Annotated in this window: 58 protein-coding genes and 1 tRNA gene (2 of these 59 running past the window's edge); 32 read left to right on the plus strand and 27 right to left on the minus strand. The window is 56.9% G+C overall.

Going from position 1 to position 56,060, the window contains the following annotated elements:
- The 9 genes from ACRBB0_RS19145 to ACRBB0_RS19185 all read right to left on the minus strand — a co-directional run.
- On the minus strand, positions 1–540 hold the 5' portion of the coding sequence (locus tag ACRBB0_RS19145) for an NAD-dependent epimerase/dehydratase family protein (protein WP_431376069.1). 813 nt of this gene lie to the left of the window's left edge; the window shows 540 of its 1,353 coding nt (coding positions 1–540); the start codon lies at positions 538–540; the stop codon falls past the left edge of the window.
- Between the two features lie 12 nt (positions 541–552).
- Positions 553–903 carry a hypothetical protein gene (locus tag ACRBB0_RS19150; protein WP_431376070.1) on the minus strand — a complete coding sequence of 117 codons (351 nt, stop codon included), beginning with the start codon at positions 901–903 and terminating at the stop codon, positions 553–555.
- Positions 900–1,346 carry a GNAT family N-acetyltransferase gene (locus ACRBB0_RS19155; protein WP_431376071.1) on the minus strand — a complete coding sequence of 149 codons (447 nt, stop codon included), beginning with the start codon at positions 1,344–1,346 and terminating at the stop codon, positions 900–902. The genes ACRBB0_RS19150 and ACRBB0_RS19155 overlap by 4 nt, the downstream gene beginning before the upstream one ends.
- A 187-nt stretch (positions 1,347–1,533) precedes the next feature.
- Complete coding sequence (locus tag ACRBB0_RS19160) at positions 1,534–2,250, minus strand: CPBP family glutamic-type intramembrane protease (RefSeq protein WP_431376072.1); 717 nt, start codon at positions 2,248–2,250, stop codon at positions 1,534–1,536.
- Positions 2,251–2,397: 147 nt separating this feature from the next.
- The gene (locus tag ACRBB0_RS19165; RefSeq protein WP_431376150.1) at positions 2,398–3,414 is read right to left on the minus strand and encodes a serine hydrolase domain-containing protein; all 1,017 of its coding nucleotides are present in this window, start codon (positions 3,412–3,414) and stop codon (positions 2,398–2,400) included.
- 292 nt (positions 3,415–3,706) lie between these two features.
- Positions 3,707–4,786 (minus strand): S41 family peptidase, encoded by a 1,080-nt coding sequence (locus tag ACRBB0_RS19170; RefSeq protein WP_431376073.1) that lies wholly within the window; start codon positions 4,784–4,786, stop codon positions 3,707–3,709.
- A 134-nt stretch (positions 4,787–4,920) separates the two neighbouring features.
- Positions 4,921–5,319 (minus strand): DUF4260 domain-containing protein, encoded by a 399-nt coding sequence (locus ACRBB0_RS19175; RefSeq protein ID WP_431376074.1) that lies wholly within the window; start codon positions 5,317–5,319, stop codon positions 4,921–4,923.
- A gap of 104 nt (positions 5,320–5,423) precedes the next feature.
- Positions 5,424–5,963 carry a hypothetical protein gene (locus tag ACRBB0_RS19180; RefSeq protein WP_431376075.1) on the minus strand — a complete coding sequence of 180 codons (540 nt, stop codon included), beginning with the start codon at positions 5,961–5,963 and terminating at the stop codon, positions 5,424–5,426.
- Positions 5,964–6,046: 83 nt separating this feature from the next.
- Positions 6,047–7,117, minus strand: coding sequence for a helix-turn-helix domain-containing protein (locus tag ACRBB0_RS19185; RefSeq protein ID WP_431376076.1), 1,071 nt, complete (start codon positions 7,115–7,117; stop codon positions 6,047–6,049).
- Between the two features lie 1,299 nt (positions 7,118–8,416).
- Between ACRBB0_RS19185 and ACRBB0_RS19190 the strand changes: the two genes are divergently transcribed.
- Entirely contained in the window at positions 8,417–10,396 is a 1,980-nt protein-coding gene (locus ACRBB0_RS19190) for a Hint domain-containing protein (protein ID WP_431376077.1), read from the plus strand.
- Positions 10,397–10,987: 591 nt separating this feature from the next.
- Positions 10,988–11,347, plus strand: coding sequence for a hypothetical protein (locus ACRBB0_RS19195; protein WP_431376078.1), 360 nt, complete (start codon positions 10,988–10,990; stop codon positions 11,345–11,347).
- 231 nt (positions 11,348–11,578) lie between these two features.
- Here ACRBB0_RS19195 and ACRBB0_RS19200 read toward each other — a convergent pair whose 3' ends face one another.
- From ACRBB0_RS19200 to ACRBB0_RS19210, 3 genes are all read right to left on the minus strand, one after another.
- Positions 11,579–12,076, minus strand: a complete 498-nt coding sequence (locus ACRBB0_RS19200; protein ID WP_431376079.1) for a hypothetical protein — start codon at positions 12,074–12,076, stop codon at positions 11,579–11,581.
- Positions 12,077–12,622: 546 nt separating this feature from the next.
- A tRNA-Ala gene (locus ACRBB0_RS19205) sits at positions 12,623–12,698 on the minus strand.
- A 93-nt stretch (positions 12,699–12,791) separates the two neighbouring features.
- Positions 12,792–13,115 (minus strand): TIGR02300 family protein, encoded by a 324-nt coding sequence (locus ACRBB0_RS19210; RefSeq protein ID WP_431376080.1) that lies wholly within the window; start codon positions 13,113–13,115, stop codon positions 12,792–12,794.
- Positions 13,116–13,232: 117 nt separating this feature from the next.
- Between ACRBB0_RS19210 and ACRBB0_RS19215 the strand changes: the two genes are divergently transcribed.
- From ACRBB0_RS19215 to ACRBB0_RS19225, 3 genes are read left to right on the plus strand one after another with little or no spacing between them, the layout of a single operon-like run.
- Complete coding sequence (locus ACRBB0_RS19215) at positions 13,233–13,922, plus strand: M48 family metallopeptidase (RefSeq protein ID WP_431376151.1); 690 nt, start codon at positions 13,233–13,235, stop codon at positions 13,920–13,922.
- 9 nt (positions 13,923–13,931) lie between these two features.
- Positions 13,932–14,462, plus strand: coding sequence for a hypothetical protein (locus tag ACRBB0_RS19220; RefSeq protein WP_431376081.1), 531 nt, complete (start codon positions 13,932–13,934; stop codon positions 14,460–14,462).
- Positions 14,463–14,510: 48 nt separating this feature from the next.
- The gene (locus ACRBB0_RS19225) at positions 14,511–15,155 is read left to right on the plus strand and encodes a GntR family transcriptional regulator (RefSeq protein WP_431376082.1); all 645 of its coding nucleotides are present in this window, start codon (positions 14,511–14,513) and stop codon (positions 15,153–15,155) included.
- Here ACRBB0_RS19225 and ACRBB0_RS19230 read toward each other — a convergent pair.
- Together ACRBB0_RS19230 and ACRBB0_RS19235 are read right to left on the minus strand one after the other, a co-directional pair.
- Positions 15,152–15,547 (minus strand): thioredoxin family protein, encoded by a 396-nt coding sequence (locus ACRBB0_RS19230; protein WP_431376083.1) that lies wholly within the window; start codon positions 15,545–15,547, stop codon positions 15,152–15,154. The genes ACRBB0_RS19225 and ACRBB0_RS19230 overlap by 4 nt on opposite strands.
- 12 nt (positions 15,548–15,559) lie before the next feature.
- Positions 15,560–16,273, minus strand: a complete 714-nt coding sequence (locus ACRBB0_RS19235) for a cytochrome c biogenesis CcdA family protein (protein WP_431376084.1) — start codon at positions 16,271–16,273, stop codon at positions 15,560–15,562.
- 163 nt (positions 16,274–16,436) lie between these two features.
- Here ACRBB0_RS19235 and cysK point away from each other — a divergent pair, with 163 nt between their 5' ends.
- Positions 16,437–17,507 carry a cysteine synthase A gene (gene cysK / locus ACRBB0_RS19240; RefSeq protein WP_431376085.1) on the plus strand — a complete coding sequence of 357 codons (1,071 nt, stop codon included), beginning with the start codon at positions 16,437–16,439 and terminating at the stop codon, positions 17,505–17,507.
- Positions 17,508–17,610: 103 nt separating this feature from the next.
- On the opposite strand, the gene ACRBB0_RS19245 is transcribed toward cysK, so the two are convergent.
- Positions 17,611–18,009, minus strand: a complete 399-nt coding sequence (locus ACRBB0_RS19245) for a nuclear transport factor 2 family protein (protein ID WP_431376086.1) — start codon at positions 18,007–18,009, stop codon at positions 17,611–17,613.
- Between the two features lie 67 nt (positions 18,010–18,076).
- Between ACRBB0_RS19245 and ftrA the strand changes: the two genes are divergently transcribed.
- Positions 18,077–19,072 (plus strand): transcriptional regulator FtrA, encoded by a 996-nt coding sequence (gene ftrA / locus ACRBB0_RS19250; RefSeq protein WP_431376087.1) that lies wholly within the window; start codon positions 18,077–18,079, stop codon positions 19,070–19,072.
- A gap of 139 nt (positions 19,073–19,211) precedes the next feature.
- Here the strand turns inward: ftrA and ACRBB0_RS19255 are convergent, their stop codons facing one another.
- A complete protein-coding gene (locus ACRBB0_RS19255; protein ID WP_431376088.1) occupies positions 19,212–20,174 on the minus strand; it encodes an acetyl-CoA carboxylase carboxyltransferase subunit alpha in 963 nt (320 codons plus the stop codon).
- A gap of 116 nt (positions 20,175–20,290) precedes the next feature.
- On the opposite strand from ACRBB0_RS19255, the gene ACRBB0_RS19260 reads away from it, so the two are divergent.
- On the plus strand, positions 20,291–21,142 hold the full coding sequence (locus ACRBB0_RS19260; RefSeq protein ID WP_431376089.1) for an AraC family transcriptional regulator: 852 nt from the start codon (positions 20,291–20,293) through the stop codon (positions 21,140–21,142).
- 28 nt (positions 21,143–21,170) lie between these two features.
- Here ACRBB0_RS19260 and ACRBB0_RS19265 read toward each other — a convergent pair whose 3' ends face one another.
- A complete protein-coding gene (locus ACRBB0_RS19265; RefSeq protein WP_431376090.1) occupies positions 21,171–21,764 on the minus strand; it encodes a LysE family translocator in 594 nt (197 codons plus the stop codon).
- A gap of 72 nt (positions 21,765–21,836) precedes the next feature.
- Here ACRBB0_RS19265 and ACRBB0_RS19270 point away from each other — a divergent pair, with 72 nt between their 5' ends.
- The gene (locus ACRBB0_RS19270) at positions 21,837–22,289 is read left to right on the plus strand and encodes an Lrp/AsnC family transcriptional regulator (protein ID WP_431376091.1); all 453 of its coding nucleotides are present in this window, start codon (positions 21,837–21,839) and stop codon (positions 22,287–22,289) included.
- A 116-nt stretch (positions 22,290–22,405) separates the two neighbouring features.
- Here the strand turns inward: ACRBB0_RS19270 and ACRBB0_RS19275 are convergent, their stop codons facing one another.
- On the minus strand, positions 22,406–23,365 hold the full coding sequence (locus ACRBB0_RS19275) for an L-malyl-CoA/beta-methylmalyl-CoA lyase (RefSeq protein WP_299929626.1): 960 nt from the start codon (positions 23,363–23,365) through the stop codon (positions 22,406–22,408).
- A gap of 255 nt (positions 23,366–23,620) precedes the next feature.
- Here ACRBB0_RS19275 and dgcN point away from each other — a divergent pair, with 255 nt between their 5' ends.
- The 4 genes from dgcN (at position 23,621) to ACRBB0_RS19295 (ending at position 28,816) form a co-directional block, all read left to right on the plus strand.
- Positions 23,621–24,622 (plus strand): N-acetyltransferase DgcN, encoded by a 1,002-nt coding sequence (gene dgcN / locus ACRBB0_RS19280; RefSeq protein WP_431376092.1) that lies wholly within the window; start codon positions 23,621–23,623, stop codon positions 24,620–24,622.
- Positions 24,623–24,707: 85 nt separating this feature from the next.
- A complete protein-coding gene (gene dgcA, locus ACRBB0_RS19285; protein ID WP_431376093.1) occupies positions 24,708–25,670 on the plus strand; it encodes an N-acetyl-D-Glu racemase DgcA in 963 nt (320 codons plus the stop codon).
- Between the two features lie 68 nt (positions 25,671–25,738).
- Entirely contained in the window at positions 25,739–26,602 is an 864-nt protein-coding gene (locus ACRBB0_RS19290; protein ID WP_431376094.1) for a D-amino-acid transaminase, read from the plus strand.
- A 9-nt stretch (positions 26,603–26,611) separates the two neighbouring features.
- A complete protein-coding gene (locus ACRBB0_RS19295; protein WP_431376095.1) occupies positions 26,612–28,816 on the plus strand; it encodes a hypothetical protein in 2,205 nt (734 codons plus the stop codon).
- Positions 28,817–28,859: 43 nt separating this feature from the next.
- Here ACRBB0_RS19295 and ACRBB0_RS19300 read toward each other — a convergent pair whose 3' ends face one another.
- Both ACRBB0_RS19300 and ACRBB0_RS19305 read right to left on the minus strand, forming a co-directional pair.
- The gene (locus ACRBB0_RS19300) at positions 28,860–30,041 is read right to left on the minus strand and encodes a TIGR03862 family flavoprotein (protein WP_431376096.1); all 1,182 of its coding nucleotides are present in this window, start codon (positions 30,039–30,041) and stop codon (positions 28,860–28,862) included.
- Positions 30,038–31,360, minus strand: coding sequence for a mechanosensitive ion channel family protein (locus tag ACRBB0_RS19305; protein ID WP_431376097.1), 1,323 nt, complete (start codon positions 31,358–31,360; stop codon positions 30,038–30,040). The genes ACRBB0_RS19300 and ACRBB0_RS19305 overlap by 4 nt, the downstream gene beginning before the upstream one ends.
- 228 nt (positions 31,361–31,588) lie before the next feature.
- Between ACRBB0_RS19305 and ybgC the strand changes: the two genes are divergently transcribed.
- From ybgC to ACRBB0_RS19355, 10 genes are all read left to right on the plus strand, one after another.
- Positions 31,589–31,975, plus strand: a complete 387-nt coding sequence (ybgC, locus tag ACRBB0_RS19310; RefSeq protein WP_431376098.1) for a tol-pal system-associated acyl-CoA thioesterase — start codon at positions 31,589–31,591, stop codon at positions 31,973–31,975.
- Positions 31,976–32,113: 138 nt separating this feature from the next.
- Positions 32,114–32,809 carry a protein TolQ gene (gene tolQ / locus ACRBB0_RS19315; protein WP_431376099.1) on the plus strand — a complete coding sequence of 232 codons (696 nt, stop codon included), beginning with the start codon at positions 32,114–32,116 and terminating at the stop codon, positions 32,807–32,809.
- Positions 32,810–32,812: 3 nt separating this feature from the next.
- A complete protein-coding gene (gene tolR / locus ACRBB0_RS19320; RefSeq protein ID WP_431376100.1) occupies positions 32,813–33,292 on the plus strand; it encodes a protein TolR in 480 nt (159 codons plus the stop codon).
- Between the two features lie 10 nt (positions 33,293–33,302).
- Positions 33,303–34,457 (plus strand): cell envelope biogenesis protein TolA, encoded by a 1,155-nt coding sequence (locus ACRBB0_RS19325; protein WP_431376101.1) that lies wholly within the window; start codon positions 33,303–33,305, stop codon positions 34,455–34,457.
- 146 nt (positions 34,458–34,603) lie between these two features.
- The gene (tolB, locus tag ACRBB0_RS19330; protein WP_431376102.1) at positions 34,604–35,926 is read left to right on the plus strand and encodes a Tol-Pal system beta propeller repeat protein TolB; all 1,323 of its coding nucleotides are present in this window, start codon (positions 34,604–34,606) and stop codon (positions 35,924–35,926) included.
- A 143-nt stretch (positions 35,927–36,069) separates the two neighbouring features.
- Positions 36,070–36,606 (plus strand): peptidoglycan-associated lipoprotein Pal, encoded by a 537-nt coding sequence (gene pal, locus ACRBB0_RS19335; protein ID WP_431376103.1) that lies wholly within the window; start codon positions 36,070–36,072, stop codon positions 36,604–36,606.
- A 16-nt stretch (positions 36,607–36,622) separates the two neighbouring features.
- Complete coding sequence (locus tag ACRBB0_RS19340; protein WP_431376104.1) at positions 36,623–37,465, plus strand: tetratricopeptide repeat protein; 843 nt, start codon at positions 36,623–36,625, stop codon at positions 37,463–37,465.
- Between the two features lie 10 nt (positions 37,466–37,475).
- Positions 37,476–38,864: a tRNA lysidine(34) synthetase TilS gene (gene tilS / locus ACRBB0_RS19345; RefSeq protein ID WP_431376105.1), complete on the plus strand. Its 1,389-nt coding sequence runs from the start codon at positions 37,476–37,478 to the stop codon at positions 38,862–38,864.
- Positions 38,865–38,954: 90 nt separating this feature from the next.
- A complete protein-coding gene (ftsH, locus tag ACRBB0_RS19350) occupies positions 38,955–40,874 on the plus strand; it encodes an ATP-dependent zinc metalloprotease FtsH (RefSeq protein ID WP_431376106.1) in 1,920 nt (639 codons plus the stop codon).
- Positions 40,871–41,650 carry a methyltransferase domain-containing protein gene (locus ACRBB0_RS19355; RefSeq protein ID WP_431376107.1) on the plus strand — a complete coding sequence of 260 codons (780 nt, stop codon included), beginning with the start codon at positions 40,871–40,873 and terminating at the stop codon, positions 41,648–41,650. The genes ftsH and ACRBB0_RS19355 overlap by 4 nt, the downstream gene beginning before the upstream one ends.
- Here ACRBB0_RS19355 and ACRBB0_RS19360 read toward each other — a convergent pair.
- Positions 41,647–42,429: a hypothetical protein gene (locus ACRBB0_RS19360; protein WP_431376108.1), complete on the minus strand. Its 783-nt coding sequence runs from the start codon at positions 42,427–42,429 to the stop codon at positions 41,647–41,649. The two genes, ACRBB0_RS19355 and ACRBB0_RS19360, sit on opposite strands and share 4 nt — an antisense overlap.
- Positions 42,430–42,547: 118 nt before the next feature.
- Between ACRBB0_RS19360 and ACRBB0_RS19365 the strand changes: the two genes are divergently transcribed.
- The 6 genes from ACRBB0_RS19365 (at position 42,548) to ACRBB0_RS19390 (ending at position 48,025) form a co-directional block, all read left to right on the plus strand.
- The gene (locus ACRBB0_RS19365; protein ID WP_431376109.1) at positions 42,548–43,132 is read left to right on the plus strand and encodes an MOSC domain-containing protein; all 585 of its coding nucleotides are present in this window, start codon (positions 42,548–42,550) and stop codon (positions 43,130–43,132) included.
- A 161-nt stretch (positions 43,133–43,293) separates the two neighbouring features.
- A complete protein-coding gene (locus ACRBB0_RS19370) occupies positions 43,294–44,970 on the plus strand; it encodes a formate--tetrahydrofolate ligase (protein WP_431376110.1) in 1,677 nt (558 codons plus the stop codon).
- Positions 44,971–45,018: 48 nt separating this feature from the next.
- Positions 45,019–45,345 (plus strand): chorismate mutase, encoded by a 327-nt coding sequence (locus ACRBB0_RS19375; RefSeq protein WP_431376111.1) that lies wholly within the window; start codon positions 45,019–45,021, stop codon positions 45,343–45,345.
- Positions 45,346–45,355: 10 nt separating this feature from the next.
- Complete coding sequence (locus ACRBB0_RS19380; protein ID WP_431376112.1) at positions 45,356–46,249, plus strand: bifunctional 5,10-methylenetetrahydrofolate dehydrogenase/5,10-methenyltetrahydrofolate cyclohydrolase; 894 nt, start codon at positions 45,356–45,358, stop codon at positions 46,247–46,249.
- Positions 46,250–46,260: 11 nt separating this feature from the next.
- Positions 46,261–47,163 (plus strand): bifunctional methylenetetrahydrofolate dehydrogenase/methenyltetrahydrofolate cyclohydrolase FolD, encoded by a 903-nt coding sequence (gene folD / locus ACRBB0_RS19385; protein WP_431376113.1) that lies wholly within the window; start codon positions 46,261–46,263, stop codon positions 47,161–47,163.
- Positions 47,164–47,395: 232 nt separating this feature from the next.
- Complete coding sequence (locus tag ACRBB0_RS19390) at positions 47,396–48,025, plus strand: CDGSH iron-sulfur domain-containing protein (RefSeq protein WP_431376114.1); 630 nt, start codon at positions 47,396–47,398, stop codon at positions 48,023–48,025.
- A gap of 218 nt (positions 48,026–48,243) precedes the next feature.
- On the opposite strand, the gene ACRBB0_RS19395 is transcribed toward ACRBB0_RS19390, so the two are convergent.
- From ACRBB0_RS19395 to ACRBB0_RS19415, 5 genes are all read right to left on the minus strand, one after another.
- A complete protein-coding gene (locus ACRBB0_RS19395; RefSeq protein ID WP_431376115.1) occupies positions 48,244–48,483 on the minus strand; it encodes a hypothetical protein in 240 nt (79 codons plus the stop codon).
- A 16-nt stretch (positions 48,484–48,499) separates the two neighbouring features.
- Entirely contained in the window at positions 48,500–49,381 is an 882-nt protein-coding gene (locus ACRBB0_RS19400; protein WP_431376116.1) for a M48 family metallopeptidase, read from the minus strand.
- 81 nt (positions 49,382–49,462) lie between these two features.
- Entirely contained in the window at positions 49,463–49,882 is a 420-nt protein-coding gene (locus tag ACRBB0_RS19405; protein WP_431376117.1) for a PaaI family thioesterase, read from the minus strand.
- Positions 49,883–49,925: 43 nt separating this feature from the next.
- Positions 49,926–50,597 carry a ligase-associated DNA damage response endonuclease PdeM gene (pdeM, locus tag ACRBB0_RS19410; RefSeq protein ID WP_431376118.1) on the minus strand — a complete coding sequence of 224 codons (672 nt, stop codon included), beginning with the start codon at positions 50,595–50,597 and terminating at the stop codon, positions 49,926–49,928.
- Positions 50,594–53,014 carry a ligase-associated DNA damage response DEXH box helicase gene (locus ACRBB0_RS19415; protein WP_431376119.1) on the minus strand — a complete coding sequence of 807 codons (2,421 nt, stop codon included), beginning with the start codon at positions 53,012–53,014 and terminating at the stop codon, positions 50,594–50,596. Before ACRBB0_RS19415 ends, pdeM begins: the two co-directional genes overlap by 4 nt.
- A 123-nt stretch (positions 53,015–53,137) precedes the next feature.
- On the opposite strand from ACRBB0_RS19415, the gene ACRBB0_RS19420 reads away from it, so the two are divergent.
- Both ACRBB0_RS19420 and ACRBB0_RS19425 read left to right on the plus strand, forming a co-directional pair.
- Positions 53,138–54,220 (plus strand): CaiB/BaiF CoA transferase family protein, encoded by a 1,083-nt coding sequence (locus ACRBB0_RS19420; RefSeq protein ID WP_431376120.1) that lies wholly within the window; start codon positions 53,138–53,140, stop codon positions 54,218–54,220.
- Positions 54,217–54,885 (plus strand): nitroreductase, encoded by a 669-nt coding sequence (locus ACRBB0_RS19425; RefSeq protein WP_431376121.1) that lies wholly within the window; start codon positions 54,217–54,219, stop codon positions 54,883–54,885. Before ACRBB0_RS19420 ends, ACRBB0_RS19425 begins: the two co-directional genes overlap by 4 nt.
- On the opposite strand, the gene ACRBB0_RS19430 is transcribed toward ACRBB0_RS19425, so the two are convergent.
- Positions 54,882–55,826, minus strand: coding sequence for an aldo/keto reductase (locus tag ACRBB0_RS19430; RefSeq protein WP_431376122.1), 945 nt, complete (start codon positions 55,824–55,826; stop codon positions 54,882–54,884). The genes ACRBB0_RS19425 and ACRBB0_RS19430 overlap by 4 nt on opposite strands.
- A gap of 90 nt (positions 55,827–55,916) precedes the next feature.
- Between ACRBB0_RS19430 and ACRBB0_RS19435 the strand changes: the two genes are divergently transcribed.
- Positions 55,917–56,060: the 5' portion of a vWA domain-containing protein gene (locus ACRBB0_RS19435; protein WP_431376123.1), read on the plus strand. 561 nt of this gene lie beyond the right edge of the window; 144 of the gene's 705 nt are visible here — the first part of the coding sequence; it begins with the start codon at positions 55,917–55,919; the stop codon falls past the right edge of the window.

A 56,060-nucleotide genomic window follows, 5' to 3' on the forward strand; every position in this document is an offset into this window, starting at 1 on the left:
CGTGATCTCACTGATTGGTTGGTCCGTTTTGCCGAAGTTGTAGTTATTGCCTGGGAAAATCACGGTCGCGCCAGAACGCTCGGCGGCGTTGATGACGTTTCTTGTCATCACTGGCATCGCTGTTTCCCAGTGTTCATAAGACGCATTAGCGCCATGGAATATGAATTCCGTGCCTTCTGCGATGTTGTTCAACAAGGCGGTGTCGTTCAAGTCACCTTCAACAATAGTGAAGCCGTTTGTGTTTTCAAACAGTGCTACCGCTTTTCTGCGGTCGCGAACTAAGAGCGTCGCGTGTAAGCCTGCGTCTTGCAATGCTTTTGCAAAAGCGTGCCCAAGAGCACCCGTGGCACCGATGATGAGATATTTGCTGGTCATTGGTCTATGTTTCCTGATCTGAATTAGGGCGCGGTAGAGCCCGATAGACAGACTGTAGTGCGGCCCGTCCGATTTGAGATTGGCAGGTCGCGCAGATGAATTGACCAAACGCGCAGCATCAACCGCGACGAAAAAAAGCGGACCGAGGCCCGCCTTTTCGATCATCGTTGGGAACGCTCAGAACTCGGGACTAAAGCCCATTGCAACGAACGCTTCCCTCGGTTTGTGGACGACCAGTGCACGCTCCGAGAATTGGCGGAATGGTATGTGCCATCCGAAGAGCTCGAAAGTGATCAAGCCCGTTGTCCCGTCCACCAGTACATTGATAACGTATCCGCGCTTAGCAATGCCGTTTGGGGTTTTGTCCATCGCATACCAGTCAACCGGGTCGCCGGTGACGCCTTCGTATGGCGCTTCATAGCCGCCTTGGGTCTTATCGAAGTCGGTGATGTCCAGATATAGCCCGATCGCCACCAACGTGACCGATAAAAAGCCAATGATTGCCATGGGGTAAATGAAGTAACTCATACTGCCACCTCCGCATGTTTGGCCACGATAGCAAGGCGCAAAACGGTTTCACCAGTTGCTTCGTGGATCGATGACCCAATCCCGCGAAAGCCGTAGCTGTCATAAAACCGGCGTCCGACTGTATTGCGTTCGAACACTTCGACCTCAAGCGTATCGAACTGTTTTGCCGCATCGTCCACCAATGCTCTGCCAAGCCCACGTCCATGCAGTTCAGGGTCAAGGAACAGGCCACCGATCTCGTTACCGATCATTGCGATGAAGCCGGCCACTTCTCCGTCCCACTCCATCACGCGAGTCTGGGCGTTGACTAGGTAAATATTGCGGAGGTTCTCCGCTTCATCCGCGATGAAGTCGTTGGCAAGAAAGGGGTGTGCAACGGCAGTTGCAACTTTCCAGACGTCTACAACGGCATCGGCATCCTTGGTTTTGTAGTTACGTATCATTGGTTTCTGTCCTAGATTGTTGATGCTGGGAATTTGGCGCAGGCAAACGTTTTGCGACATGACAGAACGTGCGAGGAGTTTGACAAAACGTGCATAGCAACCGGTTGTGATCATCGCGCTCCAACCAGTTCCACAGGTCTTCATTCCTCTGTGGATTATCGAACAAGAAAGAGTACGATCGTTAGATCTAAGGCAGTTTCATGATGGTTGCGGTCAGGAACAATACGGCGTGCAGGCCCATATGTGCACTGAATGCAGCCTCGAGACTCGCCCGCGTATACGCATAGCCGAAGATAAGACCTGATATAAGATTAAGGCCAAAGGTTCTGACAATGGTGACGCTTCCCGGCTCTGGAGACACTAGAAAAAGGGCCGGTAAGTGTCCAACTGCAAATAATGCAGCCGTCACAACGACCGCCATCTGCAACGCGAAGCGGTGCTGCAACAGTTTTGAAAGACCAAGCGCAATTAGGCTCAAAAGACCCCAGCGCATGATGATTTCTTCAGTAATTCCGCCGTAGAATATACCGATGGCCAGATTGGACAGATCCGCGGCTTCATACAGTGTTTTCAAGTCACTTTCGTCAGTGCGCCACACCGAAACGGTGGTTTGGTCGAGAACACCAAGCAGTAGACCAACAACCGCGCCGAGCAGAAGAAAGAACAAGAGCTGTGTTGGAGACCAAGCGTCACCAAGAAATAATCCTGATTTCAAATTCATCCTAGGCGCTGCGAAACACCCCACCAGAGTAAAGACCAGAAGCAGAACAAGCGGGTTCACAGCCAAAGCGATCGCCGGAATACCAGACGGTGATGTGACTAGCGTCACAAGCGCGAGCAGACCGGGTAGGCTGATCATGATCGCAGTCAGCAGTTTCCCGGAGTTTTTTGAGACAAAAGACACTATCATATCTCCCGTTGTGAAAGAGTTCTGTAGGGGATTTTGAATCTACCTGTCATGCGCAGACGAGCAGGTGACATAGTGTTGGCGCGAACCGATAGCTACAATCGTGCGATGCGAGGTGCCATTGTTTTGCAGCACCCCCTGGCATCACCATTCACCACTGAAATAACGCGCAACAATATCTGCAATCCCGATAACCGGGGCATCTGTTCCGCTTGCGAGAACGGCAATCGAAAGGCCTTGTGCGGGATAAACCCTCACCACAGCAGCAAAGCCCGGGCCACCTCCGCGATGTTGCAACCATTGTGCCGCCGCATTCCGTTCGAACCAGCCTAGGGAGAAATTTTCTGGACCCGGCGCAATCATCAATCGCACCGTATCGTCATTTTGAAGAACAGAGCCCTTTACTATAGTAGCAGCGCCCAAAAGCGCGGCGTCTCGTGCGGATGCAATTAAACCAGTTGGTGGAGTCGCTTTGATGTAGACACGGTTCAGCCACCAAATCCGCCTATCCCTTTCCCTGACCAGATCATTGAGATCGGCAAAATAGGGAAGGAGCGGAGTGAAAAAATGCACTAAGGGGTGCGACCCGAGTGCTTCGTTTTCTGGTTGTAGTTCGCCAAAGACAAAGCTGCTGGATGTCATGCCGGCCGGTTTCAGTACGCGCTCCGAGACCACTTCTTCATACGCTTGTCGGCTCACCGCCTCGATAATCGCGCCAAGCACCATGTATCCGAGATTGCTGTAGCTTCGGTCGCGACCCGGTTGGAAATCAAGCTCGTGGTAGGCCGGTATCTTTTGGCGCAAGAACGCTGTTTGATCTGGCAGGCCCTCGTCATACTGCAGCCACCCAAAAACCGCCGGAAGGGTGTCACGAAGACCCGAAGTGTGCCGCAAAAGGTCTCGGGTCGTCATGCGATTTTCTGCGTCTTCGTGTATGTCCAGCCAAGGCAAAATTTCCGTAACCGGAAGGTCGAGATCCAGTTTTTGATCCTCGGCCAGCGTCAAGATCGTCAGAGCCGTCGCAAGTTTGGTAACAGACCAAATGTGATAGCGTGTCTGGGGCGTTGCCTTTTGGTCCCTATAGGGATTTGCGCTTCCTGACGTCATTTCACATGCAACTTCGCCGTTTTTGAACGACAGCGATCGATATCGCGGTGGCAGCTTGCGCTAAAACGATGTTGTCGAGCCACACTACGAGGTGATCGCGATCAACCGGTGCTGTAGGTACATCAGGATGGGGGACCACCATCATCCACACTGCGAACATTGGCGCAGCCAGCAGGGTGATCACGCTGACCACCCATTTCCCCCACCGCGCGCGTGCCCGATGTCTCATAGCTTGCCTTCAAAATTCACGTTTGATTTCGGCCGGATAGATGCGTTCTCAATGCAAAATCCTCTACCAAGGATCGGGTTATGGCCGACCGTTGCGCATGAGGCACCGCGCTTCTGGTTATGGTCGGGTTTCATGGACAGGGTTCCTTCCAGACAGGATGGATAAAGCCACGGATTGAGCGTCTTGGTTAGGCGCGATTACGTCCGGCACCAGCCCCACACCTTCGATCCGTCCGCTCCCGTGACTCACATAATCGGCGACGGGCAAGAACAGGGTAAACTGATCCCCGACATCAAAGGGTTTTTGAACCAGCAGAGCGCCCGCGCTGCTATCACCGATCAACACGGCACCGCGCGCGCTTCGCAATACTTCTGCCACGAGTTCGGCAGCGCTTTGCGTTTGCCCATCGATTAAAATCGCAATTGGGCCATGGAAAATCGGATGCATAGGCGAAAAATGAACCCTTGTAACGGCATGCGTTGCAAGCTGGTTCCAGAGACCGACAACCGATGTCCCATGCCAAGGCGTCAGCGCTTCGATCCGTGTGCGTTCCGGTATCAGCCCAGCACCCCCGGGCCATCCTCGACCCAATAGGACACCGGCATCGACACCATTAGGGATGCAGTGTCCCACCAGATGGCGCATTGCAAATGCCCCGCCGGGATTACCACGTAGATCAATGATCAGGCCCTTCGCGTCGTTTGATATGATTTCTTCGAATGCGGCCGTGATGCGCGGGCCGGTGTCTTGGCCCATGAACGTGCGAACAGAGAGACGGGCCACCGATTGGTCCCCCCCCAAAGATACGGCGTCGGGTCCGACTTGTACGGAGTCAAAGTGTCGGCCCAGCTCTGCCGCGCTGCGATGTTGGACGGATAGCACGACATGGGACAGACCGATCCGCCTGAACAGTTGTTCAAAGTCGCGACGAAATTGCTCTGGTTCTGGCGAAGCTTCGGCTATGTCTATCAGATCAGAGAACAACGTATGCGCTTGTTGTGACGCCATCCATTCTGGATCAAAGAAGAATCTATCGAAGATGTCTTTGATGACCGAAACGGATCGGCGGTAATCGTCAGTGTTTGCGGCACTTGGGCCAGAGAACATGGCCAAGCTTGTCGCGCTGAGCGCCTTGATAAAGGCTCGGCGATCCATCATCCGACGGGACGGCATGGTTTTGACTGTGTGGTGGGGCATCTTGGATACTTTCGAACCGACTGACGGTTTCATCAAACGTCTAGAGTGAAGACACGGATTGTCAGTGAAGGGCATGTAAGGAACGCTCGAAGGCGCAGTCTCGAGCACAAGACCGACTGGTTCAGCGACGGTGATCACTGCGGAATCGGCGGTGATAGGTGCGTGGTCTTGAAGCCCGATCGGTGTTTAAGGCCATACCCGATCGCCCGGTCAAAGCCGATATGGGCGATCCAGATCGCTACCAGCGCGATAGCCTCTGACCAATTAGCGAACCAGCAGATCGTCCCGACCGCAGCAGGGCCGATGTAACTGTGCATCGCATTATAGGAAATCGTACCAACGCGAGAGCCGAACGCGTAACCTAGAATCGCCAAGTCAGGCGCAAGGAACAAGACCGCGAATAACGTCCAGCTTTGTTCCAAAGTGGCATAGGCAGAGATGGCTGCAAGCCCAATTGCAAAGCCTTCCAATCGCAGTAAGGGGATCAATTGGTAAATAGTGGAAAATATCGGGTTTTTAGTTTCGGTTTGCATTACATCAGTCTTTTTTGGTTTGGCGCGAAAAAGTGCGCAGCGTTAAACTTGGGAAGAGAAAGCTTCTTTTCCGTCTTTGCTCAGCCGCGCACGCATGATCCGGTCTATGGAAGCTTTGTAGAAAGGCTCGCGCATTCAACGACTGTTTTGCGCGCGCCTAATATATCCGCCAACAGACTTCGGCCCGGGTTGATGACAAATCCGGTGTCGGTCGAAAGACCTTTCGCTAGATACAAATCTGATGCCTTGTCAGCGGGATCGGATGTAACACGCACCGTGTCACTGACAATATCCCTGCCAGCCAATAGGTCGCGGATAACTTTCGGTGCAGTAACGACAACTTGGATTGATTTCGATTTTCCTAAGTCGATACTTTGACCTGAAAAATCTCCTGCTACGAAGCGGACCGGCATCGATCGGCATGTGCCGTTGATCCTAAACGAGGCTGTGCCTTTGCCGACAAGTCCGCGCAGCATGAGTAGGTTCCCTTCTTTTGGATTGGGAATATCGATCACAGCGATGTCCTTTTCCGGGACGATGACCGTGTCAGCTTTCGCGGCTTCGATTGTTGTAATGGTGAAGAGCATCACACTGATTGCCACTCGAACGGCGTTCAGATGATGTCTCGTGTGTTTGATCTTCATAATGTTTCCTTTCTTGATTGTAGCCCCATGCAACTGGGCTCTGGCATCAAGAAAGGCGAAAGCTGGAGGATCTTCGCCCTGATTTACGAATCCGAACGTTTGAGATCGCGATTGAGGACGATGTCGTCAAAGTTCCCATGCTTTCTATAGCTGGATGGGGTTTGGCCGGTCAGGCGACGAAACTCTGCGTTGAAACTCGACTTACTTTGGAAACCGGATTCCAACATGATGTCGGTTACAGGCCGATCCGTCGTTTTCAATAGCATGGCTACATGGCGCACGCGAAAGCCGTTAATGTAGCGCGAAACATTCTCCTTGTGGACGAGATTTATCGCTTTCGAAACGCTCCGTGCCGGGCAGTGAAGCCGCCGACCAAGACGCGCAAGCGTTAGGTCTGGGTCAGTGAATATTTGATGGTCAACCATCATCTGGTCGAGCCTACACAGCAGGTCATGGTCCTCTTCCACCGGCACCTGTGCAGCAGACACTCCTGAAACGCCATGCGGCTGTGCTCCTAGAAATAAGGGTACGCCAATGAGCGCGCAGAGCATTACAACAGCAGCCACGACCCCTGAGGCACCTGTCAGAACGTGAATTACCCCTGCGTTTCCCGCGGATAGCATGGCAAGAAGGATTGTAATATCTGCGGCAACAATCAGCGCCATAAAAAGAAGTGCAGAGAGCAATGCAATCCGAGTTGTGCGAAATCTGTGTGGAGCGACTTGAACAAATGCATCCTGTGGCTTGCGCAGCATTGCTGCAAGCAAAACGACATAAACAGTATTTATCGCGATCACGACCACATCCGCAGACCAAGCTGTTGGCACGAAAAGTGCGAGTTCCGCGACCATTAAACTAACGGCAGCAAGCATAAGTTTTTTACGTGTCGGGGCCCCTGTAGATGACGCAAGAGATTGGAAACCAAGCCAGAGCATTGGGGCCATCAAAATTGCTAGGTGGGGCTGTAACTTGCCGAGTACGCCAACGCCATACTCCGATCTCAGGCCCACAAAACCTGCGACTACAGCAATAAGTCCGAGCCCAAGACCAAAAAAAATGCGTGCCGCTGAAGGTAGATGCGGTTTGCTCACGACCGCCGTTGCGATGAACACCGCGAGAATCGATAAAAGCCAAGATGTTGGAACAGTGGTCAAATTAGCAGTCCTCACTCAGCCCTTTATGTGCAACCGATAGTATGCGCCTTTTCGAGGCAAGCGTCGTGCGTCTGTGCTGTTTGTCGCGCGCAATATAAATGCCATTACATTCTACTCTACACGCATTGGAGCTTGCTAGTATTCGCCAGTACGAGATCGCGTTTTAGAACTATATTCAGGTCAAACGGCCGCATCCAGGCATTCATTGTGTTTCGTAAATGCTACAAGTGGCTCACCCTCCAATGAAGTCAAAACTCCCGAGCTTGGTAGGAAACCTATCCAAAGGGCCACGAAGGACAGCCTTGCCCAAGTCTCGATAGTTCTGGCTCGGAATAGCGAAAGCTAAGTTAGGTTTAACTTCATGGAACCGGGGTGAATGACCGGTTTTAACGCGGCGTGGTGTTGTTGGGTTGCCTGGGTGAGGAGCCAACTGTGCAAACTCCGCTATCTGTGCTTTGCGGACCCATGCACGATCCAGGTTCGCCCAGGGCCGTGTCGCTTCGGCCCGAGATGACCGCAGTCAGCCTGAAGTGACCAGTGTTGGACGACAAGGACCGGCATTGCCACAGGTGCCAACGCATGTGTGTCGCCGCCCCGTTCAAACCACCGGCCAAATTGGACATTAGTTCGAGGTTCGGCGAGCAATCTTCTCCAGGCGCAAAAGGTCTCTACTGATTTTCCGAGAGCGGACATTCAGGGTGGGCCCACTGGTTTTGACGATGCTGCGCTCCGATTCAAGGTCGCGAAGCGCAAATAATGGAGTTTGCAAAGTCGAAGCAGCCGGACGCAACCTATCGATCGATCGGCCCTGACCTGCCGTTCACAGATTTGTCCTTATAGGTCCGCTGTATGGCCACATTCGACACGGCAATTTTGCAGGTTGAGCAGATTTACAAGCTTACGTTTGTGGTCAATGGATATCCCGCATCTGGGCATTTTTTTTGGGGGGGCGGTTCTGCCGTGGCCAAAGGTAGCAAATCAGAAGGGATGCTTTATGCGCACCACTGAGAAAGTCTTTTTCTAATAAAATCTTAAGCAAATTAGTTATTTCTTCTACGCAACGATAACGGGTGAACCAATCCCATGGGGCGCAACGGGATTGAGCTTTTGAAATAATGTTAAAATGCTGCGTATCCGTGTCTTTGTTTCCTAATTGCTAATCCATTCATGTTTCAGTCTAGGCTGCTGCAGTGGGGCAGCCCGCGCCAAGCGACTACCTTCCCGCAAATTAAGCTTTCAGGACTGGCGCAGAGCGATCTTACCGCTTGCCATGCGCAAATCAGCAGACGGAGAATAGCCATGGCCACCTTTCAAGCCATATCACTTGGTGCCTTCTTCCCCGGTGATTTGTCCTCAAACGGAGATCGCAACGATTATGTTGCTTCTGGGCAGGGCTGGGGGGAGGGGCAAACTGACCCTCTGAGCGATCTCAGCCTTGTTGATATTGAGTACACGACCACGGATTCCGGCGGGGACATTCGCGCGGATGGATTCTACGACAGCACGCTCAGTTACGATGTGCCTGGCGGCACCACTGGCCCGCAGTTCCTGACTGAAACGGCGATCATTACTTATACGATCACTTCTGTTGATGAATTCGGCACGCAGGCCACCCATACGTACATCGACATGGTCATGTTTGAAGGGGCGGATGGTCAAAATTTTCTGATCCCTTATTGGGACGCCGCTGGTACTTTTCATTACCCCACCCAAATCGGTACGGATCAGATCGTAAGCATGACGCCCTCGCTTCAACGAGGAGTGATTGGTGGTGTCGAACCGCCTGCGACGAACTGGGCAGCCTCCGCTTTGCCGCCAGCGCCGGATGGCGTGGTCGACGGTGAAGAGACCGGCGAAACGATGCAGCTCAACTACGACGACAGCGACGGTGCCACGGATGGCGGCGGCGACATCATCACCACGGGGGATGACACCATCCACGGCAATGGTGGCGCTGACAGTATTGCCGCTGACCTTGGCAATGACTTCGTTGATGGCGGGGGCGGAAACGACACCATCGTTGGCGGGGACGGCCAGGACAGCCTTGTTGGCGGAGACGGTAATGACTCTCTTGAGGGGGGCATCGGCGACGACAAGATGTCCGGCAATGACGGGGATGACGTTGTTGTCGGCGGCAGCGGCAACGACATTCTCGAAGGCGAGGGCGGCGCGGATTATATCGTTGGCGATGACGGCGATGATACGCTGGTTGGATATAACGCACTCAATGCGTTTGGCGGTAATTTGGGTGTGCAAAGTGATGACGGCGCCATGGATACGCTCATCGGGGGCGACGGTAACGATATCATCTATGGTGGCTCCGGCAACGATTTCATTTCCGGCGGTTCGGGCGATGATACCATTTCCGGCGGCTCGGGCAACGATACCATCACCTACACGGCAGGTGACGGCGCGGATGTCATCAGTGATTTCAATACAGGAAACACAGGTTCGCTAAGCGATGGTGACGCCACAAACAACGATTTTATCGATCTGTCGTCCTTTTACGACAATACTTCGGAAATCTTTGCGGACCAAGCCGACGATGGTATTCTTAACCAATCCAACGATGGCGTAGGTGGGGTAGATTATTCTGACAACACTCGGTTTTTGACCGGTGACAGTCTGACCTTCACGGGTGCCAGCGCGGACAATAGCTTTTATACCTCTGAAAACACCGGCGTTGTTTGTTTCGCTCTTGGCACGATGATCCGGGTCCCAGGCGGCGAGGTGTCAATCGAATGCCTGCGTCCTGGTGATCTGGTGCAGACGCGCGACAATGGGGCAAAACCCCTTCTCTGGATCGGCCGCAAGGAATTGGGCCAAGCAGAGCTTGCTGCGGATCCGAAACTGCGCCCGATCCGTCTAAGAGCGCGGCATTTCGGCTTGGATCGCGATTTGATTGTGTCCCCCCAACACGGGGTTCTGCTGCGTGATCCCGATGGCGGCGGCACTGAGATTTTGTACCGCGCGCGTCATCTCGCGATTATGCCCGGAGGTGCCGCAAATGTAATGAAAAGGCGCAAGAGAGTGACCTATATACACATGCTGTTTGACCGGCATGAGGTGGTATTTTCAAATGGAATGCTGAGCGAAAGCCTCTATCCGGGGAAAATGGTCATCCGAGGCATGAGAACCGCAGCGCAAAGAGAGCTGGCTGCTCTTTTTCCTAGATTGACACAAAGACCAACCGCAGAAACCTATGGCTTGCCGGCCCGCAGGTATTCACGCCGCAGGAGCCTGCCTGACCATCTGAGAGCGTTACAACCCGTTGTCTAATCCAAAGAGAACGTTCGTAATCGCCCAATTGGACGCTGCCCGCTCTTTATTAACAGACACTCACCTTGCCGCGCCCATAATACGTTACCCGCGCAAAGCAGACCTTAGAAAACGTTGCAGCGAAAATTCGGTTTTCGCCCTTTGCCGAAGCAGGTCAAATGCGGGGTTTAGCAGGAATGACTTGGAAGGGCCGGCTGCGGTCCTTAACAGACACCGAGCGAACGACAACAAAGTCCCGCTTAGCGGCCATCGGACACGAGAAATCAAAGTTTGCCCCACCAAACTTGTCAGATGTCGGCTTGGAGCCCAAAGTGATAGATGCTGCGCGTTGGATGAATGACTGCTTTTGCCGACAGCCAAGGTGTCAAAATGGATCAGAAGTTTGCCATTGGTTTCTAGCACTGGAAGCAATAGACGTTTCTGGATTTGCGCTGATAGCGTAAAAAATTGAACGCTTAAGGCTAATTCAAGGGTTGCTAAAACATGTTTTCAAGGCCGACAAGCTTTTCCGGTTTTCTCGTACGCAGCATTCAGACACTCCCCTACTTAGCGGTGATAGCCGGTCCTTTATTTTTCTGCATTGGATTGTGGATGAGCCATTCGGCCACCAGCTTTTCTAAAAATGCTGTCGAAGTTGAAGCGCTAGTGATTAGCGTCGAAGAGCGTCAGGGAGACAACGGGACAGTCTTCAGGCCAACCTTTGAAGCCAAAACGCCGAGTGGAAATAGCGTCCAATATGTCGGGAATACTTGGGTCGCTCCAAAACCTCACGAAGCGAACGAAACAGTTTCAGCTTACTACGATCAGGCCTCCGGCGTTATCCGTAGTGATGTGCTCTTGAACCAGTTCCAGTTCATGGGGAGCATGTTCATGGGCATTGGAGGTATCTTTGCTGTGCTTGGCGTTAGTTTTTTCGGAAGGCGGCGGTATTTGCGCCATCAAAAGGCCTGAGACCGCTTCAACCCAATCCTTGCCAGCCTCGTTAGACTAGGGCTCGACCGCTCTAAAGCGGTCGTTGAAGCTCTCGATCCAAACGGTAGAAAAGTCCCGCCGACCCTGATTTCAAGATCACTCAGATCATGCCCATGTAGCGATTTCCGTTCTGGTGAAGTTGGGCCGCATCGCTTGACTGTATCGGCAGCGGCGGGTTTGGGCCGGTATTATTGGCCCTGCAATCATCGCTCAACGTCCGCCCGGCGTCCACTCAAGTTCCACCCCGTTCCGATGCGTAATCGTGCACAGAACAAATTTCTCGGTTCCTAGAATTATCGCGTTCTCACCGGCCTCAATCGGGAAAAAGCGCAGATCTTTGTTCCAAATTTTTGTGCGTATCATCACCGGTCCATTTATTGAACATCGAAAGGCTGACTGTGTCATTGTGCAATTGGGCATTGTTTGCCCAGCCGCGGTTCGCACCTCAAACGGCATAATTTGCTTTTCTTCTGTAAAACGTGGTGTGAAGTCTAGGCCCTCAGGCGGGGCATTTATTGCCAGTATTTCAGGGCAATCCTCGCCATCAGGAAACCGCGTTAGCCACCATTTCGACCCGAAGCTAAATCCTAGAAGCCCCAGGGTCACGACCGCTCCGATTGCAATCCAATGACGCGCCTTCATAGCCTTAGGCGTTTCGTCGCTAGTTTGAGACATATCCAGCAGCCCTGATGTCGTTTCTGCATTCATAGGTAAGTCGAGATCAATGATCGTAGTCGGTATTGGCCTCGCAAATCAATACCGTGGCATTCACTCTGAGTGAGGCGTCGGTTTGACAGGACGAATTTGATATATCTGCGACGGCTTTCACAGGATCGAGCGCCGAAAGAGCACCGATTATGCAGCCGGCCTGCCGGGGGGAGGGATAGCTCGCCAAATTGAGAAAATCTTGATGATCCAACCGGTCAATCAGATGTCGCGCACTGGCGCTTTGGCTGCACAGCCGTCATCGGAAAGTCAATAATGCTAGATCAAAGATCCAATGGCAGGCTTGGGGGGCATCGCGGAAGCTGGTGGACCAGCGGCAGTTTTGGGCCGGTCGCCCAGCTGTGCAAAACTCGCCTTTGCGCATCGCTGAGTTTTGGGGGCTTGGCGTTATGGCCAAGATACCCGCCAAGGTATTCTCAGGTCTCGTTGTCACATCCTGAGCCGCCGACACCGTTCAAACGATATCGTCGAAACAGGGCTTGGTGTTGGCCATCAGGCCAAGTCATATCAATATGGAAAAGGGGATGATGGTGGAGCCTAGCGGGATCGAACCGCTGACCTCCTGCATGCCATGCAGGCGCTCTCCCAGCTGAGCTAAGGCCCCATCATTTTACAGCGTCGTCGTTGCCGTGAGGCGCTGACTAAGCAATGCTGCGGGCGGGATCAAGCGAAAAAATCCCGCCACGCAAAAGTTTTTTTAAGAATCGTCATCTTCACCGGCAACGTCGGCGATTTCTTCCAACGGAACCGTATCATCGTCTTCGTCTTCCAGGACTGTATCGTCGTCGATATCTACATCAACGTCGTCATCATCCAGCAGATCGACGTTTTCTTCGTCTGCTTCTGTGGCCTTGGCATTGGCCTGATCTGCGGCATCCGCGGCCATCAGCGACTTCTTACCGGTGTCGAGGTTCACAACCTCGCCGGTATAGGGGCTAACAACTGGGTTCCGATTTAGGTCGTAAAAACGCTTTCCGGTGGTCGGGCAAACGCGCTTGACGCCCCATTCTTCCTTGGGCATGGGTAGTCCCCTTCAACTCGTGGTCTGTTCGACAATCTGGGCCAACTGCCATAACAATACGCCCGTGTCAAAGGCTTTGACAGGCGAATGACCGAGGCAATGGATAGTAAGGGGCATATGAGCCAGATTCGCCTGCCGGGCAACCCTCCGATTGATGTTGTTTTGCGCCGTTCCGCGCGGGCGCGGCGTTTGTCGCTGCGTATGTCGCAGTTGGATGGGCGTGTGACCCTGACTTTACCGAAAAACCTGCCCGAATCGCAGGGCGTTGCGTTTTTGCGCGAAAAGGAATCGTGGTTGCGCGGGCATTTGGCCGGGCGACAGGCGGATGTTGTCGTTGGTCTTGGGGCGCAAATCCCGGTCGAGGGCGAAATCCTGCGTATTGAGCCGGGGCAGGGGCGCTCGGTCCGGCGTGGGGACGGTGTGTTGTTGGTGCCAGGAGCCGACGACCGGGTTGCGGCGCGCGTCAAAGGGTGGTTGCGCACATTGGCGCGTGATCGTTTGGCCGAGGCCTGTGATGAATATGCACTGCGGCTGGGACGCCCCTATGATCGTCTGACCCTGCGCGACACGCGCTCGCGCTGGGGGTCTTGCACCCATGATGGTGGATTGATGTTTTCATGGCGGCTGATCTTGGCCGAGCGCGAGATCTTGGATTACGTCGCTGCGCATGAAGTCGCGCATCTGGCCGAAATGAATCATTCCCCGGCTTTTTGGGCGCAGGTCGAACGTATATACGGGGATTGGAAACCGGCTCGCAATTGGCTGCGCGACAACGGGTCGGCGCTGCATCGGTTCAAGTTTGAGTGAGGTGATCAGATGAAAACGGCTATTTTGATCGCGGCTGTAATGGTCACCAATTCGGTGTTGGCCAGCTCGGCCTTGGCCTGTGTGCCGGAACGCGGTGTTGTTTACGATTCCGTGGAGACGCTTCCGCAGGGTGTGATGTCAATCGGCCTTGCCACTGTCACTGATGTGCAGTTTCTCGAACCGGAGAAGACCAAGGCCTGTTTCATCACCACCTATGCCGATGGCCAAGCGAAATTCGGGGCCTTTCCAACGGCGTTTTCGGTCAAAACCTGCCACCATCCCAGACGGTTACAGAGGCTTAGAACAGATCAGGCCTCGCTCCAGGAATTCACCGATATTCTAGGCTATGCAGCTGGGGCCGAGGTCGTTTTGGGCATTGTTGATCAGCCCGACGTGCCGCAAACCCCCTATCGGTATTTTGTGCCAAGCTGTTGGGGCGCGCTGCATCTGCGGCTTGACACGCTCAACAGTGATGAGAGGGCTGAGTTTATGCTCGGCATCAATGATATGGTCACCTCTTTTGAGGCCAATAGCCGCTAAACTTCGACTGATTATTGACCTTTGGTGCATTTGTGATCACATACACATATGCAAAACCCCAAACCTATCGAAACCGCCTCTGCCCATGACCGTGTTTATCGCGGTTTGCGCACCCGGATCATGCACGGCCAGATCGCGCCGGGCCAAGCGTTGACCCTGCGGGGTTTGGGCAAGGAGTTCGAGGTCTCGATGACCCCAGCGCGCGAAGCGGCGCAGCGTTTGGTGGCCGAAGGGGCCTTGCAAATGTCGACGTCTGGTCGGCTCTCAACGCCCGAGCTGTCAAATGAACGTATCGAAGAGCTTGCCGCCCTGCGCGCCCTGATCGAAGTTGAGCTGGCCTCGCGGGCCTTGCCCCGCGCCCATATGCAGCTGATCGAACGGATGCAAAACATCAACAGCGGCATCGCCGATGTGGTCTCAAACCGCGATGCCGTTGGCTATATCCGAACGAACCTAGAGTTCCACCGCACGCTGTATCTTCGCGCTCAGGCACCGGCGATGCTCGCCATGTGCGAAACTGTTTGGCTCCAGCTTGGCCCGACGATGCGGGCGCTCTATGGCCGCTTGCGGCGCACCGAAGCCCCGCAATACCACCGTCTGATCCTTGCCGCGCTCAAGGCCGGGGATGAACCCGGCCTGCGCCTTGCCGTGCGCTCGGACGTCACCCAAGGCCTGCGGATGCTGGCAACTTAGCTGGCCGCCAAGGCTGCATCCATCAAGGCCTTGATGGATTTGGTTGAGGTCTGCGCCACGATCCGCCCCAATTCCGTGTCGCCTTTCAACGCCACCAAGGTTGAGCGGCGCGGGATTTTCAGGCTTTTGACCAGATCAGAGCGGCCATATTGGTCCCAATCCACGTCGATAAAGGTGATCTTGGCGGCGTAATCCGGGTTTTCGTCTTTGAGCGCCTTGATCACGCGTTCTTGCGCCGCGCAGGTCGAACACCAGCTGGCTTTGAAATCCAGAAACACAACCTCACCCTTGGCAAGGTGCTTTTTCACCAAGCCGGGGGTGTAGTCCGTTCCAGCCGACGCCGCAAAGGGCAGAGTGGCCGCAAGGCCAGTAAGAAACAAACGACGGTCCATAGGTAACTCCATTTAGAGGGACACGGAAAGATCAACCAGCCAAGTCGGCAAAACGCCAATCAGCCAAGCTTCGATGTAGTGGTGCCATTTCAGCAAGAGCGCGGTGCCAACCAGTATGAAAACCACGCCCAGAATGGGCCGCGCCGCAACAGCCAAGCCGCGCAACTGGGCATTATAGCGGCCAATCGCACCGCGCGTGCCATAGGCCAGCCCAAGGATCAGCGTTGAGACCCCAAGCGCGAAGGCCGTCATGATGAATGTCGCCCGCAGCAACCCTTCGCCTTGCGAGGCCAATGAAATGGCTCCGCCCAGCGTGGGGCCAATGCAGGGGCTCCAGACCGCGCCAAGCAGCAGGCCGCCTAGGAACTGACCGCGCAAGGAATTGCGATCAACGTCATCCATCTGCGCATCGGCGCGGGCGGACATGCCCGCGGTTGCCCCTGCCAAAACCTCGCCCGCGCGTGGCACCAGCAAGGCCAACCCGAACAAGATCATCAACACAGACCCGGCATCCGAAATGGTTTGAATATCAATACCGAGTAAATGCCCAAAGGCGGTCACCCCAACGCCCAGCGTCACAAAGCTTAGCGACAAACCCGCCGCCATTGCCACCGGCCCCATACGTCCAGATTGCAGCGCTCCGGCGATCACAATCGGCAAGACCGGCACCACGCAGGGGTTGATGAGGGTCAAAAGACCCGCGCCATAAGCAAATACATATTCCATGCCGCATGTATCGCCGACGCAGGCAGCTGTGTCACGTCAACGGTTGCGCACAGCCGGTCACATCGCCGTGGGCTTTGTTGCACTTTTGCCGGGTGGTGCATTGATCCGGCAATGGCCTATGCTAGGCCGCAACTGCAGTTTTTTCATTGATCGGACCCATGCCATGAGCATTCGAACCACATCCGGGCGCGGCACGCGTTATGACAGCATTCTCGACACGGTTGGCGACACGCCGACGATCAAAATCAACCGTATCGCGCCGGATCACGTCAATGTCTTCGTCAAATTCGAGGCCTTTAACCCCGCCGGATCGGTCAAGGATCGGCTTGCCCTGAATATCATCGAAGCCGCCGAACGGGATGGACGGCTCAAGCCCGGTCAAACCGTGGTTGAAGCGACCTCGGGCAACACCGGGATTGGCCTAGCCATGGTCTGTGCCGCCAAAGGGTATCCGCTTGTGATCACAATGTCCGAGGCGTTCTCGGTCGAGCGTCGTCAATTGATGCGGTTCTACGGGGCCAAGGTTGTGGTGACCCCCAAAGCGCTCAAAGGGTTTGGCATGGTCAACAAGGCCATCGAGTTGGCCGAAAAGAACGGCTGGTTCCTTGCCTCGCAGTTTGAGACCGCCGACAATGCCGATATTCACGAAAACACCACCGCGCGCGAGATTTTGGCGGATTTCAAAGGCGAAAAGCTTGATTATTTTGTCACTGGCTTTGGCACCGGTGGCACGGTGTCCGGCGTGTCGCGTGTGCTGCGCAAGGAAAGCCCGGACACCAAGATCGTGCTGGCCGAACCGGCGAATGCCGCGCTGATTGCATCGGGCTATGTGAACACCCGCAATGAGGCCAATCAACCTTCGGAAAGTCACCCGAGCTTTGAACCGCACCCGATCCAAGGCTGGACCCCGGATTTCATTCCCTTCGTTTTGCAAGAAGCCTTGGACAATGAGGGCTATGACACGTTGGTGAAAACACCGGGGGCGGAAGGGATTGCTTGGTCCAAACGTCTTGCCGCCGAAGAGGGCATCTTTACCGGCATTTCCGCAGGGGCCAGTTTCGCCGCCGCCATGGAAATCGCCAAAGACGCCCCCGCCGGGGCCAACATCCTCGTTATGCTGCCCGACACCGGCGAGCGGTACCTGTCCACGCCGCTGTTTGATGGCGTCGACGCGGATATGTCCGAAGACGAAATCGCCATCTCGCAATCCACACCTGCGGCGCAAATGGGCTGATCAAGACGGGCCCAATAGGGGGTCGCTAGGGCCCCCTATTGTCGGCCATCCGCAAGATGCGTTTGGTCATTTCTGCCGGCGCAAAGGACCGGTTCGACTGGGATTAGGACGCGTTCGGGTCGTCGACACCTTCGACGACGCTTTCAAGATGCCAGATTTTGGAAACGATCTGCCAACCGGCCTCTCCTTTGACAAAGCCAAGATGGTCAACAAAGACATTGCGATGGGCGCGAATGCGGATTTTGACCGTGGCGTTGATCGGGGACAAATAGTCAATCAACAGAATGTCCGCCTCCTTTTCCTGCCCTACGCTTGCGGGGGAGGTGCGGGTGCTGACATCTTGCAGGAAGCTTTCAATCGGTTCCACAAAGACCTTGCCCTCGTCGGAGTCAAACAAGCTCGATGCCGGGTGGAACACGATGCCCAGCTTGTCGATGTCGCATTCATGAATTCCGTCAAGGTACAGGTTCACGGCTTCAATCAGGTCGTTTGGGGTCGTCATGGTCGGGTCTCCGTTTGCATCAGTGATATAGACTTGCCATCTCGTGAAAATTTGCGATACTGGCAAAATGGACAATGATCGGTCAAATATTGCCAATGTTCCCGAAACGGCGCGCGCGCCCCTCGTCTGCGCCATCGCCTATGACGGGCTTTGCACGTTTGAATTTGGCATTGCGATCGAGCTGTTTGCCTTGCCACGCCCAGAATTCCAGCATTGGTATCGCTTTGCGGCGGTGAAGGCTGAGCCCGGTCCGCTTCGGGCCACGGGGGGCATTACAATCGACGCCGAAGACGATTTGGGGCTGCTTCAAGACGCGAGCTTGATCGTCATTTCGGGCTGGCGGGGGGCCGATATGCCGGTGCCAGCCGAGCTTTGTACTGCGCTACGAGACGCCCATGCGCGCGGCGCGCGCATTGCCTCCATTTGTTCCGGTGTCTTTGTGTTGGCAGCGGCCGGGTTGCTTGATGGAAAAACGGCGACAACCCATTGGCGCTACACGGATATGTTGGCCGCGCGGTTCCCCAAGATCACGGTCGACCCGGATGTTCTATTTGTTGAAAATCAGGGTATTTATACCTCGGCGGGGTCGGCGGCGGGCTTGGACCTCGGGCTTCATATCATCCGGCAAGACTTTGGCGCGCAAGCGGCGGCAAGTGTGGCGCGACGGCTTGTTTTGCCTGCGCAACGGGATGGTGGACAGCGGCAGTTTGTTCCCAGACCAGAGCCGAAAGCGCGCATTGGTTCGAATCTTGCCACGCTTCAAGATTGCATAAGAGCTTCCATCGACGAAAACTGGCCCATTGCTCGCATGGCCAAAACCGCAGGGACAAGCGCGCGGTCGCTGGCGCGGCGTTTCCACGAGGAAACCGCGGCAACCCCGATCCAGTGGCTAACGGCCGAGCGTGTCTCCCGCGCGGCGGAATTGCTGGAAAATAACAACATGCCCCTGACGGATGTTTGGGAGGCGTGTGGTTTTGGCTCTGCCGAAACATTTCGCCGAGAGTTTCGCAAAGTGATGGGCGTTCCGCCCGTTAAATACAGGGAACGCTTGGGCGCATTGTAGCGACGGCGCGCTGTTTCTGCACGGCAAAGCATCAAGCACAGGCGGCATCTCGGCGGTGGCCAAGGTAAGGGGCCAAAAGAAAAGGCGGGCCGGAAACCAAGGCGCGCCTGAACGATAACCTAGGATGTCGGTGACGATGTCACGCCGCCAAACCACGGCTCCCGATCTCTAGGAACTTCTTGCGACGCGCGGCGATAAGCTGTTCGCTCGACAAATCCTTGAGCTCGCCCAGCATCCCGGCAATTGCATTGCCAACCGCTTTGATCGACGCGTCTTTGTCGCGATGGGCACCGCCCAGAGGTTCGGGGATCACACGGTCCGCAACACCAAGCTGATAGAGGTCCGCCGCCGTCAAACGCAGCGCTTCGGCGGCATCGCGCATCTTTTCGGCATCTTTCCACAGGATCGAGGCACAGCCCTCAGGGGTGATCACCGAATAAACCGAATGTTCAAGCATCGCGACGCGGTTCCCCGCGGCAAAGGCCACAGCCCCACCAGAGCCGCCTTCGCCAATCACAACGCAAACCAGCGGCACGCCGATCTCAAGGCATTTCTCGGTCGAACGGGCAATCGCTTCGGATTGGCCACGCTCTTCGGCACCGCGACCGGGATATGCACCGGGCGTGTCCACCAATGTCACCACCGGCAGGCCAAATTTCCCGGCCATCTCCATCAAACGCACCGCTTTGCGATAGCCTTCGGGCCGCGCCATGCCAAAATTGCGTTTGATCCGGCTCTGGGTGTCGTCGCCCTTTTCCTGCCCGATCACCATCACCGGCTGGTCGTTAAAGCGCGCCAAACCGCCCATAACCGCCAGATCATCGGCAAAGTTGCGATCCCCGGCTAGGGGGGTGAATTCGGTAAACAACGCATCGACATAGTCTTTGCAATGCGGGCGTTCGGGGTGGCGTGCGACCTGACATTTGCGCCAAGGGGTCAGCTTGCCATACAGGTCTTTGAGCAGGTCATCGGCCTTGCGGTCCAACGCTGCGGCCTCGTCTTCGATATCCATATCGTCGTTGCCCCGCGCCAAGGCGCGCAACTCTTCCGCTTTGCCTTCAATTTCAGCAAGAGGTTTCTCGAAGTCGAGGTAATGTGCCATTCGTCGCTCCCTACGGTCCTGCTGCTATATGGCGCGGCTTGGGCCGATATGCAACTCAGCAAGATTTGTCCATTTGGTTTGGGGCAAGGTCCATCGTGCAAACAGGAGGCCGATGAATGGCGAACACCTACGAGGATCGGATGCGGCGTGTGATCCAGCATATTTTTGACAATCCCGCCGGGGATTTGTCTTTGGATGCGCTGGCAGATGTGGCTGCGATGTCGCGGTTTCATTGGCATCGCGTGTATCACGCTATGACCGGCGAAACCTGCGCCCAAGCGGTGCGTCGTGTCCGGGCCCATCGCGCGGCGTGTTGGCTGGTTCAAAGCGACTGGCCCATTGAGGTGATCGCGACCAAGGCCGGGTATGATAACACCCAAAGCTTTGCCCGCCTGTTTCGAAAACGGTTCGGTATGACCCCGGCGGCCTTTCGGGCTGCTGGTCGTGCCGGGCACCCTGATTTCGAACTTAGAAAAGGACCAAGACATATGTTTCCCGTTGAAATCAAAGAACTTCCCGAGCGTCGTCTCGCGGCGCTGCGCCACACCGGCGCTTACCCTGAAAGCGGTCGGGCCTATGAACAGGTGGCAGCGGTGTTTTCCGCCAACAACCTGTGGCCACAGGCGCGCGGCATGGTGGGGGTCTATTACGATGATCCCGAAAGCACCCCCGAGGCAGACTTAACAGCGGATTGCGGTGTCGAAGTCGCCGAGGCGTTTGAGATGCCAGAGGCCTTGAGCGATGTGCGGCTCACAGGTGGATCCTATGCGGTTTTGATGTTCAAGGGGCCGTATTCCGGGCTCAAATCGGCCTATGATTATCTCTATGGCCCTTGGCTTGCTGAAACCGGGAAAGATCCGGCCGATGCGCCAAGTTATGAGCGTTATCTCAATTCTCCAACCGATACCGCGCCAGCGGATTTGGTGACCGAAATCTGTATGCCGTTGGCCAAGGGTGGCACGGCCTAACACGGGCCTAGCACGGGCCTGGACCGCCCTATCCCAGCAGGACTGGCACCATAGAGGCCACCAACAGCGCCGCCATGGCCCAATTAAAGAGCCGCAATCGTTCGGGGCGGGCCAATAGGCGGCGCACTGCGGTCCCTAATGCGGTCCAGGTCAAAGCCGACACGGTGCCGATCGCTGCATAGATTCCCGCAACCCAAAGGATCGCCAAGGCATCGCGGCTGGCCGCATAAAGCGTGATGGCCCCCAAGGCCATCGACCAGGCTTTGGGGTTCATCCACTGAAACCCCGCAGCCTGAACAAAGGTCAGGGGCCGCGCATCGCTTGGCGCATCCTTGGGCGGGGCGGCATGGGCGATCTTCCACGCCAGCCACAGAATATAGACCACTGAAATCACGCGCAAAACCAAATAGGCCGAGGGCCATGCCTCAAACAGCTGCATCACGCCGAACCCGACCATAACGATCATCAACGGGAAGCCATAGGCAACCCCGGTCAGATGTGGCACAGAGCGGCGCAGACCAAAATTGGCCCCCGAGCTCATCAGCATGAGATTATTGGGCCCCGGCGTGAACACGGTGGCAAAGGCAAAGAGCGACAGGGCGATAAGGATCTCATAGGTCATGACGCAACAATTGCGCTTATCTGTGGGCTTTTAGTTGCAAAATTGGGTAACTGGGCGCTAAGTTTGCAACTTATGACGCAGATTGATGAAATGGACCGCAAGATATTGCGCGAGCTATCGCTGGATGGCCGGCAAAGCAACCTGGCGCTGGCCGATCGGATCGGGTTATCCCCCTCGGCCTGCCTGAGGCGCGTGGCCACCTTGGAGAAACGCGGGGTGATCTCGGGCTATCGGGCGGTGATCAATCCGGTCAAAAACGGCATTGGTTTCACCGCCTATGTTACCGTCGGGTTGAACAAACATACCAAAGAAGCCCAGCAGGCGTTTGAACGTGCGATGAAGGCTGCGCCGCAGGTGCGTGAATGCCACAACACCACGGGCGCGGTTGAATATCTGCTGCGCGTCGAAGTGGCGGATTTGCCGAGCTACAAACACTTTCACAACGAAGTTCTGGGCACCCAACCCCAAGTGAACGCAATCACCACGCTTGTTGTCATGGGCTCACCCAAGGACGAGCGCGCCTGATCCCCTTCATTTTGCCAAATAAACTCCGGGGAGCGCGCAGGGCTGGCCCCTCGCTCCAACAGCAAAACGCCCGGCTCCTGTCAGAACCGGGTGCTCGTTGTTCGGAAAAATCCTGCTTAGGACGCGGCAATCAGCTCAGATTGCGCCACGATCACCTCGGCCTGTTTGATCGAGGCGATGTCAACCAACCGGCCTTTGTAGACGGTGGCCCCTTCGCCATTGGCTTTGGCCTGCTCCATGGCGGCCAAAATCTCGCGGGCTTCGTTCACGGCCTCTTCGGAGGGGGTGAAGACAGTGTTTGCCAAAGCGATCTGCTTGGGGTGGATGGCCCATTTGCCGACCATGCCCAAGGTGGCCGAGCGTTTCGCTTGTGCAATATAACCTTCGTCGTCCGAGAAATCGCCAAACGGACCATCAACCGGCAGAACGCCATGGGTCCGGCAGGCCGCAACAATCGCGGTCTGTGCCCAATGCCACGGGTCAGAGAAGTGACGCGTGTCACCGTGCAGCATGTAATAGTTTTCCTGCGTGCCACCGATCCCGGTTGTCTGCATGCCCATCGAGGCAGCAAAGTCAGCCGCGCCAAGGCTCATGGCTTGCAAACGTGGGCTTGAGGCGGCGATTTCTTCGACGTGGGCGATGCCAGCGGCCGATTCGATGATCACCTCAAAGCTAATCGGCTTGGTGCGGCCCTTGGCGGCCTCGATCGCGGTAACAAGCGCGTCAACCGCATAGACATCCGCGGCACAGCCGACCTTGGGGATCATAATCTGATCAATGCGGTCACCGGCCTGTTCCAACACATCGACCACGTCGCGATACCAATAAGGCGTGTCGAGCCCGTTGATACGCACCGACATGTATTTGGTGCCCCAATCAATGGTGTTGAGCGCTTCGATGATATTGGCGCGGGCGCTGTCTTTGTCGCTTGGGGCGACCGAATCTTCGAGATCAAGGTTGATCACATCCGCAGCCGAGGCCGCCATTTTCGGGAACAGCTTGGTGTTCGATCCGGGGCCAAACAATTGGCAACGGTTGGGGCGGGCAGGGGCGGCGGGTTGAATTCGGAAGCTCATGGCAGATCCCTTCGGTAAGGAAATTTCGATTTTGCTGTCTCAGGGGTTATTAAATTGCGCAATGCTGCGCAAGCAAAAAGAACTTCATGCGACCTTCTGCAGTGCGGCAAAGCAAATTTTCGCGCGTTTTTTGATCAAAGATCGAATAATCTTCGAAAAATTGCACCCGGTAACGTGATCTAGCAAAGATATCCTGAAAAATGCAGGCCAAACTTCCCTCGCTACGATTCAAGATTGCGAACGAGGGGACGCGCCATGATTGAGACACCATACCTGCTATTCTTGGGCGATGCGCCCGATATGTTGGCCGCAAAGGTTGCCATCGGCATCCGCGATTGGCGCCCAGACAATGCGCTGGGCCAAATTCGCCTGCCAGGCTGCGGGGCCGACCTTGGGCTGACCGACATGACATTGGCCGAAGCCAAGGCGGCGGGGGCCAAGACGCTGGTGATTGGTGTTGCCAATCGCGGCGGCATGATTTCACAGTCTTGGAAAGACCTTCTAATTCAGGCGCTTGAGATGGGGTTTGATATTGCCTCGGGCCTCCATAACCTCTTGCGCGACGAGGGCGATCTGGTTGCGGCGGCGCAAACCTTTGGGGGCACCTTGCATGATGTGCGCGTCCCGACAGATGGCTATCCGATTGCCAATGGCGTGAACCGCACCGGCAAACGCTGTCTGGCTGTGGGCACCGATTGTTCGGTGGGCAAGATGTACACCGCCCTGGCGATGGATGCGGAAATGCAAAAGCGCGGGCTAAAGTCGACTTTCCGGGCTACCGGTCAGACGGGCATCTTGATCACCGGTCACGGTGTGCCTCTGGATGCGGTCATCGCTGATTTCATGGCGGGGTCGGTGGAATACCTGACACCTGACAATGATGACGATCATTGGGATATGATTGAGGGGCAGGGATCGCTGTTCCACATTTCCTATTCCGGTGTGACCATGGCGTTGGTGCATGGCGGTCAGCCTGATGCGTTGATCTTGTGCCACGAGCCGACACGCGAACATATGCGCGGCCTGCCGGGGTTCAGCCTTCCGTCGTTGGAAGAGCTGCGGGACACGGCACTGCCCTTGGCACAAAAGTCAAATCCGGCCTGTCAGGTGGTTGGCATTTCGGTCAACACCCAGCATCTGAGCGAAGAGGACGCGGTCAAATATTTGGCGGATGTCGAAGCGCGCATGGGGCTGCCCACTGTTGACCCATATCGTCATGGGGCTGGGCGTCTGGTGGACGCGTTGGCAGCCGTGTAAAGTGATGACGGGGTGACGCTTGCGCAAGCGCGTCGCCCCACCCGCCATCCCGCTGGGTGGCCCAAAGACAGGTTGGAAAAGCTTTATGATCACAGTGACACAAGACGTGTTTCGACTGGCGCAGGTCTTCACAATTTCGCGCGGGTCGCGGACTGAGGCCAAGGTTTTGACGGTGGCGATCACCCGCGAAGGTTTTACCGGCTATGGAGAATGCGTGCCCTATGCCCGCTACGATGAAACGCTCGACAGTGTGACTGCCGAAATCCAAGGTTTGCCCTCTGATGTGACCCGCGACGCGTTGCAGGGGCTTTTGCCCGCAGGGGCCGCCCGCAACGCTGTCGACTGTGCGCTGTGGGACCTTGACGCCAAAATCGCCGGCAAACCTGCGTGGGAATTGGCGGGTTTGCCCAAACCCGGCCCGGAAATCACCGCCTACACCCTGTCACTCGACACCCCTGAAAACATGGAACAGGCGGCCCGCGATCATGCCTTCCGTCCGCTTCTCAAGATCAAGCTTGGCACGCCTGACGACATGCCGCGCCTTGAAGCGGTTCGCCGCGGTGCCCCTGATGCGCAAATCATCATTGACGCCAACGAAGGCTGGAGCGCCGGGGTTTACGCCGATCTGGCTCCGCATTTGGTCCGCCTTGGGGTGGCTCTGGTTGAGCAACCTTTGCCTGCGGGGGAGGATGATGCCCTGCTTGGCATGGAGCGCCCGGTGCCTGTCTGCGCCGATGAAAGCTGTCATGACAGGTCATCCTTGCCCAAGCTCAAGGGCAAATACGATGTGGTTAACATCAAGCTGGACAAGGCCGGTGGGCTGACAGAAGCGCTTGAATTAAAGCAAGAGGCCATCGCGCTGGGCTATGACGTCATGGTCGGCTGTATGGTCGGATCCAGCCTCGCGATGGCCCCCGCGACGCTGATTGCACAAGGTGTGGCTGTAACAGACCTTGACGGACCGCTTTTGTTAGCCGAAGACCGTGACAACCCTTTGCGGTTTGACGCAGATGGGGTGCATCCGCCTTTGGCTGCGCTTTGGGGCTAACCGGCCCGGCGTTATGTGACGGGTGATGCACCTTTCACCCGTCTTGCGCACAGTTTTGGAGAGATGAAATGACACGCACCGTTTACGTGAATGGCGAATATTTGCCGGAAAATGAAGCCAAGGTTTCGATCTTTGACCGCGCCTTTTTGATGGCGGATGGCGTCTATGAGGTGACCAGTGTTCTTGACGGCAAGCTGATCGACTTTGACGGGCACAGCAAACGGCTTGAACGCTCGTTGAATGAGCTGGACATGCCCAAGCCCGAGGCCTTTGATGAGCTGTTGGACATCCACCGCGAGCTGGTCAAGATCAACGAAATCCAAGATGGCATGGTGTATCTGCAGGTCACGCGTGGCGCGCCGGATGATCGCGACTTTGTTTTCCCTGATCCTGAAACCTGCAAGCCGACCGTTGTCTTGTTCACCCAAAACAAACCCGGTCTCGCCGATAGCCCGGTCGCCAAAACCGGTATCAAAGTCATCTCAATCGAAGATGTCCGCTGGGGTCGTCGCGACATCAAAACCGTGCAATTGCTCTACCCGTCCATGGGCAAAATGATGGCGAAAAAGGCCGGTGCAGATGATGCGTGGCTGGTCGAAGATGGCTTTGTCACCGAAGGCACATCCAACAACGCCTATTACATCAAAGGCAACAAAATCGTCACCCGCGCCCTGTCCAAAGACATCCTGCACGGCATCACTCGGGCCGCAGTTCTACGCTTTGCCCGAGAAGCTCAAATGGAAGTCGAAGAGCGCAACTTCACCATCGAAGAAGCCCAAGACGCCGACGAAGCCTTTATCACCAGCGCCTCGACCTTTGTGATGCCTGTGGTTGAGATCGACGGCAAACCCGTTGGCGATGGCACCCCCGGTACACGTGCGGCCCGCCTGCGTGAAATCTATCTCGATGAAAGCCGCAAGGCCGCGATCTGACCGCGGCCCATGCGGGACTTTTTCGCCATAATCGCGATTATCTTGGCTGTCGTCGGCTTGGGTGTGTTTCGCGTGCCGGATGAAAACGCGCTGGTGGCGGCGGGGATCAAAGTCGCCGCCGAAGGGGCGGTTTATCAGGAAAAACACCCCGTAAGGATTGAGGTCAAGGGGCGGGCAATCACCGCCTCTGGCCGGGTCGAAAGCCAAGACGAGGCGCGCCAGATCGAGGTGCGCCTTGCCGCTTTGGAAGGGGTCGAAACTGTGGTTGGCGATTGGACGATCCTGCCCAATGCTGCACCATTCGAATTGCGTTTCACCAAAACACCAGATGCGACCACGGCCACCGGTTACGTGCCCGATGCCCAAACCAAACAGGCCATCGCTGATGCGCTTGGGCTTGAGGATGTTGGGCTTGAGGATGTTGGGCTTGTTGTTGCCGCTGGGGTTCCCGATAGGGATTGGGCCGAGATCGCGGTGCAATTGGCCCAGGAAATTGCCACAACCCGGCGCGGCGACTTTTCCCTAAAAGACCGATCTATCCACCTAAGTGGCGACATCGACTTCCCGACCGACAAACAGGCGTTTGATAGCCGTCTGTCGGACTTGCCCGAAGGCTACAGCACCACGACCGATATCACCGTTTTGGACGACGGCACCCCCTATCGCCTTCTGGTCACCAAAGACCCACATCTCGGGGTGACGTTCCAAGGGAAACTGCCCCCCGATTACACCCTGCCTGACCTCAATGCAGTGGGCGCACATCCCCGTGGCGATGTCACAGCCGCCGCCATCGCCCATCACGCACCGGGGTTCGAACAGGCTGTTCCGCTCGGTTTGACACTCCTCAGTCACCTGCCCAAAGGCGCGGTGACTGTCACGCCGGGTACGATTTCGGTCTCCGGTGGCCCGATCTCTGACGATCTCGCTAAGGGTTACCACGATACCGCGCTGGCTGATCTGCCAGAGGGCTACGCGCTTAGCTTCACCTGGACACCAGAGCCAGACCCGCAACCTCTGACCCTGACCGTCGATTGGGACGGCGCCGACTTGGCGCTGTCCGGCCATGTCCCCAATAGCTTTTTGGAAACCGCACCGGGGCAGCTTCCAGATGATCTACCGGCTGTTGTCTTGCAACGGGCTGGATTTTGCACCAGCGCAACCTTGACCCTGACGCGTTCGCCTTTTCCTGATCTGGACGGCTGGGAAGACCCGTTTTGGCAGGCGCTAGGCGGGCTCAAACACCTTCAAGACGGACAGTTGACCTTTGACGTGGCCGGGCTTCGCATCACCGGAACCGCGCATGATCCACAGGCCCGCCGCCGCGCTTTTCGGGCCCTTGGGGACACCGCCGAGCTGGACGTGATGCTGGTCGACGATGGGGCACCGGCCCAGTTCCTGTTAAGCTTCGATGTCACCACCGGGGCCTCTGTTGAAGGCAAGTTACCCGCCGGTCTGTCTCCGGCTGCGATAGCCGAGATCATCGGGATTGAAGAGCTGCGCGGTGCCCCCCCTGTGTCGCCAGACGGTGGGCCTGAAACGACAATCAATCTGTTGACCGCCATGCAAGGCTGGCTGAGCGAAATCGAAGGTTTTGTTCTCAGCTATGACACCAGCGGCATTGCCATCACGGTTGAGGCTATGGTCGGGCAAAACCCGGATGAGCTGCGCCAATCTCTGGAATTGGCGTTGAAGCAGACCCCGGAGCAGGCCCAAACCCAAGACCAGACGCAAGAACAGGCCCAAAAACAGGCTGCTACCACGACAAAAATCCGCGTTGTGCCCTCCAAACCTCCGCTCGAAGGCAGCCGCAGAACCCATATCATTCTGGATCAGGCACAGATTTTTGCGGATGGGTATTGGCTCCCGTCGTTGTCCTTTTCGCCCACAATTGAAACCTGCGACGCCCAAATGGCGCAGGCCCCGCAGGTGCCTTTTGAGAATGGGCGCTTTGTGCCTGCTATGTCGGCGTATTGGCCGCTGGCGCATCTCGCGGCGATTGCCCGAAGCTGTTCGCGATTTGGCGATTTGACAGCAGAGATTTCGGCCGAGGTCGGAAGTTCCGAGCTACCGGTTTTGAACCGCCAACTTAGCCGCCGTCGGGCCGAAGCCATACGCCAAGAATTGCTCGCCCGCGGCGTATCTGCGGACCGTCTCACCACACGACCCGCGACGGCGGTCACTGGCCCGGACAAGTTGGTCATCACTTGGCGTTAACGGCTTGAGTTTACGACTTGGCGCTGGCGCACAAGTTTTGGGGTTAAAGCGCGCTCAGATACTTGGCGGCCCGTTTCCCGGCCCAGCGGCCTGTGGCAAGGCAGGCCGTTAACAAATACCCGCCTGTGGGCGCGTCCCAATCAATCATTTCACCGGCGCAAAACACCCCCGGCTTGTCGCGGAGCATCAGGTCGGGGGTCAGCGCGTCAAATGGCACACCGCCCACGGTCGAAATGGCTTCATCCAGCGGCCGCAAGCCTTGGTGGGGCACCGTCAGGTCTTTCAGCAGGGTGGCGATCTGGGCCGGGTCTTGGGGCAGGGGGCGCTGAACTTCGGAGATCAACGACATGGCTTGCGGCGGCAGGCGCAACGCTTTGCGCAGGAAATTGCTCTGGCTCTGTTTGCCCCGCGGTTTCGATAGTTTTTTGGTCAGGGCCTCGACATTTTGATCCGGAAACAGATCAATCCTAAGGTCGGCCCCATCGCGCAGGGCCGGAGAAAGCGGATAGATCCCGCCGCCCTCAAGGCCGCGCGCTGAAATCACCGCCTCGCCGCGCTGGGTCAGAGGTCCAGCTTTGAAAATCGCATTTTTGATCGGGCTGCCGAAATAGCGGGTCATGTGATCCGACCAGTCAACAATCAGCCCGGCATTCGAGGGGGCAAACTCTACTGTTTGGAGGCCATTTTGTACAAATTGCTCGGTCCAGGCCCCGTCTGAGCCTAGCCGCGCCCAGCTTCCGCCGCCCACTGCGATCACCGTGGCATCAGGGCGGATCACCTGTGTGCCATTTGGTGTTTCAAAGCGGAATTCCGTGCCGGTCCAGCCGGTCCAACGCCAACGTGTTTTGACATCTAGGCCTTTGGTATTGAGACGTAAAATCCATGCGCGCAGCAGCGGCGATGCCTTCATGGATGTGGGAAACAAACGCCCCGATGAGCCGGTAAATGTCTCTTGCCCCAAGGTCTTAGCCCAGTCTTTGATAGCGGTTGGCCCAAATTGAGCGAGCATCGGAGACAGCTTCGCGCTGTGATCCCCGTAAGTATCTAAAAAGGCGTCGAAATCTTGCATTTTCGTCAAGTTCAATCCCGACTTTCCAGCCATCAAAAACTTGCGAGCCAAAGATGGTTTTGCCTCGGCCAATGTCACATGGTGGCCGGCATCCAACAGCATTTCAGCCGCCATTAACCCCGCCGGACCACCACCAATAATCAGGGCCTGTGTCATGTTTCGGCGTTGCGAATTTCGACGACACGGTGCGGGTAGGGGATTTCGATGTCGTTGTCGCGCAGGGCGTTCCAGATCAGGAAGCCAACGTCTGAGCTGAACTTGTTTTTGCCGTCATCAATGCCATTGACCCAAAATTCTACAGCAAATTCAACGCCGCTATCCCCAAATGCGCGAAATTCGCAATCTGGTGGAAAGGGCGTGTCAAGCACGCGGGGGTGCTTGGCGACCGCAGTTTCGATGATATCGGGAACGAGGTTGATGTCGGTGTTATAGCTGACTGAGAAGGGCACTTCGTAGCGGTTTGATGATCCTTGGTCAGAATAGTTGATGACGCGGGTGGTGATGAAATCTTCGTTGGGCACCACGAACCAGCGGCCATCGTAACTCTCGATGATCATCGCGCGTGCCGTGGTCTGGATGATGTTGCCAGCCATACCATTATCGAGCTCGACATAATCCCCAACCGTCGCCTGTCCTTCGAGCAACAAAATCACGCCGGATATGTAGTTGGACGCGATCTTTTGCAGGCCAAAACCAAGGCCGACACCAATGGCCCCCGAGAGAACCGCAAGCGAGGTGAGGGGGATGCCGACGATGCTCATTAACAGAACAAAAGCAATGCCATAGATCATCAGTTCGGCGGCCTTGCTGGCCAATTGCCGGGCGGCTGGGCGCAGCTCTTCTTGTTTGTGGATGTAATTGCCGGTCTGATCGTTGGACCAGCGGCCAAGCCAGAACAGGATCGACCCTGCGATCACGCCCCGGATCACGGCCATGATCGTGAACTCGATATTACCAATCGCGATGGTCATTTCGTTCAGTCGCGCGGTGGCAAGATCGAGCAAGCCAAGCGCATAGAGCAACATGATCGGCATCAGGATAAACTTGCCAAGCACGCGCAAGAACCCGTCGGTGATGATCTCATGCACCAAAATGCGCGCGGCGAGCAGCAGGAATATCCGTTTGCCAAAAGCGATGACTGCGCCCGAGCCAAACAGGGCCCGGGTTGCTTGTTCGCCGATGCCCGTAAAGGCCCAGGCCAGTAGCGGTAGCAAAAGCGGCACAAAGATCAGGAAGAACCGCCGGATGGTGGCGAGGATCGAGGTACGACCTTCTTCGGGGGTCAGGAACCTCTCAAGCAGCGGGCGCAAGCGTTTGCTCAGCAGCCATGAGGCGGCAAAGGCGGCAAGCAGCAATCCAAACTGTGACCACGCGGCGGGGGACAAAAGCCAGCCCTTGGCGATGTCCCACCCCTGCAGGGCATAGCCGACCACGTTTCGGACAAAAGGGGGCTGTGAGGCGAGGTCAAAGTTCATAGGCGCAAGATCCGGACTGTGGGTGCGGTAACTCTTGCCTGTATGGGGCAAAAATCACAAGGGTTGCAGGTGACGGGGTGAGAGGATTTGAGGGAGGGCGCGATGCATGAGGGGCGCGCAGCTCTTGCGGCGGGCGGCGATTTTTCGGCGAAAAATCGTGTTGCGCCAAGACTTGCGTGCGCTTGATTGCGGTCCTACGCTGCGCTCAAATCTTGGAGTTTTCAACAGATGACACATCGTTTTTCCCTGCGCGTCTATTACGAAGACACAGATATGGCCGGGATTGTTTATCACGCCAATTATTTGAAATTCATTGAACGGGCGCGATCCGACTGGGTCAAGGAGATGGGGTTGGATCAAAACACCATGCGAGAAGAAGGTGTTGTGTTTGTCGTGCGCCGTATTGAGGCTGATTATCTGGCGGCCGCTAAATTTGATGACGAGCTGGAAGTGCAAACCGTGGTGCGTTCCCTAAGCGGCGTGCGCCTGATTATGGGCCAAGAGGTTCTGCGCGACGGTGATGTGGTGTTTCGTGCCGAAGTGACGGCGGTATGTATGAACCTTGAGGGTCAACCAACACGGCTGCCCCGGCAATTGCGCAAATCGGTCCACTGATCAGCGCCCCTCGGCAGGGAATCGCGCACCAGTTTGCCTGATTTGATGCAGCGGGAGTAGCCTTTCCCCTGCAAATGCGCTAACAGTTCAAGTAATCAGAGCCCATAAACAAGGGCCGTCAGGAAAAAGAGCAGGTTCATGGAAGCAGAAACGCTTGCCCTAGCGCAGGAGATAGATTTCTCCATGTGGGGGTTATTCGCACGCGCCACACTGACCGTTAAACTGGTCATGCTGGTACTGATCATCGCCTCAGTCTGGTCATGGGCGATTATTTTCGACAAGCTGATGTCCTATCGGAAAGCCCGCAAAGAAGCGGATCAATTCGACAAGGCATTTTGGTCTGGAGAGCCCTTGGACGAGCTGTTTGATCAGGTCGGTGTTGAGCCAAAGGGCCGGGCCGAACGGGTTTTTGCTGCGGGCATGATGGAATGGCGGCGCAGTCATCGCGATGATGGCGGGCTGATCGCCAACGCCCAAAGCCGCATTGACCGAAGCATGGATGTGTCGATCCAAAAAGAAGCCGAAGCACTCCAAAAGGGTCTGCCGGTATTGGCAACGGTCGGGTCAACCGCGCCGTTTATCGGCCTGTTTGGGACGGTGTTTGGCATCATGAACGCCTTTATCGAAATCGCACAGCAACAAAACACATCGCTTGTGGTGGTTGCCCCCGGCATCGCCGAAGCGCTTTTGGCAACGGGTCTTGGCCTGATGGCGGCGATCCCGGCGGTTGTGTTTTACAACAAGTTGTCCGCCGACAGTGACCGCATCATTGCAGGCTATGAAAGCTTTGCAGATGAGTTTTCGACCATCCTCAGCCGCCAGTTGGATTCCTAAGCCATGGGCGCGGGTGTCGTAAAAAACGGCGGGGGCGGTGGAAGCCGCCGCAGACGTGGACGCCGGGGCAAGGCCGCTCCGATGTCAGAGATCAACGTCACACCTTTCGTAGATGTCATGTTGGTTTTGCTGATCATCTTCATGGTGGCCGCTCCGCTTTTGACGGTTGGTGTTCCGGTTGAATTGCCCAAAACCGCAGCACAGGCGCTGCCGCAGGAAACCGAAGAACCGCTGACCGTTTCGATTGCCGCCGATGGCACTGTGCTTATCCAAAGCACCGAGATTACGCGCGAAGATTTGATCCCGCGCCTGCGCGCCATTGCGGCGGAACGCTCGGATGATCGGGTCTATTTGCGCGCCGATGGTGTGGTGCGCTACGAAGAGGTCGCCCAAATCATGGGCGCGTTGAACGCCGGTGGGTTTTCATCGATCGGTCTGGTGACCGATGTGGGCGGACCTGCCTTAAACGGCCCAGAAAACTAAAGGCGCTGAGGTGCAACGCGGGCTATATATATCAGGTGGGGCACATGCCCTGGCAATCGGATGGTTGCTGTTTGGGGGGCTGTTTCAGTCCTCCCCGCCAGACATTGAAGTGGCGAATGTCTCGGTGATCTCCGAAGCTGATTTCGCGGCCCTGACCCAAAACAGTCCCGCGCCTGAGGCCCCGCAACCTGCGCCGGTCCAGCCTACGCCCCCTCCTGAGCCTGACCCCGAACCTGTGCGCCCGACGCCGCGCCCGGACCCTGCGCCAACCCCGCAGCCTGAACCTCAGCCCGTGCCGCAACCCGCCCCCGAACCCTTGCCGGTTGTGCCCGAACCACCAACGCCTGCCGAGGTCGTGGACACGCCACCTGTCTTGATCCCACCCGAGCCGGAGCCTGATGTGCCGCCTGCACCAGAGCCGGCACCTTTGCCTAGTACCGCTGCCCCAAGCCGGTCTTTGCGCCCCAAACCGCGCCCCGCCCCGCGTGTCGCGCCAACGCCCGTGGCACCGCCTGAGCCGGACACCGTGGTCGCCGAAGAAACGCAACGCGCGGTATCCCCGGATGCCGATAGCGCCGATGTGGCCGAAGAGGCCCGAGAGGCCACAGCCCCAGAAGAAACCGCGTCCGAAATTGTAACCGAGGCCGAGAAACCGTCTGGTGCGCCCAAAACGTCATTGCGTCCGCAGGCCCGTCCTCAGCGCACGGCGGCCGCCGCGCCTGAACCTGCGGATGAGCCTGCCGCCGCAGAGCCAAGCGCACCAAGTGCAGAAGATGTTCTGAACGCCGCTTTGGCCGAGGCCTTGGCGGCTGGCAGCGATGATGACAGCTCATCCGGCCCGCCTTTGTCGCGCGGCGAAAAAGAGGGTCTGAAACTGGCCGTTGAAGCCTGTTGGATCGTTGATGTTGGCAGCCAGTCGGCCAATGTGACAATCACGCTGGGTTTTGATCTTGACCGGAACGGCAAGGTTGTCTCGGGCACATTACATATGATTTCTGCGCAGGGCGGCAGTGACGCGGCGGTTGAAGCGGCTTTTCAAAAAGCCCGCTTGGCTGTGTTACGCTGCGATGTGGAAAACGGCGGTTACGATCTGCCTGCAGAAAAATATGACCAATGGAAACAGGTCGAAATGACCTTTGACCCTTCGCAAATGCGGTCGCGTTAAGGCGGTGGTGAGTGATGTTTTGCGCAATTCCCCGCCAATTCCGCCGCGCAAGAGTGTTTGTTACCAAGCAAAATATGGCTAAGATACAGCCAAACGGGCACAGACCCGCGATCAAAGTTAAGAGCAGTTCCCGAGGAGGGACCACGATGCACACCCGTCTGGTACACATGTTGCTGGCAGTCATGCTGGCGCTGATCCCCGTCTCGGCCTCGGCAGAAGGGCCCCTTAAGCTCAAGCTTGACACTGGTGTTGTGGAGCCGATGCCCTATGCGGTGCCCAACTTTGTCCCCGAAACATCCGAAGCCATGGCGCATTCGGAAAACATCAGCCGGTTGATCGCCGAAGACCTGACCGGAACCGGATTGTTCCGAGAAATCCCCCGCGATGCGCATATTAGCACTGTGTCCAGCTTTGGCGCGCCGGTGCAATTCGCCGATTGGAAGGCGATCAATTCGCAAGCCCTAATCACCGGCGGTGTCAGCACCGATGGCGCAGGGCGTATCATCGTTAAATTCCGTGTCTGGGACGTGTTTGCCGGGCAAGAATTGGGCGAGGGCATGCAATTTGCCTCGACCGCTGATGGGTGGCGGCGTTTGGCGCATAAGGTGGCCGATCAGGTCTATTCGCGCCTGACCGGTGAAAGCCCGTATTTCGACAGCCGCGTTGTTTTTGTGTCTGAAACTGGCCCCAAGAACGAGCGTGCCAAGCGGTTGGCCGTGATGGATTACGACGGTGCGAATGTGCAATATCTGACCGACAGCCGGTCGATTGTTCTGGCCCCGCGCTTTTCGCCCTCGGGTGACCGGGTGCTGTACACCTCATATGAAACTGGATTTCCGCGCGTGCATGTGTTGACCGTAGGCGATGTGCGCAGTCGGATTTTGCAAGCCAATGATGGCGTCATGAGCTTTGCCCCACGCTTTTCACCAGACGGGCGCACGGTGGTTTATTCGCTGACCCAAGGGTCAAACACCGATATTTGGGCGATGGATGTGGCCAGTGGTGGCACCCGTCGTCTATCTGTTTCACCGGCGATTGAAACCGCGCCAAGCTATAAGCCTGACGGCAGCCAGATCGTGTTTGAAAGCGACCGCAGCGGCACTCAGCAGCTATATGTCATGCCCGCAAATGGCGGGGAAGCGGTGCGGATCAGCTTTGGTAAAGGGCGCTATGGCACCCCGGTTTGGTCACCGCGCGGTGACTTGATTGCCTTTACCAAACAGTACGAAGGGCGCTTTCACATTGGCGTGATGCGCACCGATGGCTCTGAAGAACGGGTGCTGACGGCGTCGTTTTTGGACGAAGGGCCAAGCTGGGCTCCGAATGGCCGTGTGTTGATGTTTGCCCGCGAAACGCAGGGCGCACAGGGGGCTTCGGCGTTGTATTCAGTTGATATTTCAGGACGAAACTTGAAACGCGTGCGCACACCTGCCGGGGGGTCCGATCCCAGCTGGGGGCCTTTGCAATAAAGGGCTGGATGGGGGTCGGCAGAGCTTTGCACAGAAAAACGAAGCGGATTCCCGCTGGCGCAGAGCTGTGATAGGTTGCGCAAAGAGAGCCTCAAAACAGGGCCCGAACGCGGGCCAAAAGAGATAGAGCAGGACGAGAGACAATGACACATTTCCCCAAAGCAGTTTTGCCCAAGGCGGTTTTACTGGTGGCGGCGCTTGGTCTGGCGGCCTGCACCAACGCCAATCGGTTCGGTGACGGCCAGGACGGCCCCGGCGCGGGCACGGTTGCCCCGGCCCCCGGCTATGCCCCCGGTAGTGCCGATGATCCGGCCTCGGTCGCGCATTTTCAGCAACGGGTCGGAGATCGTGTGCTGTTTCTGGTTGATCAATCTTCGCTGACCGCCGAAGGGCGCGCCACGCTGGACCGTCAGGCCGAATGGCTATTGCTCAATTCAGATTATCTCGCAGTGATCGAGGGTCATGCGGATGAACAGGGCACACGTCAGTATAACCTTGCGCTTGGGGCCCGCCGCGCCAATGCGGTGATGGAATATCTGGTGTCCAAAGGCGTGCCCGGATCACGTTTGAAATTTGTCAGCTACGGTAAAGAACGCCCGCTTGAGGTGTGCTCGGCCGAAGCGTGTTATGCCAAGAATCGCCGTGCCGTGACAATTTTGTCGGCCGGACTAACGGGTTAAGTTCTAACAGGATAAGATGATGCGTGTCTCCTTTGCCTTTGGGCCGGTTTTGGCCCTGTTGCTTGCCGGAACGTCGGTGCAGGCTCAAAGTGATCAAACCTTGGCGGATATCCGTCAGGACATGGTGGTCTTGTCGGTTGAGTTGCAAAAGCTCAAGCGCGAGCTGAGCACAACAGGCGGGAGCGGGGTCGCAATTGCGGGGGATCAGCTTGAGCGGATCACGTCGATTGAAACGCAATTGCAGCGCATCACCGCCAAGACCGAGCAATTGGAACATCGCATCACACAGGTGACCCGCGATGGCACGAACCGGCTTGGCGATCTGCAATTCCGTCTCTGTGACCTTGAGCCGGGATGCGATATTTCTACGCTGGACACCAGCGCGCCTTTGGGCGGCGATGCCGTGCCCGTTGTTGCGCCTGCACCTGCGCTGGATGTGCCGACAGACGGGCTTTTGTTTGGCGCTGGCGAATTGGCCGTGAGCGAAGAGGCTGATTTTCTGGATGCCCAAAAGGCTCTGAACAATGGCGATTTCAGCGGCGCTGCGCAATTGTTTGCCGTGTTTCGGGAGACCTATCCCCTGGGGCCGCTTGAGGCTGCGGCCTTGGTCGGTGAAGGCCGGGCGTTGGATGGCGGCGGTGACACCCGCGAAGCCGCGCGCCGATACCTAAGCGCCTATTCTGGTTTCCCTGACGATCAGGTCGCCCCAGAGGCGCTTTGGCGCTTGGGTGTATCGCTGGGGGCTTTGGGCTCAAAACCCGAAGCCTGTGTGACATTGGGTGAGGTCGCAGGCCGCTATCCCGGCTCTGACTTTATTGCTCAGGCCGATCAAAGCCGTGCGGCCCTCGGCTGCCAGTGACCCAAGACCTGTGACAAAAGACCTGCCCAATCTGGACCAACGCTTTGCAGAGGCGATGGGCCAGCTTTTGGGGCCCGACTTTCCGAGCGACATTGCGCTGGCCGTGTCTGGCGGTGGTGACAGCATGGCGATGTTGGCGCTGGCGCATAACTGGACGCGGGTCTGGGGAGTTAAGCTTTGGGTTGTCACCGTCGATCACGGCCTGCGTGCGGCCAGTGCCGATGAGGCAGCCATGGTCGCCAATGAATGCAAGAGCCTTGGGCATCCGCATGCGACATTGCGCTGGCATTGGGATGGTAAAGGCAACTTGCAAGACGCCGCGCGGGCCGCTCGGCTGCACCTGATTAATCGCTGGCGGGGCGATTTGGACCATGTGCTGGTCGCTCATACGCAGGATGATCTGGCCGAAACATTCCTGATGCGGTTGAAGCGGGGGTCGGGCGTCGAAGGTTTGGCAGCGATGCGCGCGCGTCGGGTCTTTCGGTCTTCTGGTGACATGATGCCCCTAGGCACCGCGGATTGCACCGGCGATATGCCGCCACGATCCGATCCGCATCACGCGGGGGGCGTGCGATCCGGTTCTTCTTATCAAATCCTGCGCCCCTGCTTGTCTATGCGCCGTCAAGAACTGCGCCATTATAACAGGGTTCTCAAAACCCCCTGGGCGGATGACCCGTCGAATGATGATCTCAAATATGACCGGGTTCGGATGCGTCGTTTGCTGGGGGAATTGGAACCGCAGGGGTTTGGCGCGGATCTTTTGGCCGAAACGGCCCATCGTCTGCGCCGCGCCCAAGAGGCCTTGGCCCAACGTGCCCGCCACGTCTGGAGCGCCATCGGCACCGAAGGGCAGACCGATCACGCCGTCACAGGCGATCTTTTGCTGAACCGGGACGGGTTGGCCAAGATCGAGCGCGACACCCAGTTGCGACTGTTGGCAGCCGCGCTGCAATGGGTCAGTTCAGCCTCATATCGTCCACGTGAAGCGGCGCTGGAAGAGCTGTTGGAGCGTGGTTTGGCCGGAGGTGGGGGCACGCTTCATGGCTGCGAACTTCGGGTCGAAAAAGAAAACCTGCGCATTTTTCGAGAAGAAAAGGCGCTGACGCATCTGGCGATCCCCTTGAAACATCAACAGATTTGGGACGGTCGTTGGCTGATTTCGCCGATAGGCGATCAGCCGTGTACCCTGCGCGCGCTTGGGGATGCGGGGTGGCAACATGTTGCTGAAAAGAAAGAGACGCCAATACCTTACCATGCGGCGCGAAGTTTACCGTCGCTGTGGCAGGGGGACAAATTGCTGGCCTGTCGCGCTTTGGGCATCGGGCCGAACCATCCGATTTCGCTCAACCCGTTTGGTCAATCGGGACATAGCTTTGACCGCTTCCTTCTTTCGCATTGAAGTGCTGCGTTTCATGTCTATGTTGTGACACAACGCCCGGAATGCGCAACGTGCATCCGACTTCTTTTGCCGTCACTTGGGGGATCTTCCTTGGGCAACGCTCGTAATATCGCTTTTTGGATCGTACTCTTTGTGCTGATCCTTGCACTTTTCAGCCTGTTTTCCGGTAGCGGAACAACTTTGCAAAGCAAGGAGGCGAGCTATTCAGACTTCGTGTCCGCAGTTGAAGGCAAAACCGTCGACTCGGTCGTCATTGATGGCGAACAGGTGCGCTATCGGACCTCGGATGGCGCGGATCATGTCGCCATCAAGCCCGAAGATCACGCCATCACAGAATTGCTGATCGAAAATGACGTTCCGACATGGGCCGAACAGCAAGAGCAATCTGGCTTTCAGTCCTTTATCATTGGCCTTCTGCCCTTCCTGCTTTTGATCGGTGTGTGGATTTATTTCATGAACCGCATGCAGGGCGGCGGCAAAGGTGGCGCGATGGGGTTTGGCAAGTCCAAAGCCAAGCTGCTGACCGAAAAGCAAGGCCGTGTGACGTTTGACGACGTGGCCGGCATTGACGAAGCCAAAGAAGAACTGGAAGAGATCGTCGAATTCCTGCGCAACCCGCAAAAATTCAGCCGCCTTGGCGGTAAGATCCCCAAAGGCGCGCTTCTCGTTGGCCCTCCCGGGACTGGTAAAACCCTGCTGGCGCGGGCCATCGCAGGCGAGGCCGGTGTGCCGTTCTTTACCATTTCAGGTTCTGACTTTGTTGAAATGTTTGTGGGTGTGGGCGCGTCCCGTGTGCGCGACATGTTCGAACAGGCCAAGAAAAACGCGCCGTGTATCGTGTTCATCGACGAAATCGACGCCGTGGGCCGCGCCCGTGGTCAAGGTTATGGCGGTGGTAACGACGAGCGCGAACAGACGCTTAACCAGCTGCTGGTTGAAATGGACGGCTTTGAAGCCAACGAAGGTGTGATCATCGTTGCGGCCACCAACCGCCGTGACGTGCTTGACCCAGCGCTGCTGCGTCCGGGCCGGTTTGACCGTCAGGTCACCGTGCCGAACCCAGATATCAAGGGCCGCGACAAGATTTTGGGCGTGCATGCCCGTAAAATCCCGCTGGGCCCCGATGTTGATCTGCGCATCATCGCGCGCGGAACACCGGGTTTCTCGGGTGCTGATCTGGCCAACCTTGTGAACGAAGCGGCCTTGATGGCGGCGCGGGTTGGTCGTCGCTTTGTGACAATGGAAGATTTTGAGCAGGCCAAGGATAAGGTCATGATGGGGGCCGAGCGCCGCAGCATGGTTTTGACCGATGAGCAAAAGGAAATGACCGCCTATCACGAAGCGGGCCACGCTTTGGTCGGGATTCACCTGCCAAAATGCGATCCGGTTTATAAGGCGACAATCATTCCACGCGGCGGTGCCTTGGGCATGGTGATGAGCTTGCCTGAGATTGACCGTCTGAACATGTTCAAAGACGAATGCCACCAGCGTCTTGCCATGACCATGGCGGGCAAAGCGGCTGAGATCATCAAATACGGTGAAGATCAGGTGTCAAACGGGCCTGCTGGCGATATTCAGCAAGCGTCAGGTTTGGCGCGGGCGATGGTGCTGCAATGGGGCATGTCTGACAAGATCGGCAACATTGATTACCGCGAAGCCGCAGAAGGCTATCAGGGCAACACCGCTGGCCTGTCTGTTTCGGCCCATACCAAAGAGCTGATCGAAGAAGAAGTCCGCGGCTTTATTCAGGCGGGTTATGACTGGGCGCGTGAAATCATTCTGGAACGCCAAGAAGATTTCGAACGTCTGGCACAGGGGTTGTTGGAATATGAAACCCTGACCGGCGAGGAAATTCAGCGGGTGATGCGCGGTGAGCCGCCGCATTCTGAGGATGACGACAGCGGCAGCGGGGCAGAAGCTGACAAGCCAAGCCTGACGGCCATTCCGAAAACCAAATCCAAAGCCAAACCGGCAGGAGACGGTGATATGGAGCCGGAACCAAACGCATGACGACAAAGGCCAGCGCAACTTGGAACCCCGAAGCGTATCTTCGCTTTAAACGCCTCAGGTTGCGCCCGGCGCTTGATCTTATCAGGGCTCTTCCGGCTTTGCCGGAGGGGCCCATTGTCGATTTGGGCTGTGGTTCAGGCTCAGTTGGCGAGGCCTTGGCCGGGTTTGGACGGCCACTCATGGGCGTGGATAACAGTGAAGAGATGCTGGCCGAAGCCCAAAAGACCGGTGTCTATGACACGCTGACCCAGACAGACATCAGCACCTGGAGCGGCGAAACCGCCCCAGCGCTGATTTTTTCAAATGCGGCTTTGCAATGGGTGCCAAATCACGCTGATATTCTGCCGCGATTGGTGAATGAGCTGGCTCCGGGCGGTGTACTGGCGCTTCAGGTGCCGCACCAAAACCACGCCCCATCACATCACATCTGGAAAAGCCTTGCCGAAGAATTCTGGCCGGGTCGGATCGACTTTGATGATGGCCCAAGTGTGTTGCCGCCTGCCAATTATTACCATTTGCTTGGCCCTTTGGGCGATTTAAGCCTATGGGAGACCGAGTACTATCAGGTGCTGGAACCGGCTGATACGGGTCACCCTGTTCGTCGCTTTACCGAATCCACCTATGGTTTGCCGATTTTGCAAAAGCTGGAGCCCGCCGAAAAAGAGCGCCTGATACAAGCCTATGAAGCGGTGATCGGTTCGGCCTACCCATCGGGCGAGGATGGAACGGTTTTGTTTCCATTCCGGCGGATGTTTATGATTTTGACACGCTCTTAGGCTGGCTTAGGCTGGCCATCCTCACTTTGCCCATGCTGGTTTTCACCGGCCGACGTCAAGTAGGTCAGCGTGAGGATCGCAATCGAAACAGGCACGTACAACATCGCCAAACCGACTTGAAAAACGGCTCTGGGAATGTCCAGTTGCGCGTAGGTTTCCGGTGTCCATAGCCAGTACAGTACCGGAGAAATAACAAAGCTCTCTAGAACGAATATTGTCAGCGTGAGCGTCGTTATCGCGCCCCAAACTTTGGCAAACTGTGACAGGCCGCCGCGTATGGCATCACGAAATCCAAGGCTGTGTCCTAGCGCAACCGCAGGAAAACCAAGGCCAAACACTGAAAAGATCAATAGAAACAAATATTGCGTAAAATAGTCCTCGTAAAAGGTAAATGCTTTCCATGCCCAAAGAGAGCCAGATCGCATCAGCCAAGAATTCAGTCCAAGGGCCATAACCCAACGGACGGCACCTGCGAGGATCGCAAAGACCACGAGACTGGGCAGTGCGATCACAAACCCATTCTTTATATAGGTCACAACCGGGAAGCGGCGCATGTCTGGCAAGGCTATTTTGCGATTTGGGTGGGCTATGATGCGATGCCAGCCGATGGCGTTCAACGTTGCGCCGATGATGATCAAAGCAAACATCCCGACCATGGCCACCAACCATATCAGCCAATCCGATAGGCCAGGCGTGACTTCGGGTGGTGGCACAAAGAATAAAACCGAAAAGACAATGATGTTCTCAACAAGGATGATCGGAGAAGATATCAGCAGCAAATATCGACCCTGACCCAACACAAGGCCGAGGGCTTGGAAAAACAATTTCAGACCTTGAAACATAAATGATCGCTCTATTTAGTGCCGTGTCATAAGCGACCCAAAGGATTGATATGTAATGCCCGCCTTAAAGCCAACAGAACATTTTGCAACGGTCACCTGGGTCGGTGTTGTGCCGGATGGGGATGGTCTGCGTGCCAGAAAATCGCCGAGCCTTGACTTGGATTGGGACGGGCCGGTCGGTGAAAAACACGGCGGGCGCACGCGGCCCTCGTGTAGCCGTGTCACTTCACAACATGCGCGCGGCACCGAGATCGCCAATGTCCGCCAACTGTCGGTCCTGTCCCAAGAAGAGCTGGATGCCATTGCGGCAGATATGGGCCTTGAGGCGATCTTGCCAGAATGGCTGGGTATCTCGCTTGTGATCGAAGGTATTGCCGATTTCAGTTTTGTGCCGCCCTCGTCGCGGTTGCAGGCGGAAAACGGCACGACACTCGTCATTGATATGAACAACCGTCCCTGCATTTTTCCGGGCAAAGAGATCGAGGCAGATATGCCCGGCTATGGTCCAAAATTCAAACCGGCCGCCGCAAATCGGCGCGGTGTGACGGCATGGGTTGAACGCCCCGGCACCCTGACACTTGGTGACAGGCTGAGATTGCATATCCCGGATCAACGCGCCTGGGCCCCGCAAACCAGCTAACAAAAGGCGCGGAGCGGCAACACCGGTTTCCGATCCGCTCGCTCTGGGTTTTGATTGCGCCGCTCCGACGCATAGAAATGTCGGATTCGCTGTCCCGTGCTGCCGTTTCCCACGATATGCGTGGAACAACGACACATGAAATTTCGACAGGGATCGCAAAGATGGCTTTTAAAACCGACATCGAAATCGCCCGTGAGGCCAAGAAAAAGCCGATCATGGAAATCGGCGCCAAGCTTGGCATCGACGCCGAACATTTGCTGCCATACGGTCATGACAAGGCCAAGGTCAGCCAAGAGTTCATCAACTCGGTTCAGGATCGTGAAAACGGCAAGCTGATCCTTGTGACCGCGATCAACCCGACGCCTGCGGGTGAAGGCAAGACCACAACAACCGTTGGTCTGGGTGACGGTCTGAACGCCATCGGCAAAAACGCCATGGTCTGTATCCGCGAAGCCTCGCTTGGGCCGAACTTTGGCATGAAGGGGGGCGCCGCCGGTGGTGGCATGGCGCAGATCGTGCCGATGGAGGAGATGAACCTCCACTTTACCGGGGATTTCCATGCGATCACCTCGGCGCACAACCTGCTGTCAGCGATGATCGACAACCACATCTATTGGGGCAATGAGCTTGAGATCGACGAGCGCCGCGTGACGTGGCGCCGCGTGCTTGACATGAACGACCGCGCACTGCGGGATACCGTGACCTCGCTTGGTGGGGTTGCCAACGGCTTCCCGCGTCAGACCGGGTTTGACATCACCGTGGCGTCTGAAGTGATGGCGATCCTCTGCCTTGCCAAAGATCTGAACGATCTGCAAACCCGTCTGGGTGACATGATCGTCGCTTATCGCCGTGACCGCTCGCCCATTTATGCCCGTGACATCAAGGCCGATGGTGCGATGACCGTGTTGCTGCGCGATGCGATGCAACCGAACCTTGTTCAGACCCTCGAAAACAACCCGGCCTTTGTGCATGGTGGTCCATTCGCCAACATCGCGCATGGTTGTAACTCGGTCACCGCGACAACAACCGCGCTGAAATTGGCCGATTATGTTGTGACCGAAGCGGGCTTTGGGGCCGATCTGGGCGCTGAAAAGTTCATGAATATCAAGTGCCGCAAAGCCGGTCTTGCCCCCGATGTGGTGGTTTTGGTTGCCACCATCCGGGCGATGAAAATGAACGGCGGCGTGGCCAAAGCCGATCTGGGTGCGGAAAACGTGGATGCGGTCAACGAAGGCTGTTCCAACCTTGGGCGTCACATCGGCAACCTCAAGCAATTCGGCGTGCCGGTTGTTGTGGGCATCAACCATTTTGTCACCGACACCGATGCCGAAGTGCAGGCGGTCATCGACTATGTGGAAACCCAAGGCGCAGAAGCGATCCTGTGCCAGCACTGGGAAAAAGGCTCTGAAGGCACCAAGGCGCTTGCCACCCGCGTGGCCGAAATCGCCGATGCAGGCGTGTCGCAATTTGCGCCGCTCTACAAGGACGAGCTGCCATTGTTCGAGAAAATCGAGCGGATCGCGACCTCGATCTATCGGGCGGACGAGGTGATTGCCGACAAGAAAATCCGCGATCAACTGCGCGCCTGGGAAGAGGCCGGGTATGGCCATCTGCCGGTATGTATGGCGAAAACCCAGTATTCCTTTAGCACCGATCCAAATTTGCGCGGCGCGCCCACCGGCCATTCGGTTCCGGTCCGCGAAGTTCGCCTGAGCGCGGGTGCCGGGTTTATCGTTGTCATCTGCGGTGAAATCATGACCATGCCCGGTCTGCCCCGCAAACCAGCGGCGGAAAACATCCGCATCAACGAAGAGGGGCTGGTCGAAGGTCTGTTCTAAAAAGACCGGAACGATTGGATTGCGAACTGTCGCTCGGCGGGGTAGGGCATGGCTGTGAAATCTTTGGATGGACACAGCATGTTAGACCCCGCCGATTGCCCTAATATGGCGAGCCTGCGCACTCAGATTGATGCGCTGGATCGCGACCTGATTAGCCTTTTGAAAAAGCGGATGGGCTATATTGACCGCGCGGTTGAGATCAAGACGGGGGCTGGATTGCCGGCCAATATTCCCGCCCGTGTCGAAGACGTTGTGGCCAAGGTCAAGGCCGCCGCAGTCGAGCAACAGCTTGACCCGGAGTTGGTCGAGGTGCTTTGGCGGCATTTGATTGATTGGTCGATTGCGCGCGAGGCGCAGACGATCAAACTAGACTGAAAGGCAAGCCATGCGCGCTGCACTCATTGACGGAAAATCCATCGCAGCGGACATGCGCGCCGAGGTCGCCAAAGACGCGGCCGCCCTGAGCGACGCGGGCTGGGCCCCCAAGCTTGTCTCGATCAGTGTGGGTGATACCGCCGCGGCCGAACTTTATGTGCGCAACCAGCAACGTAGTGCCAATTCCGCCGGGGTTGAGTTTGAGGCCCGCAGCTATCCCAGCGAAACCTCGCTTGAGCAGATGACCGGGATTTTGCAGGGTTTGAACGCCGATCCGCGCGTCAACGGCATCATCATTCAACGCCCTTTGCCCGAACACATCCCGGTGAAAGTGCTGCAAAAAATGGTGCATCCGCTCAAGGATGTAGAGGGCATGCACCCGGCCTCTATCGGCAACATTGTCTATAACGATCTGGCACTTGGCCCCTGTACGGCCGTTGCGGCAGTTGAGATTTTGAAAACCCTGCCCATGGATATGGAAGGGTTGAACGTCACCGTGATTGGGCACTCTGAGATCGTCGGCAAGCCGATTGCGTTTTTGATGATGGGCCTTGGGGCGACGGTCACCGTGTGCCATCATATGACCCGGTCTGTTGCCATGCATAGCCGCGCCGCAGATGCGGTGTTTGTCGCGGTGGGCAAGCCGGGTCTGGTGACGGGCGATATGCTCAAACCCGGCGCGGCGCTGATCGACATCGGCATCAACCGGATCGAAACGCCCGAAGGTGGGAAAACCGTTGGGGACGCCGATTTTGACAGCTGCGCCGAAGTGGCGGGTTGGATCACGCCGGTGCCCGGCGGTGTCGGCCCGGTGACCGTGGCGACATTGATGAAGAACGCCGTGTTGGCGACCCGTATGCAGATGGAACACTACCGAGACGCCTATGCGCGGACGGATATCTAAAAGGATATGACATGACAGCGACAGTGATCGACGGCAAAGCCTTTGCGGCCAATGTGCGTGGCCAAGTGGCCGAACATGTGACCCGCATTAAAGAAGAAAACGGTATCACCCCCGGTTTGGCGGTGGTTCTGGTTGGCGAAGACCCCGCGAGCCAAGTTTATGTGCGGTCCAAAGGCAAGATGACCGTCGAATGCGGTATGAATTCCTTTGAGCACAAGCTTGATGTGGATACGTCCGAAGAAGACCTGCTTGCGCTTCTTGATAAGCTCAACGCCGACCCGGCGGTGCATGGTATTTTGGTGCAACTGCCTTTGCCCGGTCACTTGAACGAAGATCTGGTGATCAACCGCATTGATCCGGCCAAAGACGTTGATGGGTTCCACATTTCCAACGTTGGCCTTTTGTCGACCGGTCAGAAATCCATGGTGCCTTGCACGCCGCTTGGCTGTTTGATGATGCTGCGTGACCATCACGGCTCTCTGTCTGGTCTAAACGCCGTTGTCGTTGGGCGCTCCAACATTGTGGGCAAGCCGATGGCCAACCTGTTGCTGCGCGATAGCTGTACCGTGACCATCGCGCATTCACGTACCAAAGACATACAAGAGGTTTGCAAACAGGCCGATATCGTTGTCGCTGCCGTGGGTCGCGCCGAAATGGTGACAGGTGATTGGATCAAACCGGGCGCGACGGTGATTGATGTGGGCATCAACCGCATCGACGCCCCTGAGAAGGGCGAAGGTAAAACGCGCCTTGTTGGGGATTGCGATTATGCCAGCTGCGCCGAAGTGGCCGGTGCGATTACGCCGGTTCCCGGTGGGGTCGGCCCGATGACCATCGCCTGTTTGCTGGCCAATACACTGACGGCCTGTTGCCGCGCCAATGGTTTGGCTGAGCCTGAAGGCTTGACTGCGTAACCTATGACAGTCTGGGGCTACCCTATCTTTGTAAGCACAGAGGTGCCGGGCGTTTTGCCCCCAAGGATATAGGTTTGAAGGTTTCGGGCCAGAAAGACTTAGCCCAGAAAGACTTGGGCGCGCCAGCGAACGGCGCGCCTTTTTCAGTGGTTGTAATGGGTTCAGCCGCCAAGGTTCATTGACGAACGCAGGCATTCGGCTACCTTTGCCATAGCCAAAGGGAGGAGCCACCATGCCCCGCGCCAAAACCTATTCAGGCGATGATATCGACATCACTTTCGACATGTCGCGCTGTATCCATGCCCGCAATTGCTTTTTGAAACTGCCACAGGTCTTTGACCCAGCCCGACGGCCTTGGGTTTCGCCCGATGCCGCGCCCGCCGAAGAGATCGCCGCGATGGTGCGGACATGCCCCTCTGGTGCGCTGACATTTTCGCGCAAAGATGGCGGGTTAGAGGAAACACCCGTGGCGATCAACCGGGTGACGGTGCATGAAAATGGGCCGGTGTCGGTGCAAGGTGCGCTTGAGGTTGAAGGTGAAGCGGTGTTACGCGCGACCCTGTGTCGGTGCGGGCATTCCGCCAACAAACCGTTTTGCGACTATGCCCATGTCGAAGCCGCGTTTTCTGCAACCGGAGAACCGCAAAGCGATGCCAACCAAGACCCGATTGAGAACGACGGCAAGCTGATCGCTACGGCGGTGCCGAATGGTCCGCTTAAACTTGATGGGCCGATGGAGATCACCACCGGCACCGGACGTGGCCTTGGCAAAATGCGACGGGCCTTTATCTGCCGATGCGGCGCATCCAAGACCAAGCCCTTTTGCGACGGATCACACAAGGATATTGGGTTCGAGGGCTAGGGTCTGGGTTGATCCCGCGCACGCAAAGGCAAAGGGAGCTGCACGACCTCAGCGACGTGCTTACGTCGCCCTGACAAACACCCGCCCTGACAAACACCCTGACAGACAACATGACAGACGCCAGTCGTGACTTCGGAGAACGAGCCGTGGATCACAGACAGTTTCCTTTGTTGTGGCCGACGAATTAATGGTGCCAGACGCTAAGCCCCGGTCGCGGGTTATTGCACAATGATACGCGACAAGAGCCTGTCTTGGGCAACGGCAAAGCCCGGTGCAAGCTCTTGGTCGATCTGTCCCCAATCGATATCCTGCGCGCGAATATCTGGGAGGCTGTCCTCCAATGCCCCGATGCATGTGATCCGAAACTGTGTCGGAGGATGTGTGGCATCCACCGTATGCAGCGTGGCAAACGCCTCTTGGATCAGTCTGTCTTTGGCGTCAGGATCTGGATTGCGCATGGCGTGGGCCATTGTCTCAAAGAGCGACACTGGATCGCGGCCGTTGTAATGGACCCGCGAGAGGGCATCTTCGGCCAAGGGGGGATAAAATTGACATCTGCAGAGCTGAAGCCATGGCGGGCTTTCCAGCGACCAAAGCCGCATTGATATCCGCCTGATATTCGGCCCGCTGACTGTCCGAAAACACCAGTTTTTCATAGGCAAAGGTCAGGGCACCCACTGCGCCCCCAAACAGGTTTGAGATGATCTGGCCATAGGCCCCCCGGTCATCAATCACCACAAATTCATTTCTACCATGGTCAATCAACTTGGGGGGATCAAACAAGGTGCTCCAGCGGCTCAAGGTCATCATGGCATGGCCGGTTAGCTCTCCTCGGGCGGGATCATTGTTGATCAAATGGGCCACCTCATGAGAGAGAATGGCAAGCCGCTGATCCGGGGTCAAAGCTTGCCAAAGCGGTGCGCCAATGCCGAGCACATGTTGGTCTTTGCCAAAACGGGCCATATAGGCGTTGACCTCGTCAAAGACATGAAGCCCGGTGACCTTAGGGGCCTCCATGCAGCTTGAAATTTGATCCAGCAAACTGAAAAGCGTTGGGCAATCCGTCCGGCCATAGGTTGTGTCGGTGTTTTTGGTTCTGCGAGGAAAGAGATAGAACCCCGCCGCAATAAAAACGACGCCAACCAGCATGGCAAAGACGTTGGGATAACCCAAAACCATGAGCCAACCCCCAATACCCATAGCAAGGGCCGGGCTTGCGAGGATGAGGACAGCAAAAACTTTGGCTGCGGTTTTGATCCGACTTGGTCCTCGAAACGTGCGGTTGGCCATGTCGTGCAAAACGGCATCGCGAATGGAGTGGCCAAATTTCTGATTGAGCCGAGAGATCAGTTTCATTCGCCACACCAAAGAACCAAATACGATAATCTGCCATGGTTTTTGTGTATAACGGTTGGCGTTCTGTGCAAAGCGTTGTGCCTAGGTTTCCAGCCCGATGGGGACCATTGTGCCCGTTAGGGTGGCAATGTGTTTTTCTGTCCCGCCCTTGACGGCAAACACATCTGATGAGGACACAATTTGGCGGCGGCCCGGTTTGATGACCTTGCCGCGTGCAATCAACAGATCACCCATGGCTGGTGACAGCAAATGCACACCAATTTCGGATGTGACCACGGCCTGATCGGTGCCCAAAAGCGTCATGGCGGCGCAACCCGCGGCGGTGTCGCCAAGTGTAAACGTCAAGCCGGCATGGCCAAATCCGTTATGTTGCAAGAAACCCGGCGACAAGGGGGCGGTGATTTCAACCGTCCCTTCGCCGACATGTGTCAGCTTGGCACCAATGGTTTTCATCATGCTCTGCATCGCAAAGCCGCGGCGGATATGGTCTTCTATTGTCATACCATGAGACGAGCATGCCTGAGGGGGCAGGGCAAGACTTCCCCTACGTTGCGGCGCGCGGCATGGCGATTTCGACCTGTGGACTTCCGGTTAAAATGGCACGGGCGTTTGGGGCCATCAGCGCGCAAAGGGCGGCGCTATGGCTGTGCAATCCACCAGTAAAGGCCCCATAGGCGGGGAGAATAATGCGTTGCTGATCCACGAGAAAGCAAGGACGTGTCAGGCTGCGACCGCGCAATGGAATGCGGGCCTTGGGATGGTAGTGCCCCGAGATTTCGGCACGAGGATCGGACGCTGCGATATGACGAAAGGTTAGTGGGCCAATGGTGATCTGCGCCAGATGCGCGCCGCCCAAACGCACCGGGCCGGGGTCATGGTTGCCTTCGATCCAAACCCAATCGCGCCCGGCTTGCAGGTGCGTGATCCAAAGCCGGTCGGCTTTGGGTAGGGCGGTTTCGACGTCGGGGGTGTCAAAACTGTCGCCCAAACACACCACCGAACGTGCCGAGGTGGTCTCTAGATCGGTCTCAAGCTTTTGCAAGGTTTCGCGGGTTTCATAAGGTGGCAGCTGTGCGCCCCCAACCGCAGACAAGCGCGCAGATTTGCCGAAATGAAGGTCCGAGACCACCAAGAGCGCGCGGTCAGGCCAGAACAATGCACCCGAAGCCAACGCCCGCAAGTCTGCCCCGTGAAATGCAAGGGGATGGCCGGTCATGTTTGGCCGTCCGTGATCTGGGCGAGGCCACTGCCCTGCATCAGCCGGTCCAATTCCTCGGCCAACAGACGGTCTTCGGCGGCACCCTTGACCGGAACCTTGCCAATCTCAAGAAACATCGGTGCGGCCAATGGGGTGACGCGGTCTAGCTGAATGTGATCAATGCGCCCCTGCACGCGTTCACACATATCGCGGATACGGGCGAAGTCGACCAAACCGCGCATCGCCTCTTCTGAGGTGATCTGCATCAGCAAATGGTCGGGGTCATATTTCAACAATGTGTCGTACAAAATGTCCGATGACATGGTCGCCTGCCGTCCGGTTTTCCGCTGCCCGCCGATCTGACGTTCGATCAGCCCGGCGATGGTGGCCGAGGCGCGAAAGGTCCGTTTCATCACCGCATTCCCGGCCAGCCAACCGTCTAACCCGGCTGTCAGAGCTTCGAGATCAAAGAGCTGTGCAGGATTTTGCACTGCGTCCAATCCCCAGATCAGCGTGGCATAATCAGTGGCAACAAACCCCATCGGAGCCAGGCCCATGTCCTCCATCCGCTTTGTCAGCAAAAGACCCAATGTTTGCTGGGCATTGCGCCCGGCAAATCCGTAAACCACCATCTGATGCCGCCCATCCTGCGGAAAGGTTTCGATCTGCAATCGCCCCGGTTTGGGCAGATGCGAGATGTCTTGCTGCAGGCGCAACCAATCGGCAGTGTGATCGGGCAGGGCGCTAAAATCCCCGGCCTCAAAATAGCGCAACACCCGCTGTGAGAGCTGGGTCGACGTCGCAAATTTGGTGCCGGAAAACACGGCAACCTTTGGTTTGCGACCGGGGTCGCGGCTGACCTCGACCACCAATTCGCGCAGGCCCTCATAACGCACGATCTGCCCGGCCATCAAAAACGTATCGCCCTTGGTCAATTGCGCGGCAAAGCTTTCTTCGATCTCACCCAGGGCGGCTCCGCGTCCGCGCCATTTCACCTTGAGCAGATCACTGTCTTGGATTGTCCCGATATTCTGCCGGATTCGCGTGGCGGCTCGCGGGTCGCGCAATTGCCATTGCCCGTCGTCCCGCTGCTGCAAGCGTTGCCATTGATCATAGGCCCTGAGCGCATAGCCCCCCGTGGCGCAAAATTCGAGACAGGCGTCAAACTGCACCCGCGTCAGGTCTGCAAACGGACCTGCACTGGACATTTCGGCGAATAGTTCGCTGGCGTCAAAAGGGCCAGAGCAGGCCGCGATCAGGATATGTTGGCACAACACGTCACGCGGGCCCGGGCCGCGCGGATCGCCGTCAAGATCATGCGCGCGAACGGCTTCCAATGCGGCCAGACATTCGATCACCTCAAACCTATTGGCAGGTACAAGCAAAGCTTTGGACGGGGCGTTATAGCGGTGATTGGCGCGGCCAATCCGCTGAACCAGACGTTTGACATTCTTGGGCGCGCCGATCTGGATCACCAGATCAACATCCCCCCAATCAATGCCCAAATCGAGGCTGCCGGTGCATACAATCGCGCGCAAATCGCCGCGTACCATGGCGGCTTCGACTTTGTTGCGCTGGTCACGATCCAGCGATCCATGATGGATTCCGATGGGCAATCCGTCTTCGTTGGCCAGCCAAAGATTGCGAAAAAAGATCTCGGCCTGCGCTCGGGTGTTGTGAAAAATCAGCGTGGTTTTGTGGCGCTTGATCTGCTCCAAAACCGCAGGGATCGCGTGTTTTGCGCCGCCTCCCGACCAAGGCGGGGCCACGTCGGTTTCGAGCATCTGGATGTCGGGATCCGGGCCGGGATCGGCATTGATAATCTCACACGGATCGGGATGCCGGGCCAGAAAACGGGCGATGCCAGCGGGGTCTTCCACCGTCGCCGACAGACCGACGCGGCGCAGATCGGGGCAGAGGGTTTGCAACCGCGCAAGCGCCAACATGAGCTGATCGCCGCGTTTGCTTTCGGCAAGGGCATGGATTTCGTCAACAACAACCCGTTGGAGCCCCTTGAACGTGCGGGCTGCGTCTTCGTAGCTGGTCAACAAGGCCAGCGATTCCGGCGTTGTCAGCAAAATATGCGGACGGTCGGCGCGCTGGCGCCTTTTGCGGCTGGAAGGGGTGTCGCCGGTGCGATCTTCAACGCGGATTTTCAGCCCGGCCTCATCTATCGGAGTTTGCAAGTTGCGCTTGATGTCAGCAGCCAAGGCTTTGAGCGGGCTGACATAAAGCGTGTGCAGGCCGGGGGCCGGATCATGGCACAACTCGGCCAAACTTGGCAAAAACCCCGCCAGTGTTTTGCCCCCGCCCGTCGGAGCCACCAGCATCACAGCAGAGGCTGATGCGCGGTCAAGCATCTGGGCCTGATGCGGGTGCATCTGCCAGTTGCGGCTCTCAAACCAGCGCTGCAAGGGGGCGGGAAGGGTGGTCATACGGCAAAGTTAGCGCAGGTAGAACAAAAGAAAAACACCCAAGGATAATCTTGGGCGTTTCTTTTGTACTGGGGCTTTTCATTGCCGACCAAACCGGGTCAGGTATGTGGACGGGAGGCCATCATGCTACAAGGTATTCGGATCATTGAAATCGAGGCGCTTGGCCCGGCCCCTTTCGCCGGGATGTTGCTGGCGGATTTGGGCGCTGAGGTCACTGTCATCCACCGCAAAACGGCCGCTGGGACACCCGGCAAGTCCGAACGGAATTTGCTTGATCGCGGCAAGCGCTCTATCGCGCTTGATCTGAAAGAGGCAGGTGATCTTGCGGTCGCGCGGGCTCTGATACAAGGGGCCGATGGATTGACCGAAGGCATGCGCCCCGGCGTGATGGAACGTTTGGGTCTTGGCCCGGAAACGGTGCATGCGCTCAACCCGGCATTGGTCTATGGCCGAATGACGGGGTGGGGGCAAGACGGGCCGCGCGCCCTCGAGGCGGGACATGATCTGAACTATCTAAGTCTAAGTGGTGCCTTGTTTTATGGCGGTACGCCGGGGAATGTGCCGGGGGTCCCACCGACCATGTTGGGCGATATTGGCGGCGGGGCGATGTATCTCGCGGTTGGCATGCTGGCCGGTTTGCTGCGGGCCCGCGACACCGGGCGGGGCACAGTTGTCGACGCCGCGATTGTCGATGGGGCGAGCCATATGATGGCGCTCTTGCTGTCGATGGGAGATCAGTTTTCCGGCTCTGCGCGCGGCCAGAGCCTGTTGGATGGGCCGCATTGGTCGCGTTGTTATGCCTGTGCCTGCGGCGGTCATGTGTCGGTGCAATGCCTTGAGCCCAAATTTTACGCGATGTTTTTGGACATGCTTGGGTTGGCCGAAGATCCCGGATTTGCCGAGCAATTTGAGGCAGAGCTATGGCCCGTTCAAACCGCGCGTCTGGCCGGAGTGTTCGCCGGGCAATCCCGCCAGTATTGGGCGGATTTGTTTGCAGGATCAGATGCTTGTGTTGCGCCGGTCCTGTCACCGGACGAAGCGAGCAGCGATCCACATGTGGCGGCGCGTGGGATTTGGACGGCCCAAGGGCCTGCGCCTGCGCCCAGGTTTGGTGATCAAAAGCCTGGCGATCTCAGGCCAAGTCCCGCCCGTGGGCAAGACAGTGAAGAAATCCTAAATGAGTTACATATCAAGGGTTTGCTATGACGAATTCCGAAACATTGGCGGCGCTTTTGCGGTCGCGCGCGTCGTGCCGGGGGTTTTTGCCGGATGCGGTGTCCCCCGACATCATCGACGATGTATTGCGTGATGCGCAGCATGTGCCGTCTTGGTGCAATTCCCAGCCTTGGCGGGTTGAGGCTTGTGGGGCAGAGGAAACAGCGCGTCTTGCGGCGGCGCTCTATGCACATGTTGGACAGGCTGGTCACGCCAGTGATGTCGCGTTTCCAAAGGCTTATGAAAATGAATACCAAGAACGGCGGCGCGAATGTGGTTGGCAATTATACGCGGCGGTGGGTGTCGAAAAAGGTGACCGGGTTGGATCGGCTCAGCAAATGCGCGAAAATTTCCGCCTGTTTGGCGCGCGCCATTTCTTGCTGATCACCACACCCAAGGCGTTGGGGCCCTATGGGGTTTTGGATTGCGGGGCCTTTGTGACGGCGGTTTTGCTTGGGCTTGAAGCGCGCGGATTGGGGGGGATTGCCATGGCCTCGGTGGCTGGGTTTTCACCCTTTATGCGCGAGTGGTTTGACGTTGATGAGGAGCGTGATGTGCTGTGCGGCATTGCGCTGGGTCACCCGGATACGGATCACCCCGCCAATAAGTTTCGCACCACCCGCGCCCCAAAGGACGAGGTGGTGCGCTGGCGTTAAGCCTCTTCGAGACGGTCTGTTGCAGGCGGTGGCGTGGCGCTAAGTGCCGAAATCCGCGCGTATAAATCATCATCCATTGGATAGCGCATGCCGTCGATTGAGGGGCGGAGCTGTTCTGCGGAACGCGCGGATAGGATCGGAACTGGGCGCGATGCGTGATAGGAGACCCAGGCGACAGCCAGGGTGGCAGGATCGCTGCCGACGTCTTCGGCCAGATCAACCAAGGCTTGAGCGCTATCATGCATGTGTGGCTGGCCGTAACGGGCTCCGTAACGCTCGTCCTCGGTTAAGCGACCGGCGCGACCACCAGCGCGACCACCTGCGTATTTCCCAGTCAACAACCCGCCGCCAAGCGGGGAATAGGGCACGGCTAGGATGCCTTCCGAGGCGCACATGGGCAGAATTTCGACCTCGGCCTGACGTTTGACGAGGTTATACATCGGTTGAATCACATCAATCCGGGTGTCGAAACGGGCCGCGACAGCTTGGGCTTTCATCACTTGCCATGCGGCGAAGTTGGACACACCGATGTAACGGATTTTCCCCGAAGTCTGCAGGCCTGCCAGCGTTTCAAAGGTCTCCTCCAGGGGGGTGTCATCGTCGAACCGGTGCAAATAGAGTAGGTCGATCACATCCATGCCAAGCCGTTTTTGGCTTATACCAAAGGTGGTTAGGATGTTGTCGCGTGAACTGCCACCGACATAACCGGCCTTGGTCGCGATGAACAGGGCCTCGCGCTCAGCGGCCGCGCATTGGCCCAGCAGGGTTTCGGAGGCACCGCCCGTATAGACATGGGCGGTGTCAAAATGGCGGATGCCAGCGGCGCGACAGGCATCAAAAAGAGCGCGGCTGGCGGTTTCATCGGCCTTGCCACCAAACTGCATGGTGCCAAAGGCAAAACGGGAGGGGCTTGTGCCCGAGAGAGTGGTGAGCTGTGTCATGGAGAGAGCGTGGCACAAAGACGTGTTTCGTTAAAGCCCTTGGACTAAAGGAGGCTGGACAGGACATATGCAAAGGGGCAGGCTGGCCCTATGCGTATTTGGCTCCCACTTGGATTTATTCTTCCGTTCTCGATGGTTAGCGCCAGCGAGCTTTGTACTGAAGACGCGATGATTGTCTTTGACGGCTCGGGGTCGATGGCGGAGATGGGGTTTAACGACATTAACGAACCACGC

It is taken from the genome of Pelagimonas sp. (genome assembly GCF_050633425.1).
In the GTDB taxonomy this organism is placed as follows: domain Bacteria; phylum Pseudomonadota; class Alphaproteobacteria; order Rhodobacterales; family Rhodobacteraceae; genus Pelagimonas.

Bases quoted from the DNA above. Each gene is read 5' to 3' on its own strand.
- ACRBB0_RS19235 (WP_431376084.1), bottom strand. From the start codon at position 16,273: ATGGAATATGTATTTGCTTATGGCGCGGGTCTTTTGACCCTCATCAAC.
- dgcN (WP_431376092.1), top strand. From the start codon at position 23,621: ATGATTGAGACACCATACCTGCTATTCTTGGGCGATGCGCCCGATATG.
- tolR (WP_431376100.1), top strand. From the start codon at position 32,813: ATGGGCGCGGGTGTCGTAAAAAACGGCGGGGGCGGTGGAAGCCGCCGC.
- ACRBB0_RS19400 (WP_431376116.1), bottom strand. From the start codon at position 49,381: ATGAAACTGATCTCTCGGCTCAATCAGAAATTTGGCCACTCCATTCGC.
- cysK (WP_431376085.1), top strand. From the start codon at position 16,437: ATGAGCATTCGAACCACATCCGGGCGCGGCACGCGTTATGACAGCATT.
- ACRBB0_RS19355 (WP_431376107.1), top strand. From the start codon at position 40,871: ATGACGACAAAGGCCAGCGCAACTTGGAACCCCGAAGCGTATCTTCGC.
- ACRBB0_RS19365 (WP_431376109.1), top strand. From the start codon at position 42,548: ATGCCCGCCTTAAAGCCAACAGAACATTTTGCAACGGTCACCTGGGTC.
- ACRBB0_RS19220 (WP_431376081.1), top strand. From the start codon at position 13,932: ATGAAAACGGCTATTTTGATCGCGGCTGTAATGGTCACCAATTCGGTG.
- ACRBB0_RS19155 (WP_431376071.1), bottom strand. From the start codon at position 1,346: ATGATACGTAACTACAAAACCAAGGATGCCGATGCCGTTGTAGACGTC.
- ACRBB0_RS19225 (WP_431376082.1), top strand. From the start codon at position 14,511: ATGCAAAACCCCAAACCTATCGAAACCGCCTCTGCCCATGACCGTGTT.
- ACRBB0_RS19405 (WP_431376117.1), bottom strand. From the start codon at position 49,882: ATGACAATAGAAGACCATATCCGCCGCGGCTTTGCGATGCAGAGCATG.
- ACRBB0_RS19275 (WP_299929626.1), bottom strand. From the start codon at position 23,365: ATGAGCTTCCGAATTCAACCCGCCGCCCCTGCCCGCCCCAACCGTTGC.
- ACRBB0_RS19380 (WP_431376112.1), top strand. From the start codon at position 45,356: ATGCGCGCTGCACTCATTGACGGAAAATCCATCGCAGCGGACATGCGC.
- dgcA (WP_431376093.1), top strand. From the start codon at position 24,708: ATGATCACAGTGACACAAGACGTGTTTCGACTGGCGCAGGTCTTCACA.
- ACRBB0_RS19245 (WP_431376086.1), bottom strand. From the start codon at position 18,009: ATGACGACCCCAAACGACCTGATTGAAGCCGTGAACCTGTACCTTGAC.
- ACRBB0_RS19295 (WP_431376095.1), top strand. From the start codon at position 26,612: ATGCGGGACTTTTTCGCCATAATCGCGATTATCTTGGCTGTCGTCGGC.
- ACRBB0_RS19290 (WP_431376094.1), top strand. From the start codon at position 25,739: ATGACACGCACCGTTTACGTGAATGGCGAATATTTGCCGGAAAATGAA.
- ACRBB0_RS19415 (WP_431376119.1), bottom strand. From the start codon at position 53,014: ATGACCACCCTTCCCGCCCCCTTGCAGCGCTGGTTTGAGAGCCGCAAC.
- tolQ (WP_431376099.1), top strand. From the start codon at position 32,114: ATGGAAGCAGAAACGCTTGCCCTAGCGCAGGAGATAGATTTCTCCATG.
- ACRBB0_RS19300 (WP_431376096.1), bottom strand. From the start codon at position 30,041: ATGACACAGGCCCTGATTATTGGTGGTGGTCCGGCGGGGTTAATGGCG.
- ACRBB0_RS19390 (WP_431376114.1), top strand. From the start codon at position 47,396: ATGCCCCGCGCCAAAACCTATTCAGGCGATGATATCGACATCACTTTC.
- ACRBB0_RS19340 (WP_431376104.1), top strand. From the start codon at position 36,623: ATGATGCGTGTCTCCTTTGCCTTTGGGCCGGTTTTGGCCCTGTTGCTT.
- ACRBB0_RS19170 (WP_431376073.1), bottom strand. From the start codon at position 4,786: ATGCCCCACCACACAGTCAAAACCATGCCGTCCCGTCGGATGATGGAT.
- ACRBB0_RS19420 (WP_431376120.1), top strand. From the start codon at position 53,138: ATGCTACAAGGTATTCGGATCATTGAAATCGAGGCGCTTGGCCCGGCC.
- pdeM (WP_431376118.1), bottom strand. From the start codon at position 50,597: ATGACCGGCCATCCCCTTGCATTTCACGGGGCAGACTTGCGGGCGTTG.
- tolB (WP_431376102.1), top strand. From the start codon at position 34,604: ATGCACACCCGTCTGGTACACATGTTGCTGGCAGTCATGCTGGCGCTG.
- ACRBB0_RS19265 (WP_431376090.1), bottom strand. From the start codon at position 21,764: ATGACCTATGAGATCCTTATCGCCCTGTCGCTCTTTGCCTTTGCCACC.
- pal (WP_431376103.1), top strand. From the start codon at position 36,070: ATGACACATTTCCCCAAAGCAGTTTTGCCCAAGGCGGTTTTACTGGTG.
- ACRBB0_RS19425 (WP_431376121.1), top strand. From the start codon at position 54,217: ATGACGAATTCCGAAACATTGGCGGCGCTTTTGCGGTCGCGCGCGTCG.
- ACRBB0_RS19370 (WP_431376110.1), top strand. From the start codon at position 43,294: ATGGCTTTTAAAACCGACATCGAAATCGCCCGTGAGGCCAAGAAAAAG.
- folD (WP_431376113.1), top strand. From the start codon at position 46,261: ATGACAGCGACAGTGATCGACGGCAAAGCCTTTGCGGCCAATGTGCGT.
- ACRBB0_RS19395 (WP_431376115.1), bottom strand. From the start codon at position 48,483: ATGCGCAATCCAGATCCTGACGCCAAAGACAGACTGATCCAAGAGGCG.
- ybgC (WP_431376098.1), top strand. From the start codon at position 31,589: ATGACACATCGTTTTTCCCTGCGCGTCTATTACGAAGACACAGATATG.
- ACRBB0_RS19215 (WP_431376151.1), top strand. From the start codon at position 13,233: ATGAGCCAGATTCGCCTGCCGGGCAACCCTCCGATTGATGTTGTTTTG.
- ACRBB0_RS19190 (WP_431376077.1), top strand. From the start codon at position 8,417: ATGGCCACCTTTCAAGCCATATCACTTGGTGCCTTCTTCCCCGGTGAT.
- ACRBB0_RS19210 (WP_431376080.1), bottom strand. From the start codon at position 13,115: ATGCCCAAGGAAGAATGGGGCGTCAAGCGCGTTTGCCCGACCACCGGA.
- ACRBB0_RS19255 (WP_431376088.1), bottom strand. From the start codon at position 20,174: ATGGCACATTACCTCGACTTCGAGAAACCTCTTGCTGAAATTGAAGGC.
- ACRBB0_RS19430 (WP_431376122.1), bottom strand. From the start codon at position 55,826: ATGACACAGCTCACCACTCTCTCGGGCACAAGCCCCTCCCGTTTTGCC.
- ACRBB0_RS19305 (WP_431376097.1), bottom strand. From the start codon at position 31,360: ATGAACTTTGACCTCGCCTCACAGCCCCCTTTTGTCCGAAACGTGGTC.
- ACRBB0_RS19270 (WP_431376091.1), top strand. From the start codon at position 21,837: ATGACGCAGATTGATGAAATGGACCGCAAGATATTGCGCGAGCTATCG.
- ACRBB0_RS19260 (WP_431376089.1), top strand. From the start codon at position 20,291: ATGGCGAACACCTACGAGGATCGGATGCGGCGTGTGATCCAGCATATT.
- ACRBB0_RS19375 (WP_431376111.1), top strand. From the start codon at position 45,019: ATGGCTGTGAAATCTTTGGATGGACACAGCATGTTAGACCCCGCCGAT.
- ACRBB0_RS19180 (WP_431376075.1), bottom strand. From the start codon at position 5,963: ATGAAGATCAAACACACGAGACATCATCTGAACGCCGTTCGAGTGGCA.
- ACRBB0_RS19200 (WP_431376079.1), bottom strand. From the start codon at position 12,076: ATGAATGCAGAAACGACATCAGGGCTGCTGGATATGTCTCAAACTAGC.
- ACRBB0_RS19150 (WP_431376070.1), bottom strand. From the start codon at position 903: ATGAGTTACTTCATTTACCCCATGGCAATCATTGGCTTTTTATCGGTC.
- ACRBB0_RS19195 (WP_431376078.1), top strand. From the start codon at position 10,988: ATGAGCCATTCGGCCACCAGCTTTTCTAAAAATGCTGTCGAAGTTGAA.
- ACRBB0_RS19230 (WP_431376083.1), bottom strand. From the start codon at position 15,547: ATGGACCGTCGTTTGTTTCTTACTGGCCTTGCGGCCACTCTGCCCTTT.
- ftrA (WP_431376087.1), top strand. From the start codon at position 18,077: ATGGACAATGATCGGTCAAATATTGCCAATGTTCCCGAAACGGCGCGC.
- ACRBB0_RS19175 (WP_431376074.1), bottom strand. From the start codon at position 5,319: ATGCAAACCGAAACTAAAAACCCGATATTTTCCACTATTTACCAATTG.